Source organism: Carboxylicivirga sediminis (assembly GCF_018156225.1).
Lineage (GTDB): Bacteria > Bacteroidota > Bacteroidia > Bacteroidales > Marinilabiliaceae > Carboxylicivirga > Carboxylicivirga sediminis.
In genome coordinates this window covers 57448-114858 of the sequence record NZ_JAGTAR010000019.1, presented here as the reverse complement: position 1 = coordinate 114858, position 57411 = coordinate 57448, and the positions used below count along the sequence as shown (strand labels likewise).

Below are 57411 nucleotides of genomic sequence, written 5' to 3'. Positions count from 1 at the left end.
CCTTAGACCCTATCCGAGATTGCAAATCGCTAGGTTGTGTGCTCCCTATTGGGCTTCGCCCCCTAACGGAGTCGTATGTTGTTAGCTGATCGGTGCTCCATCAACCTTCAACCCCATCCTGGGTTGTATGTTATTAGCTAAATGGTACGTTATCAACTTTCGACTCCTATCGGAGTCGCGAATTGCCAGGTTGTGAGTTTTCTATTGTCGTACGACTCTTACAAGAGTCGTATGTTGTTAGCTGATCGGTGCTCCATCAACATTCAACCCCATGCGGGGTTGTATCTTACTAGCTAAATTGTGCGCTATCAGCCTACGACTCCTATTGGAGTCGCATATTATTAGATTATGAGCTTTCTATTATCGTACGACTCCGCTAGGAGTCGTATGTTAATAAGCCCACGGCGTGCAATCATAAATAAGGCCGTTTCAAGAGTAGAACGGCCTTATAATTAGAGGTGTGAAGTTTATTCACTCACCTTTTCCGAATCCCGACGTGTTTTGCGTGCTCTGGCGCTGGAAGTCACCGAGCTGATAATCTCATTAATGGTATTTATCAAAGTCGTAATCTCAGTGTTTGGGCTAAACATAGCCATGCTCTCAAGGTATCGTAACGACGCGAGTAAATCTTCATAGAGCTGTTTGCGAGTGATGGTTAACAAAGGCTTGTCTTTAGCGTCCAGTTCTTCGCGTTTGGTGCTCACCGTTTCAAATTCTTGCTGGCATTGGTCTATTCGGGCAATCCACTCGCCCAGGTTGGTTGTTGCCAGGTAGGTGGTGGCAGGTTCTTTTTTTATTTCCGACAGCAGTGTGTTGAAGGCTGCCGATTGTTCGGCGTAACCACTTCGGTGCATCGTCCAGCCATTGCGACGGATAATTTCAACCAGGGCATAAGCAGCTTCTTTTGTGCTTGCATCCCAATGGTAGGTCAATGCTTCGGCACTGGTTCTTAGCCCCATAAATAGCTCATCGCGTTGAAAATCGATCGCTTCCATCTCTTTGGTGAGGGGATTAACCTTCTGCCGGTTAAGCGCCTGGTCAAAAATGTCAAAATTCTGATTAATACGCGCGGTAAGCACTGTTTTTAATGTCTCATCAATGCCAGAATCATTAGTGGCTGTTACAATGTTTTTAACAAGTGTATAGAATTCACTTGAACTTAAATAATTGTTTAGAATTGGTTTAATCATAGTATTAAATTTAGTTTGTTGCATTGAAACTAAACAAAAAATACAATAGAACAAAATGAAGTTGGGATATCTTCATTGTATTTACGAATAAATAGAATGAAGTAAGAGCTGTTAATGCGCATAATACAAAGTATATGACGAAAGTTGTGGTGGATGGTATTCAATGCTTATTGCAGGATGAGGTAATGAATGTGTGGATGGTAATCAAAATTATTAACGCTAAAATGAAGCCGCAAAGTTGTGGAGTGCAAATTATCATCATGATGGATGCTGCGCACAATTGTGTGGTATAATTCAGGTCATTAAAAATGACTCCGCACTTTTGCAGAGCGCCTTCATAGGCCTTAAAAATGACTCCGCAAACTTGTGGAGCCATTTTTAGCTTCGTGATTAGCACCTTGCAGATTTGTTGAATGGTTTTTGTCGGAATAAAAGTACCTGCGCAAAACTGTGTGGTGTGAATTGTAACATATATTTTAGTATTACAAGCACGGGAAGTGATGAAAGACAGGCACAAAAGCACTTGGAAATTGAAGGATTGCTGGCTGCTTTAAGTATCTGCAAGTAAATGGTGTTTTTAATGACTGCCAGACAATAGCAATCATGTTATTTATTATTGTATTTTTAGGATGTATATAAGGGGGATATAAAGCATAATGCTGTCTATCCCTTAGTTGTAGGTTATTTAAAAACTCCCATCATTAGAAATTATGGTAAGATATAAATCAAATACATATTATTTACTTGACAATCTACCTTTTGCAGTAATCTTATGTGGTATTTTTTGCTTTCTAACTTATATTGTTCGTGACAAATTAAACTTGGTTATATCTGGACTAATTGTATCCTCATTGTTTGTATTTGCAATTTTAGTACAACTAAGAAAGATTGCTAAAATCGAATTTAATGAAAGCCATATATTATTTACGTATTTATTACCCAGATTGGAAAAGCGCATATCTTATACATCAATTATAGAATATCAACATATAAGAGGTTTTCAGCTAACAAGTATCAATGTTATTAAATACTATGAATCTGGGACATCAAATGTAAAAAAGATAAAACTGACTAATGTAGTTAACAACGATGAGTTTATGGACTTTGTAAAATGGGTTAAGAATAAGAATGATGGCATTAGGTTTAAATTTCTCCCTTCAGACTCAGAATTGATAGAAGAATATAAAAAAGTGTTTCATTATATAGAATAAAAAACAACCTACAATAACTAAGCGTTCTGGCTGGTCGAAAACCAGAGTCTAAACCAAACAAGTAGTTTAAAACTACTTATTAAACTCAACGAAGTCGCAGACTTCGCTTAGCTAAGGGTTCAATTCCCCTTCCCTACTGTCTGAAATTGAACTAAGAAATAATAAATATGAGTTTAGATTTAAATGTTTTTGTAAAACAAGTTGACGATTCAATCATTCCAAAATGGATGGAGCGAATGAATCAATTTGATATGGAATGTGAAATTCATCCAGACTTTTCTTTTGATGACCACAGCGGATTTTTACCATTTAGAATAAAGTTTAAAAATACTGAGAACCAAGAATTCAAAGACAAAGAATTTATATCAGGATTTGAGTTTTATAAGGACGAATTTGATTTACAAAAAGAGCTTGACTCAATTCAACCTAAAAAGACTTTGATTCAAAGAATAATAAATAAGCCAACAGAAAAGGTTGAATATGTAAATACAGAGATAGACTCTAAACTTGCGGATTGTAAATTGGTTTTGACTTTTAATTGGGGTTCACAAAATTCGCTTGAACTTAGAATGTCTTCGCTTTCTTCGGCAATCATATCAGAATTGACTGATGGAGTATGCTGTTATCCTGCTGATGACATCTGGTATGACAACAAAACAATTGTTGAAGATGCTTATAAAGAGCTAAAGGAATACGAAGACTCATTACAACCAACTGACTGGAAAATGAATGAATTTGAAGGTTGGAATGATTGAAAAATATCGAAATGCCAACAATATGTATAAGTAATAGCGGTTCACCTCGCTCGGCGTAATTTGCAATTACGTCGAACCGAACAAGTAGTTTAAAACTACTTATTCAACCAAACGAAGTCGCAGACTTCGCTTAACTAAGGTTATTGCAACGAGAAGTCGTTCCGTTTTGGGGCGGCTTTTTTTGAATCGAAATTTTCCAATACGTGTAACCATTTACTTCATTGTCTCATATACAGGAAAGAGCATAGATACAAACTATCAGAATAGTGGAAAATAATACGTATATGAGGAGTTTAGTGAAGTTGTGGATGATGGTGCTTCCGGTATTTTTTATGGCATGCGAAAGCGATGTAATGATGGATGCCTATAGCAAGCATGGCGTGGAGCACGATAAGAATGTTTTGAAATCAAGCACCGAATCACTCAATAATGAGCTGGAGCAATTAAGCCAAACGCGCTTTGCAGCCATTAGTCACTCAATGTTTGGTCGCCTGGATGGGCATGAAGTTTCGGGCAATGCTTTGTTCTTACAAGCTGTTGTTGAGGTGGGCGAGTTGATGTATAACAATGCATCTCAAAACTGTTATTTCGAGGAACTCATGACCTTAACATTTGATAAAGATTATTATTGCAGTTTACTGGCCAATGAAGGATGTGGCGTGTGGGCCTGGGATGATACCAATAGCACATTTATTAAAGTGAAAGAGCACGAAACAGACGTGGTATTTCAGTTTCCGGCTACCAACGAAACACCTGGTGATACGGCTCTGCTGACTATTTCTGATCTGGCTTTTTATTCGGGTGATTTCCCCAACAAAGGAGAGGTGTTGGAAGACGGCACGGTTGTAGAGCAGGCGCTTGAAAAGTTACATTTCAGTATAAAAGTAAAGGATGAACTGGTGCTGGCCAGCAATGTGAATGCCACGTTTACGAATGATGGCTATTTTCAGGTAGTGGCAATGACATTTAACCCTACCCCTTATAATTTAAGTGGTGAATTGGGGAAAGATGAACAGAATGGCTATTGGATGTTGACATTCAACAATGATACAGACCGGGTACTGGGACATCTGCTGGATTTATCTTTTGATGGGCATGATGAACAGATGCCGGTGGAGCAACTGATTAACAGTTTGGCCATTGAAGAGGTGGTGTTTAATACAACAGCCGGAACCGGTGAATTGTATAATGAGCTGCTTAAGGTAGACGAGCTGCAGCCCGACAGTAAAGCGTATGCCGAGGCTTTGGCCAGTGCCTTAAATAGCTATGCAGCCATGGATGTGAGGTATCTGAATGATAACAAGATAATAGCAAAAGCACATGCGGTGCCCAAAGCGCGGGTTGATGAAGCCGGTAGTTGGTGGGTTGACCTGGAGCTTGAGTTTAGTGATGGTTCGCGCGAGAGCGGTGAAGTGTACTTTGATGACTTTCTGGCCCAGTTTAAACTGGAGCTTGAGCAAATGGTAGCTGAATTTGCCAGTAAGTTTGGGGTGTGACTCTTGATGCCTGATTATATAAAATCGATGAAGTAAGAAAGGTGCTATAATAGGCACCTTTTTTATGTAGAGGGTGTACTAAAATGAAGGGAAACAGTTTTTGGACTAATAATCTATAACTTCATCACCTCATTCCGTCCTTTCCGCTCTGGCGGAATAAAGCCTCCTTAAGGAGAAGGTGACCTTGCTGGAAAGGGCAACTCTCTAATGTAAGATATTATCATTGATGAGTCATGGCTTCCTCTCCTTGAAGGAGAGGAGTGAGGAGAGGTGTTTTCTTACGCATAAGTTTGTAATTGTCTTTTTTGATTCTCGTACACCCTCTTTTTTATATATCCGGGTTTTGTAACCCCTATCTAGTCCATGGTTGGCTGAGGAGGCAAAATAAATTCCAGCGGGATGTTTAAGCGCTGTCGCCAGGCTTCTTCACTATGTGTGGCTCCTTTAAATTTCAACGATTGATAATTGATGTCCTTATTGTAGCCATTGGCCATAAAGATGGAATCAACTTTTGTTTGGTAAGGTTCGTAGAGGGCGTCCAGATCGACGGTGCCATAATCAAAATAGATACGGTGTGTTTTGGCATTTGCTATATTCTGTTCCAGGTACTTTAGAGTGATGCCATCAACGGCAGGCCAGTGTGTCGACATGCAAATGGCTCCTCCAAAAATACCGGGGTATTCGCACATGGCATAGCAGCTAATTAAACCACCCATGCTGGAGCCCATAATAATGGTATTCTGTTTATTGCCAAGTGTGCTGTATGTTTTATCAATAAAGGGCTTCAGTTCGCGCACAATAAAACGCAGGTATTTATCGGCCAGCATGCCATCCAACAATACCGAAGGTTCAATATAAATCTCTTCCTTTTTGAGAATGGCCTGTTGTTGCTCTTCGGGTATCAGCTTCCAGCTCCTTTGTGGGAAATATTCGGCATGGCGTTTTTTGCCATTATTCCATATGCCTACTACTATGCAATCACGTACCCGGTGGTTGTTCATCAGACTGGCTAACACTTCGTCCACTCTCCATTCTTGTTGGTTCCAGGTGTTGGTAGCATCAAACAGCATCTGGCCATCATGCATGTATATAACAGCGTATTTATTGTCCTGAGAATATCCGTCGGGTAGCCACACATCAACGTTACGTGCATCTACATAGGCGGAAGGAAACATCTCGTGGCGAACGATTTTACCGGCAGCTACTTTTATGCTTTGAGCAAAGGTGCCTGCGGTAAAAAGTGATAGCAAAATGGATAGTAGCGTTTTCATGCCTCTGATATTAATGGTCACTTATGATAGCTGCTTAATATCCGTTATTGCGCAGAAAACGTCAAGGTTTTATTTCGGAACTTATATAGCCGGAAGGCCTTTCGCTAATCAGCTATGCCTTCCGGTAAAGGACTAATTAGTATTCGAAATCGACACATGAGCGAGCTTCCAATACTTCACGTATTATTTTGCCAACGGCCAGGTGATCGGGGTGTTTAGCGTAAGTCTCCAGGTCTTCCATGTTATTAAAGGTGGTGGTCAGGGCAATGTCGAACTGTTCATTAGGATTGCAATTGACGCCTACTTCAATAGACAGTAGTGCATCTATTTTATCGTCAAGAGCCAGCAAACCCTCTTTTATTTCTTCAATTTTGGCGCTTTTCAGTTTTTCGCTGTCAAAGCTTTTCAGTTGAAAGAGTACAATGTGCTTAATCATAATCGAATATTTTACTTATTTTGTCGGTTACAAACAATGCAAAATTAGTAAAATGCTGATTATTGGAATAGCTGGCGGGACAGGTTCCGGCAAAACAACTGTGGTGCGTAAAATTATGGAGCAGCTGCCCAAGGGCGAAGTGGCTATCTTGCCACAGGATTCATATTATAAAGATAGCAGGCATTTGCCCCTTGAAGAGCGGCAGAAAATTAATTTCGATCACCCCAATGCCATCGAATGGGAATTGCTGATTAAGCATATTGCCGACCTGAAAGCGGGCCGCGCGGTGGATATGCCACAGTATTCGTACTTATCATGTACGCGCTCTGAAGAGACGGTAACTGTTAAGCCGCGGGATGTGATTATCGTTGAAGGAATTCTGATTTTAGGTAACTGTCAGTTGCGCGAGCTAATGGACCTGAAGGTATTTGTGCATGCCGATGCGGATGATCGCTTGTCGAGGGTGATACAACGCGATATTATGGAGCGTGGACGAACGGTTGAAAAGGTGCTTCAGCGTTATGATGAAACAGTGAAACCGAGTCATCTGCAGTTTATTGAACCAACTAAGCGATATGCCGATTTGATTGTGCCGCAAGGTGGTAATAACCATATTGCCATTAATATTCTCACGCACTTTATTGAACGTAATTTAACCAGCCTAAATTAATTGCTATGCTTGATGCCGTCAGAGTAGAAGATATCATGTTTTTGGATATCGAAACAGTGCCGCAGGAGGCCAGTTTTGAAAATGTAACACCCGAATTGCAAGTACTTTGGGATAAAAAGTCGGCTTACTTCAGGGCTGAGGATGAGTCCGCAGCCGATGTGTATGGCCGTGCCGGTATCTATGCTGAGTTTGGAAAGATTGTTTGTATATCGGTAGGCGTGATTTCGGCTCGTGGAGGCAAGCGAATTTTTCGGGTAAAGTCATTTGCAGGTGATAATGAGAAGGTGCTACTCGAAGATTTTGGTCGCATGCTAAATGGATTTGCGCGTGACATGCATAAGAATATATGCGGGCATAATGCCAAGGAATTTGACTTCCCCTATATTGCCCGGCGGATGCTTATCAATGGAGTTAAGTTACCGCCTATTCTGGATGTGGCCGGAAAAAAACCATGGGAAGTGAAGTTTATGGATACCATGGATATGTGGAAGTTTGGCGACTACAAACATTATACATCCCTTAATCTGCTAACAACCATTTTTAATATCCCTTCGCCCAAGGATGATATTGATGGAAGCCAGGTGGCTCAAGTGTTTTACGAAGAACGTGATGTGGAGCGCATTGCCCGCTATTGTGAGAAGGATGTGTTGGCAACGGCTCAGTTATTTTTGCGCTTCAAGGGAGAAGAGCTGATAGCTGAGGATGCGGTTGAGCATGCCTGATGATTGTTGAGTTGCTAATTTGTTGATTTGACAATCTGTTAGATGCGATTAGCATATGGTTGATAGAGAAATCTTTCAGTCCCTGATTGTTCGTTCTTGCGTAGCTGATCTTCCCTTTGTGGAAATGCCATCAGGCAATGGGAGCATTTCTCTAATCTTTTATCTTGCGTCTGGTTTCTGTCTGCTCTTTAATAGGGTATCTATCAGTTAAACAAACAACCAGATACTAAGAGAATAACTCAATCCAATAAGAAATACGCCAAGGTCTTAATAAGCAGTTCAGGCTGTTCGGCATGCAGCCAGTGGCCAGCATTGGGGATGCTCACAACTTCAGCTGTTTTAAAGAATTTGCGCATCACCAATGTATCTTCATCCATCACATAGCCCGATTTTTCACCCCTTATAAAGATTGAAGGGATATTGACGTTTAGTTCATCCGGGTTGAGTTCTGAAAAGCCATCCATTATTTGTTCCAGCGTTTCTTTAATAACAGGCAGGTTAAGGCGCCAGTGGTAGTTGTCGTCTTTGGTGCGATTAACGTTTTTCAGCAGAAACTGACGTAGCTTCTTGTCGGGCAGACTTGTGCTCAGTTGTTGGTCAATATCTTGCCTTGATGATACCTGGGTAAAATCTACATTGAGCATGCTGTCAATAATCAGCTGATGGTTATTGGTAATCTGTGCATAATTACTGAACGAGGCATACGATTTTGGTGCAATGTCGAGAATCACCAGTTTACTGATGCGTTCGGGATGCGTCAGAGCAAAGCGCATGGCTGTTTTGCCACCCATCGAGTGCCCAACCAGATGCGCTTTTTCAATGCCTTTGTCGTTAAAAAACTCCAGGAGGTCATCGGCCATGCACTCATAATTGTGACTGTTGCTATGGGGCGAATGGCCGTGATTCCTTTGATCTAATAGATAAATTCGATAATCCTTTTCCAGCTGGCGGGCAATTGATACCCAATTGTCTGATGCCCCGTACAAGCCATGCAGGATAATCAGAATGGGCCCATTATTGCCAAATTCGCGATGGAAAAGTTGCATGCCTTTTATTTTATCAATTGCTGTTTATATAGCTGAATGGTTTTTTCAAGACCAATATAAAGGGCATCGCTAATTAAGGCATGGCCTATTGATACTTCCTTTAAATAAGGGATGCGCTCATTGAAATACTTGAGGTTGTCCAAATTCAAATCGTGTCCGGCATTTATTTTAAGTCCAATTTTATTGGCCAATTCGGCTGCTTCAACAAATGGCGCAATAGCCGCTTCACGGTCTTTCGTAAAGTTGGTAGCGTAAGGCTCGGTATAAAGCTCAATCCGGTCGGTATTGGTTTTAACTGCTCCCTCAATGTTCTTCAGGTCGGTGTCAACAAATATTGAGGTACGAATACCAGCATCACTGAATCTACCTATCACATCCTGTAGAAATGTCATATGAGTTACTGTGTCCCATCCTGCATTGGAGGTCAGTGCTTCCGGAGGATCGGGTACCAGTGTCACCTGATGCGGGCGAACAGCCAAAACAAGGTCAATGAATTCTTTCGACGGATAGCCTTCAATGTTAAACTCTGTTTTAATGACCGGACGAATATCATACACATCTTTATAACGGATATGGCGCTCATCGGGTCGTGGGTGAACAGTAACGCCATCACCGCCAAATTCCTGAACATCAATAGCAGCCTGCAATACATTTGGTGTATTGCCACCCCTTGAATTTCGAAGGGTGGCTACCTTATTTATGTTAACACTAAGTTTTGTCATTGTTGTTTTATTGATGAACACCCTCTTATGAGTGATTAAATGCAAAATAAACTATCGCCTACTTTTGCTTGTTATAATGTTTGACAGTATTTTTAATACTCAAACAATTACGTCATAAAAGGGTTTTCCTTTGTCGCGCAAAATTATAAAGTATTTCGAAAAGTAATCTATGTTGGCAAAAGAATTAATATCAGAAGTTGTTCCTTCACTAAAGACCTCAGACAGCGGGCTTGATGCCCTTAACTGGATGGAGGTTTTCAGAGTTTCGCATTTGCCAATTGTTAACAACAGGGCTTTTTTAGGTCTGATTAGTGATGTTGATATATATGATTTCAATAAGGCCGAAGAAGCTTTGGGGAATCATGCATTGTCTTATGCACGGCCGTTTGTATTTGAGCATCAGCATATATTCGATGTGATTGAGCTGGCCTCACGACTGAAGCTAACTGTAGTGCCTGTTGTTGATAAAGAGGAGAACTATCTGGGCCTTATTACACAAAGTGATTTATTGCAGACGTTTGCCGGTTTAATTGCGGCTCATACCGAAGGCGGGATTATTGAGTTGGAGCTTATGCCCCGTGATTATTCTTTGGCCGAGATAGCCAGAATAGTTGAAGATGCCGATGCTAAAATTCTGAGTTTGTATGTTTCTCAGCCTGTTGATGCCGATAAATTGTGTATAGCCATTAAACTAAACCGCATTGATGTCGGGCCGGTGCTAAATGCATTTGACAGGTACGACTATTCGGTTAAAGCAACCTACGTGGGCGATAATGCTTATGACGATACTGTGAAAAAGAACTACGATGCACTAATGAGGTATCTTAATATGTAGCGTAATAAAAAGGTAATGTATGGTATGGGCCTATGTAAATGCCGGCAGATTGTTGTGCATATGTATATTGATGCATATGCACAGTTTGCTTGCTAATGCTCTGCCGCTTAACAAAAATGAACAGGTAAATGATGAATATGTAACTGTTCAGCAGGTTGTTATTACCGGCAATAATATTACCAAACAGAGGGTCATTCTTAATGAGCTCATTTTTAAGCAAGGTGATCGATTACTGGTCAATCGGCTTGGGCAGGTTGTTAAGCGTTGCCGCCATAATCTCTTAAATACATCTCTATTTAATTTTGTTTCTATTCATTATACCATTCAATCCGATGATACGATTGTGTTTCATATCAATGTGGATGAGCGATGGTACTGGTGGGTTTTTCCCATATTTGAGGTGGCTGATCGTAATTTAAGCTCATTCTTTAATAGTGGTGACTGGTCACGTGTCAACTATGGTGTCTATCTGAAGCGAGATAATTTCAGGGGGCGCAACGAAAAAATCATTGCGCGCATCCGACTAGGGTTTACTACTCAGATATTATTGGGATATTTATCGCCTGAATATAATAAACGTGGAGGTTGGGGTGCTTTCTTTAACTTTAGCATGTCTGATCAGTTACCTTATGCAACGCTAAATAATCAGCCCATTTTTACTGGACTTGAAACAGAAATGGCTCAAATGGCCTATCACGGTTCCTTGTATTACTCTTTGCGCTCAGGCTTATATCAGCGGCACAAACTCGACGTGGCCTATCATCATTACAATGTGAGTGATTCAGTGATTGACCTTAATCCCAACTACCTGACAACTGAAGCCAATAAACTGCAGTTTCTGGAATTAAAGTATGAATATACCTACGACAAGCGTGATTCAAAGATTTATCCGCTGAAAGGCAGTCGGGTCAAGCTCGAAGCTGTTCAGTCTGGATTTGGCTTGTGGCAAGATGAACTGAATAACTTTAAGCTGGCAGGTAGCTACGATAAGCATGTACGTTTGCACGAGAGCTGGCACTGGACCAGCATGGCATATGGTGAGTATAATACGAGTAATTCACTGCCCTATGTATTGAATGCCGGAAGTGGCTATGAAAGCTTTTTGAATGGGTATGAGCTATATGTCATTGATGGTACCCGGCAATTTACGATGAAAAATCAGTTGCTATTTACCTTGCTACATCCCCGTGTTAAAAGTTTGGGTTTTATGCCGCTTACCCAGTTTGCAAAAGTCAATTATGCGTTTTACCTGAAGGCTTTTTATGATTTTGGAAGCGTATGGCAAGAGAATCCACCAATAACTAATACATTTGTAAATGATTGGCAATATGGCTATGGTGCCGGTATCGACTTTGTTACGTTTTATGACATGGTCTGGAGTTTTAACTACTCCGTTAATAAGCATCGTCAGCATGGTTTTTTTGTACATTTTAATTTGGCCATTTAGTATTCTTCAGATAAACTCAAAATTATGCGAATAGCTGTTTTCGGAAAGCAGTTTGGTGAGGTGTTCTTTAATGCCTGTAAGAGCCTGTTTAATATTTTAAAGGACAGTGATGTGGATGTGGTGATTCATAAACCATTCTACGATTTTTTGCTTACAAGCGTTAAGATGAAGCCTGAAGTGGATGCTTTTTTTACACACCACGATGACATAGCAGATGTTGACCTGGTTTTTAGTATTGGTGGCGATGGTACCTTTTTAGAAGCGGTGACTTATGTGCGCGATAAAGGTATTCCGATTGTGGGCATTAATTCTGGTCGATTAGGTTTTCTGGCCGATATTTCGCAAGGAGAAATGAAGGTAGCAATACGGGAGGTGCTTGATGGTAAATACCGGCTCCGACAGCTCGATCTCCTGGTGCTTGAAACCAATGGGAATCATTTTGGTGATTATAACTTTGCCCTCAACGAGCTGGCCATTTCAAAGCGCGATAGCTCGGCCATGATTACCATACATACCTATGTCAATAACGAGTTTTTAAACTCTTTTTGGGCCGACGGGCTGATTATCTCTACAACAACAGGCTCAACAGCCTACTCACTTAGTGTGGGTGGTCCGATATTGCATCCGGATAGTAAGTGTCTGATTATTACGCCTATTGCTCCGCACAACCTAAATGTGAGACCCGTTGTAGTGCCTAACGATGTGGAGGTAACCCTGAAGGTGGAAGGGCGTGATTCTAAGTTTTTGGCTTCGCTCGATTCAAGAAGTGAAGTATTTGATAACTCAGTCAACCTTAAGGTTAAGAAGGCTGGTTTTAGCATCAATGTGATTGAGCTGGATGGCCACTCCTTCTTCACCACCTTGCGTAATAAATTGATGTGGGGCGTTGATAAGCGCAATTAATCTTTATTTTAGTGCAATAATTTTTCAGAATCGCTGTTTGAACAATTATACCGCGATGTACAACTGTGGTTGATGTTGCCAGTAATTCAGGTTTTTGATTTTAATGCTAATGCCTCTAATCGATAAAGAAACCCCAACAAAAAATATAAGGCGGCCGCTTTTAATAGCGGTCATTGTTTGTTTGTGCATTGCCAATCAACAAGTACAGGCGCAGGATCGGCTTGAGTTAGGTGCTTTTTTAGGCACTTCATACTATATTGGTGATTTGAGCACAGGCATACCGTTTACAAACTCCCACCTGGCTGTTGGGGGTATTGGCCGTTATGTGTTTACTGATCGTATTGCCCTAAAAGGAATGGCTTTAGTGGGTAATATCAGCGGGGATTATCATGGTCAGGATTTAAAATACCTTGAGTCGGACGAGGGGAATTATTCCTTCAACAGAAGTATAGGAGATATTTCGGCACAGGTCGAGTTTAATTTCAGGTCTTACGATCATAAATTTATTTCCACCACTACCTTCACGCCATACATTTCGGTTGGCTTAGCCACAACTATTTATAACAGAATTGATACAGATGTTGAAAATTCTGCGGGCAATACAAGTTTTATATTATCTTTGCCGTTCGGTATAGGTGCAAAGTACAAGATCAACAAATATGTAAGGATTGGAGCCGAATGGACCTTCCGAAAAACATTTGTTGATGACTTGGACTATGTGGGGCCAGGAAGCATAGATCCTTCCGACCCTTATGGATTTGGAGAGAGCACTTTTACCCATAATAACGATTGGATATCGTTTGCAGGTGTATACGTTACAATCAGTATGTTGAAACGTAAAACCAAATGTAATGATGGTATAAAAAAATAGCACGTTGATAGTATGTCGTTAAAAGACGAACTGATACAAGACAGGCTGCCAAGCCACATAGCAATAATAATGGATGGAAATGGTCGCTGGGCTAAAAAGCGTGGAAACTCGCGAATGTTTGGCCATAAGCATGGCGTTACGGCTGTGAGGGAAGTAACAGAAGCAGCGGCCGAACTTGGGGTGAAGTACCTGACTCTTTATGCGTTTAGTACAGAAAACTGGAGCCGTCCCAAAACGGAGGTGGATGCGCTCATGAGCCTCCTTGTGTCAACTATCAGTTCCGAAACTTCCACTTTAATGAAAAACAATGTGAAGCTTAATGCAATAGGTTGTAAGAAAGCTTTGCCAGGTGGCGTTCAGAAAAAACTGGAAGACTGCATACAACAAACTTCATCAAATACCGGATTAACATTAACACTGGCATTAAGCTACAGTTCTCGTTGGGAGATAATTGAAGCTTTTAAAAGCGTTGCCAGCGAAGTGAAAAATGATCAATTGGCTATTGAAGATATCAATGCCGATGTGATATCCAATTACATGTCAACTGCCGGTATGCCTGATCCGGAACTAATGATCAGAACCAGCGGTGAACATCGAATAAGTAACTTTTTACTTTGGCAGTTAGCTTATTCTGAGCTATATTTCTGCGACATTTTATGGCCCGATTTTAGGAGAGATGATTTTTACCGGGCCCTGTTGGATTTTCAAGGTCGCGAAAGGCGATTTGGAAAAACCGGCGAGCAAATTAAAAAATAATCAGGTGAAGTGAGGTGAGAAGATAGAATCGAGGAAGTTGGACTAACCTAAATTGAAAAAACTATTGAACTGCATGGAAGGTAATATGCGAAGTAAATTATTGATTGTTTTTCTTTTTATATTCTCTATTAGTAGTGTAATTGGACAAACAACTGATATTCCAAATATTTCATATTCGGGCACTCCCCGAAAGTATGTAATTGCAGATATTGAAGTAACTGGGGTGCAAAATCTGGATCCAAAAATACTCGTCAATATCAGTGGACTGAAAGTAGGGCAGCAAATTACCGTGCCAGGTGATGAAGTGTCCGAAGCTATCAGGCGATACTGGCAACACGGACTTTTCTCCGATGCCAAAATCAAAGCCAAAAAAATCGAGGGGCGTGAAATTTACCTGGAAATATACCTGCAGGAACGACCTCGTTTATCAGAGATGTATTTTCATGGGCTCAAAAAGAATGAGATAGAAACAGTAGAGCAAAAGGTTGCCATGATGAAAGGTTCGCAGGTAACACCCTTTATGGTGACCAGAGCCGAGAAATACATTACCGATCACTTCGTGAATAAAGGTTTTTATAATACCGAAGTTAATATTGTTCAAAAAGATGATCCCTCCAAACCGAATCATGTTACGCTGGATATCAACGTTGACAAGAAAGATAAGGTAAAGGTAAGTAGCCTGACATTTGAAGGAAACGAGGTGCTGAGCGATGGTAAGCTAAACCGCACCATGAAAAAAACCAACGAAAAAGGTAAGGTGCTGAACTTTTTCAGAACCAAGAAATTTGTAGTTGAGAAATACGAAGAGGATTTAACGGCTGTTATTGGTAAATACAACGAACTGGGATATCGCGATGCACGCATCGTAAGCGAAGAGGTAAGTAAAAATATCGAGGATAACACCGTTGATGTTAAGTTAGTGCTTGAAGAAGGTAACAAATATTACTTTGGTGATATTAGTTGGGTCGGTAATACCATTTACCCTTCCGAGCTTTTAGCGTATGACTTACGTATTAAGAAAGGTGATGTGTTTAACCAAACATATCTGGATGAACGCTTAATTACTGATGAAGATGCGGTGCATAACCGCTACATGGATAATGGTTATTTGTTCTCAAATATTACACCTGTAGAAACAGGTGTGCGGGGTGATACCATCGATATTGAGATGCGTATTTATGAAGGCCAGCAGGCTACCATTAATAAGGTCATCATTCGCGGTAACACCAAAACTCACGAGCATGTGGTGCGTCGTGAAATCAGAACTAAACCGGGACAGCTATTTAGTAAGTCTGAATTAATTCGTACAGTACGTGAATTAGCGCAACTTGGTCATTTCGATCCTGAGAATATTTCACCAGACGTTCAGCCAAATCCTGATAATGGAACAGTTGACCTGGTTTATCAGCTTGAAGAAAAAGCCAATGACCAGATAGAATTATCCGGTGGTTGGGGTGCTGGTATGTTTGTAGGTTCATTAGGTCTGAAGTTTACCAACTTCTCAATGCGTAACTTCTTTAATAAAGAGGCTTGGCGTCCATTGCCAACTGGTGATGGTCAGACACTGGCTTTACGTGCACAAACCAACGGTAAGTTCTACCAGTCATATAGTTTATCATTTACCGAACCATGGTTAGGAGGTAAAAAACCTAACTCACTAAGCTTCTCTATCTATCACTCTATTCAAACCGGTGTTAGTTCAAGTTACTACGATCCGCGTTATAGCTATGGAGGTGGTTATGGTGGTTATCCTGGTTATGGAGGTAGTTACCCGGGTATGCAAGATCCTGATGCCATCGATCAGCACATGAAGATTACTGGTATCTCATTAGGATTTGGTAAACGTCTTCGCTGGCCCGATGATTTCTTCTCATTATATACAGAGGCTAGTTATCAACGATACGATCTGTTGGATTGGAATTATTTCATTATGCAGAATGGTATTTCAAACAACCTGAACTTTAAAGTCATGTTGAGTCGCCGTTCAATTGATAATCCAATTTATACTCGTCAGGGATCTGACTTTTCAGTGGGCGTTGAATTTACCCCGCCTTGGTCAATGTTCCAGCCAGACAAGGATTGGTCAAAAGCCAGCGAAGAAGAAAAGTATCAGCGTATTGAGTATCATAAGTGGACTTTCAAAGGAGCCGTTTATAAGCCTATTGATAATGCCAACAAACTGGTTGTGATGGGTAAAATGGAGATGGGCTTCCTTGGTTACTATAATAAATACCTTCAGAGTCCGTTTGAGAAGTTCGTTCTCGGAGGAGATGGAATGGCGGGCTTCAGCATGTATGGTTCCGAGACCATCGGATTGCGTGGATACGAAAACTCATCGCTTACACCTTATAATACACAAGGATCGTACGACGGTAACATATATAATAAGCTGACCATGGAAGTAAGATATCCATTGGCATTGCAACCATCGGCCACCGTTTTTGCACTGGCCTTTCTCGAAGCCGGTAATGCATGGAGTCAGTACGAAGATTATAATCCGTTTGAGCTAAAGCGTTCTGCCGGAGTTGGTTTGAGAATATTCTTACCTATATTTGGATTAATGGGAATTGACTGGGGTTATGGATTTGATGAGAGCCTATACAGAAGAAATGCCGGTGGTAGTCAGTTCCACTTTGTAATAGGTCAAAGTTTCTAACATACAGCTTGTTATGAGTTTGGTTTGATTTTTGTTTATTTAAGCATACTAAAATGAATAAGCTATGAAAAACATCGTTTTATTATCTCTTTTATTTGTTGGGCAAATGGCGTTTGCTCAAAAGTATGCTTTTGTTGACTCGGAATATATTTTAAGAAACATTCCTGCTTATGAGGCAGCTAATGAGCAATTGTCGCAATTATCCAGCAAGTGGCAGGGTGAAGTGGAGCAGCGCTATCAGGAAGTAGCTGAGCTATACAAAAACTATCAGGCTGAGAATGTGTTTCTTTCCAATGAAATGAAAACAAAACGGGAGAATGAGATAGTTGAAAAAGAGCAACAAGCTAAACAGCTGCAGCAGAACTATTTCGGGCAGAATGGAGAGCTCTTTAAAAGGCGCGAAGCTTTAATAAAGCCAATTCAGGATGAGATTTACAATGCTATAACTGATATTGCTTCGGAGAACAACATCGCTGCAGTATTTGATAAAGCATCCGGGATGGGTATTATGTTTGTGGATAACAAGTATGATATCAGTGACGATGTGCTGATTGAACTTGGATATAAAAGTGAATAATTAAAGAAGAAGATATGAAAATTTACTACACACTGGTTGTTGTATTTTTACTAGCCATTGGTTCAGTTAATGCGCAGCAGCCTATGAAATTTGGTCATATTAACAGCGCTGAAATACTGCAGGCAATGCCAGAGTTGAAAGCTATTGAAGAACAAATGGAGGCGGAGTTTGAGCAGAAAGAGTCACAGCTAATGACCATGCAGCAAGACTTACAAACTAAGCAGCAGAGCTATCAGCAGGATGTTGAAAGTTTATCAGCCGCTGAGAGACAAGCTCGTGAGCAGGAGTTGATGGAATTGAACCAGAAGGTGCAAAACTTTTACTTGCTTTCACAACAGCAAATACAGGCCAAACAGAATGAATTACAAGCGCCTGTTATTCAAAAATTGCAAGCCGCTATTCAGGAAGTGGGCGATGAAGAAGGATTTTTGTATATATTTGAGATGACAAGCCGGGTACCTGTTTTCGCGTCAGATAAAAGCATTGATGTAGGTGCATTAGTGAAAGCTAAACTAGGTATTCAATAATAAGTAAATAAAAAATTTAGATATGAAATTGGTAAAAGTTATAGTACTGTTTGCTGCCATCGCATTCGTTGGAAAAGTGCAGGCGCAGGATCTTAAGTTTGGTCATATAAATATTCAGGAATTAGTGATGCAACTACCGGAAAAAGTAGCTGCTGACCAGGAACTTCAGGCCGAAGCTACTAAATTGCAGGAGCAGTTACAGGTAATGCAGCAGGATTTGCAGAAAAAATACACCGACTATATGTCACAACGTGATTCTTTGCCTGATTTAATCCGTGCCACTAAGGAAAAGGAAATTCAGGATTATGAGCAGCGTATGCAACAATACAGTCAAATGGCGCAGCAGACAATTGGCCAGAAGGAGCAGCAATTGCTTCAACCAATTATCACCAAAGTGCAAAAAGCCATTGATGAAGTTGGACAGGAGCAAGGCTTAATCTATATTTTCGATATAAGCTCTCAGGTAGTAGTATATCACTCAAGTAAAAGTATAGATTGTGCACCGTTGGTTAAGACTAAATTAGGCGCACAATAAGAAATAGCAAATAATTTTGTTGAAGCGGGTGGCTAGGTTTAGTCACCCGCTTTTGTATCTTTAAGTGATATTTCTATTGTATGAAACAACCAGGACCAATTGCCGTGTTTGACTCCGGTTACGGAGGATTAACTGTATTAAATAAATTGATTGAGCATTTACCTCAGTACGATTACATTTATTTAGGAGATAATGCACGCACTCCTTATGGAACACGTTCGTTTGAGGTTGTTTATGAATACACATTACAGGCTGTTAAAAAGCTCTTTGATATGGGAGCTAATCTGGTTATTTTAGCTTGTAATACTGCTTCTGCTAAGGCGCTTCGTAACATCCAACAGAAGGATCTTCCGCATATAGATCCTCAGAAGCGTGTTTTGGGAGTTATACGACCAAGTGTTGAAGTAGTTGATACCTATAGTGAAACCAAGCACGTTGGTATTTTGGGTACCGTGGGTACTATACAGTCCGAATCGTATCCAATAGAAATTAACAAGCTTTTCCCATCAGTTCAAGTGGCTCAGGAAGCTTGCCCAATGTGGGTGCCACTGGTTGAGAATAATGAGTTTGATAAACCTGGAACCGACTATTTTGTGAAGCAGCACGTGGACAACCTCTTTAAACAAGATACTGCAATTGATACCGTCATTTTAGGTTGTACGCACTATCCGCTGTTAACCCCGAAAATTAAACCATACTTACCTGCGGGTGTGCAACTGCTGGAGCAGGGAGATATTGTCGGGGAAAGTTTAAAAGACTATCTGTTTCGGCATCCGGAGATGGATGCTATGTGTTCGAAAGGGGGGACTGTACATTTATACACCACCGAACAGGTTACTAAATTCAAACAGACAGCAGGGATATTTTTCGAAGGTGAAACCAACGTGGAACATTTGGTTTTATAAAAGCTATCAGCCATTGGTTAATAGCTGATAGCTTCAAAGTTACTTTTCGTTTTCTTCCTTGAACCACCCGGCATACATCAGGTAGTTATTAGCAATTTTTTGTACCATCTCTCTTGATTGTTCAGGCTCAATGTCTTTGACTTTTTTAGCTGGTACACCTGCATATATGCTGTTTGGCTCTACAATAGTGCCCGTTAATACCAGTGAATTAGCTGCAATAATTGAGTTGCTGCCAATCACGGCATGATCCAGTACCGTGGCACCAATACCAATCAATACATTGTCTTCTATTTTAGCGCCATGTATAGTTACATTATGACCTATTGATACATTATCACCGATCTCAACGACTGATTTCTGATACAGGGTGTGCAAAACAGAGCCGTCCTGAATGTTTACTTTGTTGCCAATGCGAATCGAATTAACATCGCCGCGCAATACTGCATTAAACCATATGCTACAATCATCGCCTATCTCTACATCGCCTATGATGGTTGCGTTTTCGGCCAGATAGGCATTCTTCCCAATTTTAGGCGTAAAGCCTCTTACTGATTTAATTAGTGCCATATTTTGTTTTGTTTATAATTATCCTGAACTTTTGAAAGCTTATATTACAACAGGTATTAGTTAAACAGTTGAAGAATTGAAAGGTCAAAAATACAATCAACTTTTTTAACTCTGAGTGTTGAAGAGGGGTAAAGTAAAGGATAATTCGATTTATCGGCCATAAATTATGTATTTTAAAATGTGTTGTATAACACAAGTTGTGAACCGGTTAAACATGACAAATATCAACTTGTCGATATGGCCATATCTCTACCTTTACTCCCACAATTCAGAGGAAATTAATGTTGAAAGCTAAGTGCTTATATTCATTGATTTCCTTTTTATTGATAGTTCAACTTTGTTATAATAGATAGATATAAATCAGAACCTTGTCAATCATGGGTAAAAGGTCAAAAGTTATTGAAAGAGATGAAGTTGTAGTAAGGTTTTCAGGTGACTCCGGTGACGGAATGCAGCTGACTGGTACCTTATTCTCTTACACCTCTGCAATTTTCGGAAATGACATCTCAACATTTCCTGATTATCCATCTGAAATTCGTGCCCCACAGGGCACCATTAGCGGGGTATCCGGCTTTCAGGTGCATTTTGGACATACCGAAGTATATACTCCGGGGGACTACTGCGACGTACTGGTGGCAATGAATCCTGCAGCATTAAAGGCTAATGCAAAATGGATGAAACCAGGTGGTACGGTTATTTTAGATGTAGATAGTTGTGATGAAAAGAATTTGCGAAAAGCAGGTTATGAAACCGACGATCCTATTACAGAAAGTAAACTGAGCGGCTACAATATTGTGAAGGCTCCTATCACTACGCTGACGAAAGAAAGCTTAAAAGATATGGGATTGGACAATAAAAGTATTCTTCGAAGCAAGAACATGTATGCGCTTGGCTTGGTTTACTGGCTTTTCGATCGTCCTCTTGATCATACCAAAGACTATATAAAGAAGAAGTTTAAAAAGAATCAACTGATTGTTGATGCCAATGTGAAGGTACTTGAAGATGGTTACAACTATGGTAACATTATTCAGGCGCTAACACCTTCTTATCATATCCACCCTGCAGATATCAAAAAAGGAAAGTATCGCAACCTAAGTGGTAACCAGGCTGTTGCCTGGGGATTTTTGGCCGCTGCAGAGAAGAGTGGTTTAGAATTATTCCTGGGTTCATATCCTATTACGCCAGCTACTGAAATTCTTCAGGAATTAAGTGCTCGTAAAGATTTAGGTGTGAAGGTATTCCAGGCTGAAGATGAGATTGCAGGTATCTGTACTGCGATTGGTGCCAGCTTTGCTGGTGATTTGGCGATTACAACCACCTCAGGACCTGGCTTGGCTTTAAAAGGTGAAGCAATTGGCTTGGCCGTTATTGCCGAGTTGCCACTTGTTATTGTAAACGTTCAGCGTGGTGGACCATCAACCGGATTACCTACTAAGACTGAGCAGTCTGATTTAATGCAGGCACTTTACGGCCGTAATGGTGAGAGTCCAGCTGTTATTATTGCAGCCAGCTCACCAACCAATTGCTTTGATTATGCGTTCTACGCAGCCAAAATAGCAGTTGAACACATGACACCTGTTATTTTATTAACCGATGGTTTCCTGGCAAATGGCACTCAACCATGGCGCTTGCCAAATCTTGAAGAATGGCCAGCTATTAGCGTACCTAAAGCAGACGTTAATGCTAAAGACTGGCATCCGTATAAGCGAGATCTGGAAAAGCTTTCTCGTTATTGGGCAACACCTGGAACAGCTGGATTAGAGCACCGTATTGGCGGGCTCGAAAAGGATGAGCACACTGGAGCTGTTTCTCATGATGCCTTAAACCATCAGCGTATGGTGGAAATTCGTGAGGAAAAAGTACAACGTGTTGCTAATGTGGTGCCTGAATTGGAATTGTTGGGTGATGAAGATGCTGATGTTTTAGTAGTTGGATGGGGTGGTACATTTGGTCACCTGTTTACAGCTGTTGATGAGTTGGCAAATGAAGGACATAAGCTGGCATTGGCACATTTTAATTACATTAAGCCATTACCACGCAATACATATGAGGTACTGAAGCGCTACAAGAAAATTGTAGTCTGTGAATTAAACCTTGGGCAATTTGCCGATTATCTGACAATGAACTTCCCTGATATTCAAACACAACGTTTTAATAAAGTACAGGGACAACCATTTACGGTAGTAGAATTGAAAGAACACTTTAAAACCTTGCTGGAGGACTAAATGATGGCTGAAAATTGTCAAGTAAAATTTACAGATTTTAAAAGCGACCAAAGCGTAAAGTGGTGTCCGGGTTGCGGGGACCATGCCATTCTGAATTCAGTGCAAAAGGCAATGGCTTCTTTGGGATATAAAAAAGAAGAAGTGGCAGTTATTTCTGGTATTGGCTGTTCATCGCGATTCCCATATTATATGGAAACGTTTGGTTTTCATACAATCCATGGTCGTGGTTCGGCCATCGCATCAGGTGTTAAGGTGGCTAACCCACATTTAAAAGTGTGGCAGATTACAGGTGATGGTGATGCTTTAGCTATTGGTGGAAACCACTTTATTCATACCATTCGTCGTAACATTGATTTAAATGTAATTCTGTTCAACAACCAGATTTATGGTCTAACAAAAGGGCAGTATTCACCAACTTCCAAGCGTGGTTTTATTTCAAAGACCTCTCCGTTTGGTACCGTTGAAGCGCCTTTCCGTCCGGGAGAGCTTTGTATTGGTGCACGTGGTCAGTTTTTTGCCCGCTGTATCGATAAAGACCTGAAGCACTCGGTGGTAATGCTGGAAGAAGCAGCTAAGCACGAAGGTACATCTATCGTTGAAGTACTTCAGAACTGTGTTATTTATAATGATAAAACCCATAATGCTATTACCGACAAAGCGCATTCGGCCGATCGTACGATTAAGCTGGAGCATGGTAAACCAATGATTTTTGGAGCAGAAAGTAATAAAGGCTTGATGCTTGATGGGTTAGAGTTGAAGGTGGTTACCATCGGTGAAAATGGCATAACTGAAGATGATATCCTTGTGCATGATGCACATTGTGATGATATCACTCTACATTTGAAGCTGGCTGATATGGAATACCCGGAATATCCGGTTGCCTTGGGTGTAATTCGTTCTGTTAAGGCACCTGTTTATGATCAGTGTGTAGCGAAGCAGCTTGCAGAAGTTCAGGAACAATCGCAAATTAAATCATTCAACGACCTGATTCACTCAGGAGATGTGTGGGACGTTGAATAACTATTTTTTATTGAGTTAGCACAAAAAGAAGAGCCGTTCAGATAATTCTGAGCGGCTCTTTCTATGTTCTTGAGATATTGTTATTCAGTCTCTTCTTCCTTTTCGTGAAGCTGATTGAACTTCTTTAAGCCGAATAGCACCGCATAGTAGCTAATAACAATGGTTAATGGGAGAGAAAGGTACCAAACTATTTCGTGTAAATATTTCATGTTGATTCTATTAGTAAACGTGTAAATCCTCTGATTTCATTTCATCCTCATCAATTGGCTTGTTGTTTATGGCTTTCCATACATACCAAATGTATGCAAAAACGAATGGAACAAGCAGTGATACATAACTCATGGCAGTCAGGGTAAAGTGACTTGATGATGCGTTTTGTATCGTTAATGAACTTTGTAAATCATAGCTTGAAGGGTAGAATGAGGTGTTATTAAACCCAGCAATTAGTAAAAGGCTGAATACAGTAAGAACAGTACCACCACCTGCAGCCCATATGCCTTTTGTACAGTCGCTACGAAGTATACTGGCACCCAAGCCAAGTAAAACTCCAACAACGCCAAGTAAAAACAGTATGAGAACAATAGGCATCTCCACCATATTTTTGAAATACTTGTAAGGTTCCAGATATACTTCCTGTGTATTTGGATTTACCGCAAAGCCATCTCTCACAAACAACCATATTATAAAAGTTAGAAAGAAAACAAGAAATGGAATGCCGTTGTAAATCAGATGCTTTTTAGCACGCGTGAAGATGTCATCATGATTAATGCTGTTCATGAAATAAAGTAAGCCAAGTACGCGGGCCAGGAAGAATACAGCAAGTCCTAGTGATAAATTATGAAGGTTTAAAGCTGCTTCCAGACCATGAGAACTAAGTTCCCATTGTGATTGATTCATTTCATTCACAGTGAAAGCGGAACCGGTAAAGAAGGTGGCTACTGCAGTACCGATTAAGATAGTGCCAAGCAGGCCGTTGATTAGCAGGAATGTCTCATAGGTTCGTGGCCCAAAAACATTATTGGGTCTCGAGCGGAATTCATAGGCTATAGCCTGAATAACAAATGCGAACAGGATAAGCATCCAAACCCAGTAGGCCCCACCGAAACTGGTGCTGTAAAATAGCGGAAAGGAGGCAAAAAATGCTCCGCCAAAAGTTACCAAAGTGGTAAAGGTAAATTCCCACTTGCGCCCTAATGTATTCACAAGCATTGTTCTTTCCATACTTGTTTTACCAATGGTATAAATCAAGGTTTGTCCACCCTGCACAAACATCAGGAAGACGAGTAATGCGCCTAAAAGCGAAACGATGATCCACCAATATTGCTGCAGTGCTAAATGTGATAATTCTCCAAACATTAGTTGTGTCCTCCTTCTTTAGGTCCGTTCTTAATTTGTTTTACCATGATTTTTACTTCCGCTATAGCCAGAGCCACAAAGGTGATGGTGAAGAGCCAGAAAGTGATCATTACTGAGCTGGTATCAATTTTGGATACGGCAGTCATGGTGGGCATCAGATCCTGAATAACCCATGGTTGACGACCAACTTCAGCAACTATCCATCCGGCCTGACTGGCAATGTAGGCTAATGGAATGGTCCATAGAGCTGTGTATAACACCAGTTTATTTGATTCGAGTTTCTTTGCGTATACCAGCCATAAAAGTACCATAAACAGCAGCATAAAATGACCACCCAGAATAACCATGATATGGAAAGCATAGAAAGACAATGAGATAGGTGGTACTATTTTGAAAGCGTTCAGCTCCAGTTGCTCAGGATTGGGATCATAATAGTTGCCGTAGCCGAAGTATTTAAAATAGTTCTCCACCCATTCTTTATCATCAAATTTCGCTTTCAATCGTTCGTATTCAGCCTCATCAAAACCTTTCGACTCTTTAAAGGCTTTTAGTGTTTGCTGTGCTTCATAACCTCTCTTTATTTTTTCCTTGTACGACATGATGTTGTGTTGCTCATTGCCTAAAACCAAATCTTTGATGCCAGGCACAAAAGCGTCTACCTCTAGAAAAGCAAGGTAAGAGAGCATGTTAGGGATTTCTATTTTTACCAGGAACTCTTGATCTGAATCTCGATTCATTGGGTCGTCGTGCTGTTTGCCAAACAAACCAATGGCAATTAAAGGTGCTTGCGTCTGGCCTTCGTAAAGCGACTCCATAGCTGCAAATTTCATGGGTTGTGTTTTGGCAACATCACGGGCCGATCCATCGCCTGTTGCCACTAGCATTACTGAAGACACTAAACCAAAAATAGCAGCAATCACTATACTTCGCTTGGCAAATAGTATATGACGCTTTTTTATTAAGAACCAGCTACTTATGCCTACAACAAATAACGAGGCCAGCACATAGCCGGATGTGGTGGTGTGCAAAAATTTTGTAACGGCTGTTGGTGATAGGAAGACATCCCAGAAGTTTTCCATCTCATTACGAGCTGTTTCCGGATTAAACTTCATGCCAACCGGGTTTTGCATCCAGGCATTGGCCACTAATATCCAGAGTGCAGATAGGTTGGCTCCTGCTGCCGTTAACCAGGTGGCGGTCAGGTGAAATTTTTTACTGACCTTACCCCAACCAAAAAACATAACAGCAATGAAGGTACTTTCCATAAAAAAGGCCATAATACCTTCAATGGCTAACGGTGCCCCAAATATGTCACCAACAAACCATGAATAATTGGACCAGTTGGTGCCAAATTCAAACTCGAGGATAATACCTGTAGCCACGCCTATGGCAAAGTTAATTCCAAATAACTTCATCCAGAATTTGGTAATTCGCTTCCACTCCGGATCACCTGTTTTTACATAAATGGTTTCCATAAAAGCTATGATAAAACTGAGGCCCAGTGTTAGTGGCACAAAGAGCCAGTGAAACATAGCTGTAAGTGCAAATTGTGCTCTCGACCAATTGACGAGCGACAAATCAATATTCTCTAGCATATTTATTTATTGTTATTATTATTGACCAATTAATTCTTCGATAACATGGTTGGCTCTTTCCTCATCCGTTGCATATCTGTTTTTTAAGGTATCACGAAAAAAAAACAGGCGTAAAACTGCAAACATGATAAATAGCTTAACCAGAATGATAACCCATAAAGTCCTTGCCCAAGGCGATAGGTTGCGAAAACCATCAACATAAAAATGATATATTTTTTTGAAAGTGTGCATGAATATCTACTTATCTGAAAAGCTCAAAAGAAAGAGCAAATTAATTACTTAAATTGAAAAGAAACACGATAAATGTCGCTTTTTAACAGACAATAGTTAGAACGTTTAAGCACTATTAATTCTTTTCAATAAATGTAAAAAATAATTAAATAGTGATTAGTCTTCCTTCTTTTATTTGATTGTTAGGGTATTAAAGAGGTAGGCCATGCTGAGTGTGATTGTAATAATGATTAATTGCATGTTAAAATCATTAAACAGATTTGGAAGTTAATTTGATTTTGTTCATCTTTACAAAGTAAACAGGTAATTAAATACCGAATAGGCAAATAAGACTGTATTCCTGATTTACAGTTGGATTTATGAATGATTTTAATTAAATTAAATGAGTTTCCCAAAATATTAACTGTTAAACACCCGAACAGTTGTGTTAAAGGAAACAGAAAATGTTAAACAATAATACCCAGAAAGATGACCGCAGAACAATTCAACCATCGACTATTGGGGCTTCAACAAAAAATGTTTAGCTATGCCCTTACATTAACAGCGAACGAGGAAGATGCACATGACCTTGTTCAGGAAACAAACTTCAGAGCCCTCTCTTCAAGAGAGAAGTTTGTAATGAATACCAATTTTTCAGCATGGATGCATACTATTATGCGCAATTCATTTATCAACAATTATCGTCGCAAGTATAAAATGCGTCAGGCACCAATGCTAGTTGATGAAGTTAACTACTTATCTAATAAGTACTACACTGATGATACGCCTGATGTTATACATTATACCGGTGAAATTCATTCGCAGATGAATAAGCTGGAAGGTGAGTTTAAACAGCCACTGACTATGCACATGGAAGGCTACAAATACAAAGAGATTGCTGAGCAGTTAGACATGCCAATAGGTACGGTGAAAAGTAGAATTTTCTTTGGTCGCAAAAAGCTTCAGAAGATGATCGAATTAGCGATTGACTAATATATTGATATAAGATCGTAAAAAAAAGGTAAACCAAGTGGTTTACCTTTTTTTTGTATAATAATTCTTTCTACTTCTTGCTTAACTTTGCAGCAGCTGCCTGGGCTTCTTTAATGATAGAAACAATAGAGATATCTTCTCCAAGTCCGGCTTGCATCCAGGCGTTAGGTGTGATAGAACCAATTTTAAATAATCGTTCAACTTCTGGTGCAAAGTCTGCTGTTTTAAGGTATTGCTCTACCTGGAACTGAATTAAATGGCCGAATGCATAGTTAGACAGGTAGATGGGACTATTAATCATGTGCGAGTAAATAGCCAGAATCGGCTGGTCCTTAATACCAAATGCAGGTGCATAAAACTCGTTCCAGATATCAATAGCAATTTCCTGTACAGCCACTTTTAATTCATCAGCAGTGGCTTCAGGATGGTTGTAAAGCCACTTCCACATGCGCTGGTCTAGCAGTGATACGCCCATGATTTCGTAGGTTGACCAGAAATTGTCCAGGATCTGTAAAGCTTCTTTCTCTAGATTGTCATTTTTCATATCCAGCAATTCCAAGTCTCGTTTCTGGAAGATGAAAGCCAGTGCCTCAGTAAACGCTGTGTTAGGTACACCGTTAAGCATGTAGTAATCCACATCATAAAGAGAGATGGTTTGCTCCACATTATGACCGAATTCGTGAATGGCAATGTTGTAGCCTTTATAATCCATGCCACTCTCCGGAATGCGTGTTCTCAGATGAGCTGTTTCTCCTTTCATAGAGGCGCCCCAGGCATGACCCGAACCGCGTGCTGGATCCACATCAATACGCTCTGCCAGAAAGGAGGCCTTTTCTTTCGTAAAACCTAATTTCACCAATAAATGGGCTAAGTCATCATCCAGGGCTTTGGCATTTGGGTAGCGCGAACGAGTCATCTTATTCAGCGCATTCTCATCAATGGAGCTACGGGCTTTAAACCCATCGTACCAGATGTCCCATGGTTGCAAATCACGTCCCAGTCGTTGCTTTATTAAGTCTCCAACTTGCATTAAGGCGTCTGATGACATGAACTCAACAAAAAGTTGTTCGGCATCTGCCTGGGTAATTTCCATGCCACCTTCGAAAGCTCGTTTCACAGCAGTGTTCAGGGGTGTGTAAGCATCCATCTGGCGCATGGCGTGGAAGTTGTTGATGATTTGCTGGTAGCGACCATTATTTTCGTTAGCTAGCTCCACTGCCTGTCCCTCCTTATAAACGGCATTGCTATAGGGATTCCACTGGTAGTTGCCATTATTGATAACATCCTTTGGTATGGTTTGATCGATGATGCGCTTCATCACTTCATAGACCATGCCTTGCAGTTGAACACCATCAGCTCCTTTGCTGTAATGCGATTTTATTTCATCGCGCAGGTTCCAGTGCGACAGTAGCACCATATCTTCAGGGAAGTAGGTTTGCATCTTTTCATCTACCAGTTGGCCCATGTATATATTGTAATTGGCAATATACATTTCTGATGCGGAACCAACTTCTGATACATTTTGAAGAATCTCAGCCGGAATACGTGCAGTAAATACATCTCCCATTCGGGCATAAGCCCATTCTTTCCTTGTCCAGGTAGCTGCGTTTTGTTCTTTTTCCGATAATGAATAGTAGGGGAAATTTAATGCAATATTAAAGGCCAGCTTGTTGCGGTACATATCTTCGATTAAATGAGAACCGGCACTGTATCCACCAAAGGTTTTGTCAATGTCGATGATGTCACCCATTGGCTCGTGGAGTGGACGCTGTAGGTCAAGGGCTATTTTATTGAAATGGCCGTAAAGAATTTCCAGGTTACGACTCACTTTTTCAAACATCAGCTCCTTTTGTGAAGCATCCGCTATAAAATGTTTTTCGCAGAATTGCTGAAAATCGCTTTCATTACCATCTACATTGCGCCAAAGTGAGGCAGCATGCTTAACCCCACGATTAATAAGCTGAACAGGGGTATTGGGATGTAATTTTTCAATAGCAGCCACAGTAGTACTTACAGTAGCCTCCGAAATATTAGCAATTTCGGTTTGTTGGGTTTTGTCACATTGTTCATGACAAGCTGTTATTGTCATGATTGATAATAGCAGAAACAGATATTTTTTCATACTGTGCGATTTGAATAAAACAGATTGTATTTCTCCAAAACTATAAAACACAGCGAGATAATAACAGGATATTTGGCAGTATTTGCCAAATATCCTGTCGCAATTGTCAGACTGCTTCTTTTTTCCATTTACCTTTTTTAAATAGCCAGGCGGCTAACAGGGTCATGCATCCTTCTGCAATGATGATGGCATAAAATGCACCTTCTTGTTGAAAACCAAGTTGCATGGCCAGTACATAGGCCAGCGGTATCTCAATCATCCAGAAGGCTACAATGTTAATGCGCGTTGGCGTTCTGGTATCACCAGCACCATTAAAGGCCTGCGTCATCACCATACCAATGCCGTAAAAGGCAAATCCATAGGAGATGATGCGCAAACATTGAATGCCTGCATTCAGCACTGTTTCATCAGTTGTGAATAAGCCAACAAACCAATGTGGATAAACTATAAACAGTATACTTAATCCACCTAAAAACACAAGATTAATGCGGGCAACACCCCATACGGCTTTTTCGGCACGTCCTGGTTCCTGAGCTCCCAGGTTCTGACCAACCAATGTGGCTGCTGCATTACTCAATCCCCACGATGGCAATAGTGAAAACAAGATGATGCGAATACCGATGGTGTAGCCAGCTAATACTTCGCTGCCAAAGTTGGAAATTATACGTACCAGAAATATCCAGCTGGATGTGGCAATTAATGATTGAGCAATACCACCAAGTGATATTTTGATGAGCTTAGCAATGCGTTGCCAATCAATAGTTAGCGGGATGCTGCTAAAACTGACCCGACCATTTCCTTTCCAAAGCACATAAAGCTGGTAGGCTACTGCGATACCTCGTCCAATATTAGTGGCTATCGCAGCACCGGCAATACCTAATTCAGGAAATGGCCCGATACCAAATATCAGCAAAGGATCAAGGATAATGTTCAATCCATTGGCAATCCACAAAACCCGCATGGCAATGGCTGCATCGCCTGCACCACGAAATATGGCGTTGTTGATAAAAAGCAGCATGATTACCAGATTGCCGCCAAACATGATGGATGTGTAGGTCGACAATTCGTTGATGATAGCTGATGATGTCCCCATTAACTGCAATAAGTCCTTAGCAAATATAACACCAGGGATTGCGATTATCAGTGAGATAAGAGAGCCTGCTATAATAGCTTGCATGCCTTCTTTTGATGCCTCTGTTTTGTTTTTCTCACCAATTCGGCGAGATACGAGGGCTGTAGTGGCCATGCTTAAACCAAAGGCAATGGCATAAATGATGGTTAATACGCTTTCGGTGATACCTACAGTTGCAACAGCATCGGCTCCAAGCCGGCCAACAAAGTAGATGTCGGCCACAGCAAATACCGATTCCATCACCATCTCCAATACCATAGGAATGGCTAATAGAAACACAGCTCGCCCTAAAGGAATCTGTGTGTAATCCTGGGATGAACCAGCCAGGGCCTCTTTAAAGTCATTCCAGATTGTACTCAAGCGTTTGGTATTAATCTTTTGTAATAATATAGTTCTATTTTGTTTAGTCATCACGTTTTAATTTCTGTTTTAACTTAAATTTTGAATGAAGTGTCAGGTGCTTGAAATTATTTGTACAAGCAAAAACAGATGTGCACACGCGCACGGATACAGGATAAACAGCTGGTGTCATCATGGTAAAATCCTCCTTAGTTAATTTGATTAAATAATAAATGAAATGAATGGATACAATGAGTTGACCTTGCTTAGAAGTTATAGCAGATGCTATAGGTCGGATATTTGGATATGTAGCTCATTGTCATCATAATGACACAAAGATGCTTAGAATCATTGATATGTGCAAGATGTATGGGTCGGAAATATTATAAAAAGTAGTATTTTGGCGGCAGAAAATTAAAGACTTATCAAATGAATGACCAAAGCCGCCTGATTTCAACCGTTAGCTACATCACCATTGTTGGATGGGTTATCGCATTAATACTTCGACAAAATGAGAATCCTAAAAGTGAATTAGGTTTGTTTCATCTGCGCCAATCATTTGGAACGCTTATCCTCTTCTTTATCGCCTCTTTAGCTAAAATAATGTTGGCAACTATTGGCCTGTCCTGGCTGGGAAATGCAGTTGGATTAGTCGTTTTAGTTGTGTGGTTAATAGGCCTAATTGGTGCTATCCAAGGCCGTTTTACGAAGGTGCCTTTTATTGGTGATTGGTTTCAGGAGAATTTCAGGTTTATCTCCTGATACTATAAAAACATTTCGCACCATATCTCAAATTGCTTTACCTGGTGTTCACCATGCTTGCGCATCGATTTAATAATCTTAATAGTGCTTTTAGCTTCTCTTAATGAGCGGCTTTTGCTATAGAATTTATCGGCGAAGCAGATAATCTGTTCTTCAATACTTATGGGTTGCATGTTGCGATGTGGGACAGGTAATTTCTGTTTTATGATGTCATCAACAGATAATCCGGTTCCTGTATGTCGTTCGCATACGAGTGCATGCCTCGGATAGCCTTCTCTTTTAAGCAGGTCGTGCCCAAGGTAACCATGGCAGATGTATGGAAATGTGCCATAGCAGTTTAAATCAGGAGCATTGGTGAGGTAGATGCCAATGTCGTGTAACATGGCAGCTTCAGCCACAAATTGCGTATCCGCTTCCAATTCAGGGTGGTTGGAGACAACGTTGAGTGCTTTATCCCTAACGGCTTTACTGTGTTCAGTTAAGGTCACCCACAGTGGCGAGTTTGGGGTGTAATATTTGTTGATGATAGCTTCTGTATTCATGCCACAAAAATACAAAAAGGCTCTTAGCTTATTTATAACCTTGTCAATAAGCCACGAGCCTTTTGTCTTTTATCATTTATGTCGGCTTTTTAGTTCGCGGGCCAAATCCTCAATACGGTAGCCTTTGTGGGTTAAAAGCACAATCAGATGGTAAAGCAAATCGGCCCCTTCATACAAAAAGTTTTCATCATCATTGGCCATTGCACCAATAACTGTTTCAATAGCTTCCTCACCTACCTTTTGAGTAATTGTTCTCACACCTTTAGTGAATAATTTAGTGGTGTAGGAATTCTCAGGCATTTCTTCTTTTCGCTTGTCGATAAAATCCTGTAAGGTTTTTAAAAACAGGATGTCCTCACTGGTATTCTCTTCTCCCCAACAGGTATCAGTTCCTTTATGACAAACAGGGCCAACAGGATCTACCTTAATCAGCAAGGTATCGTTATCGCAATCGATAGCCATTGATACAACATTCAGGAAGTTACCTGACTCTTCGCCCTTGGTCCAAAGGCGCTCTTTGGTGCGTGAATAGAACGTGACTTTGCGTTCGGCTTTTGTCTTTTCATAGGCCTCTTCGTTCATAAAGCCCAGCATCAGCACCTTGTTGCTGGTGTTATCCTGAATAATGGCAGGTACGAGGCCATTGTTGAGTTTATCGAAGTTTATTGTCATTATGGTATTTTTATGGTTATTATAATCTTATTGGAATTTGTTCATTATTCAGATACTTTTTCAGTTCCCGTATACCAATCTCTTTAAAGTGAAATATACTTGCGGCCAATCCAGCATCGGCTTTACCTATCGTGAATACATCTTTAAAGTGCTCCATCTTGCCTGCTCCACCTGACGCTATTATTGGAATATTAAGGCTGTCACTCAATTTAGCCAATGCCTTATTGGCAAAGCCCTGCTTCACACCATCGTGATCCATGCTGGTGAAAAGTATCTCCCCGGCACCACGCTCTTCACACTCTCTGGCCCATGAAAAAAGCCTCTTGTCTGTCGGGATACGTCCTCCATTGACTGTGACTACCCAATCGTCGCCTTGCTGGTGCTTGGCATCGATGGCGGCTACCACAAACTGGCTGCCGAAGTTCTGGGCCAATTCATTTATCAATTGGGGATTACGAACTGCTGATGAGTTAACAGAAATCTTATCAGCACCGGCATTCAATAAGGCGTCGGCGTCACCTAGTTCACTAATGCCACCACCAACTGTAAAAGGTATGTTAATGTTTCGGGCAATGCGCTTAACTAGATCCACAAAGGTTTTGCGTCCTTCATGACTGGCTGTAATATCCAGAAACACCAATTCGTCGGCTCCCTGCTCGGCATATAATGCTCCCAACTCAACTGGGTCGCCCACTTCTTTTATTTCAACAAACTTTACCCCTTTAACCGTTTGGCCATTTTTAATATCGAGGCATGGTATTATTCGTTTTGCTAGCATGGTTTTTAAGTTAATTAGTTTTATTAGTCAGCAGTCAGTAGTCAGTAGTCAGTAGATGGTTGATTACCTGCTGGCAGACTCTTTTACTTTAAGTATTAGAGAGGATAACATTTTTGCAAGTTCTGTGAATCTTGCATCTATACTGTCGAAATCATCTTTTATCAAGTAGTTAACACGATAAGCAATTTCAAGTTGAGTCTGACATTCATAAACTGATCCTTGTGCTATCTGAAGAAATCGTGCAAAATCCTTGGTGTGATTTCGTCCATATCCTTCAGCAATATTTGAAGGAACGGAAACGGAACTTCTTCTTACTTGAGACGACAGTCCATACTCTTCTGATTTGGGAAAAGAGTTGGTCAGGTTATAGATCTCAACCGATAAGTCCATTGATTTCTGCCAAACTAATAATTCTCTAAATGTTTTCATATTTGTATCTGCTTAGGGTTATAACTACTGACTTTCAGCTACTTTCTACTAACTATATTAAGAATCGCCCCAGCTCCTTAAGCTGAATCTTTCCTTCATAAATTGCTTTACCGAAAATGACAGCAGGGATGTTGGCTTCCGCCAGTTTCTCAATATCCTTAATCCCACTCACTCCACCACTGGCTACAAGGTATAATTCCGGAAGTTTACCAAGTATCTCCTGATATAATTCAATGGCAGGTCCCTGCAACATTCCATCTTTGCTGATATCCGTACAAATCACTTTCTGTATGCCCTTTTCAGTGTAACCTTTGATAAAAGGGATCAACTTCTGGTCGGTTTCTTCAAGCCAGCCGGTTACAGCAATTTTATTGTCTTTGGCATCTGCTCCCAGTATGATTTTCTCAGAACCATATTGTTCTATCCAGCTTTCGAATTCCTCAGAATTCTTAACTGCGATGGAGCCACCTGTGACCATCTGCGCACCTGATTCAAATGCAATATGCAAATCTTGAGAACGTTTTAAACCACCGCCAAAGTCAATGATTAGATTGGTTTTGCCAGCGATGCGTTCAAGCACTTTGTAGTTGATGATTCGTCCGGCTTTAGCACCGTCCAGATCCACCAGATGAAGCCGTTTAATGCCATGGTCTTCAAATTCTTTGGCTACTTCAAGTGGATCTTCGTTATATACTTTTTTACTGTTGTAATCACCCTGACTAAGTCGCACACACTTACCATCAATAATGTCAATGGCTGGTATGATGTCTATTTTATTCATTTTTTTTTAAAAAGCTGTTAGCTGCTAGCCTATGGCCGTCAGCTCTCCTGTTCGCAAGCTCACAGGATGGTTAATAGTATTATAATCTTAAAAAGTTAGCTAAAATGCGTTCGCCTACTGAACCACTTTTTTCAGGATGAAACTGAGTGGCGTAGAAATTGTCCTTTTGCAAAGCAGAGCTATAAGGTAGAATGTAATTGGTTGTGGCCGCCGTATCTTCACCCAGAGCTACATAGTAGCTGTGTACAAAATAGACGTACTCACCTTCCAGTGATGCATCAAAAAGCGGTGTTTTCACATCGGTAATCTGGTTCCACCCCATGTGTGGGATTTTAATGTTTTCCATGTTGCTTTCTGGCAGCTGGAATTTTCTTACTTTTTCATCGAAAATATTTAAGCAGTCGACATGACCTTCCTCAGAATGGCTGCACATGAGCTGCATACCCAGGCAGATACCCAAAACGGGCTGTTTCAGGTTAACAATCACTTTATTGAGTCCTGTTTTTCGCAGGTATGCCATGGTGGTGCTGGCCTCGCCAACTCCTGGAAATATGACTTTGTCAGCTTGTTGAATTAGGGCTGGATCAGCAGTAATCTCTGCTTCGTAACCTAATCTCAGCAAGGCATTATTAACCGAACGAATATTGCCGGCGTTGTATTTGATGATAACGATTTTTTGAGAGTCCGATGCTCGAAGTCCGGAGTCCGAAGAAAAAGTGTCAGAGTTTTTCGAACTTATATTCATGTTGTTATAGTTTAGATTTTAGACCTTTAATCATTCGTTCAATTTCTTCTAATTGAGCTATTAATTTGTTTAGTTCATCTGATGATAAAAAGCCCACATTTGTTGCAATCTCCAATTGTGTCTGTACCTCGTAATTGGAACCTAATGCAATGGCCAGAAATCTGGAAAAGTCGCCATCTGATTTTCTACCAAAGCCTTCGGCAATGTTAGAAGGAATAGAAACGGAGGCTCGTCTTAGCTGATTGGTTAAGCCAAATTTCTCATCATCAGGAAAGCCTGATGTTGCATTGTATGCTTCAGTTACAAAATCCATTGACTTTTGCCATACGAGAAGTTCTCTGAATGTTTTCATTGTTGGTTATTTATGGTTGTGTTTACTTCGGGCCTCGGACTTTGAGCTTCGGACTTATTTCACTTCCTCCCCAATCTTCTTAACTAATGCGGCAAACTCCTCTTCATTAAATAAGCGAGTCAGGAATATGATTTTACCTTCTTTATCAATCAGCACGTTGCGGGTTACACCGGCTTTCTTATCCGCATACAATCCAAAGATGTTGGCATTATCATCAAGACCCATTGGGTAGCTGATACCTGTCGCTTCAATCATCTCAAGGGCTTTTGCTTTTGGTTCGTCTCTGTCAACGCCAAATACCTTTAATCCTTTGTCTTTATAGGCCTGCCATATTTCTTTTTCGATGTGTGGCATTTCTTTGCGGCACACTCCACACCAACTGGCCGTAAACTGTAGCATAACTACGTGCCCGCGCAGGTCTGATAATTTTACACTTGAACCATCAGTTAAGGTCATTTCAAAGTCGGGAGCCATATCGCCAACCTTAACTAAATATCCGCGGTCATCAGCCTTTTGAGCAAAGCTGTTAATGGTTAATAAAGCAACTGCCACTAGTGTTATTAACTGTTTCATGGGTATCATTTTTGTTTGTAAAAATTAGTTAGGCGAATATGATGGTTTTATTTTTATATACCAATGTCTTGCGGTCGATATGTGCCTGAACAGCACGCGACAGCACCATCTTTTCCACATCTTTTCCTTTTTGTACAAGGCTCTGAACCGTATCGTGGTGCGATATTTTTATCACATCCTGCTCGATAATTGGCCCGGCATCCAAATCTGAAGTGACATAGTGCCCGGTGGCACCAATCAGCTTCACGCCTCGTGAGTGTGCTGCATGGTAGGGCTTTGCCCCCGCAAAAGCCGGCAGGAAAGAATGGTGAATGTTGATGATCCGATTTGGGTAAAGCGCATTGAACTCCGATGACAGAATCTGCATGTAACGCGCCAGCACGATGAAGTCCACCTTGTACTCTTTACACAAGCGAATTTGCTCAGCTTCTACCTCGGGTTTATTGTCTTTGGTGAGTGATAAATGGAAATAAGGGATGTCAAACTGATTAGCCACCTGCTCCAAATCTTTGTGGTTACTGATGATGAGCGGTATCTCAACATTCAGTTCGCCTGCACTGTAGCGTGCCAATAGATCATACAAACAGTGAGATGCCCTCGAAACAAAGATAGCCATGCGTGGTATCTGCGATGAGAAGTTCAATGTCCACACCATTTGCATTGGCGTGGCAATGGCTTCTTCAAAGGTCTGCTGAAGCTTTTCAGGGGCAATAGCAAATCCATCGAGGTCCCATTCCACTCGCATAAAAAAACGCTCCTCAGCCCGGTCGGTGTGCTGATCGAGGTACAGGATGTTTCCGTTGTGGCGGTTAATAAAATCGGTGACGTTGGCAACAATCCCTCTCTGGTCGGGACAATGGATGCGTATAATGGCGGTGTTTTGCATGCTAATGATATTTTAGTCAGTAGTCAGTAGTCAGTAGTCAGCAGACCGAAGACCGAGGTGTTTATCTATACGTCTTACGGACTTTGTACTTCAGACTCCTGACTTTAATTTTTAATCGTGTTAATAAATGCCTTAATCTGTTGTTTGTCGGCCCCATGTTCGCCGAGTAGTTTCACGAAGGCACTGCCGATGATGGCTCCGGCTGCATGCTGGCAGGCTGTTGCAAAGGTGTCACGATTGCCAATACCAAAGCCGATCAGTCGAGGCCTCTGCAAGCCTAAGCTATTCACGCGGTTGAAATAGTCTATTTGATTCTGTTGCACATTCTGTTTGGCGCCGGTGACCGATGCCGATGATACGACATAAATAAAACCTGTGCTGTGCGCATCAATCAAACGGATGCGCTCATCCGATGTTTGCGGTGTAATCAGAAAGATATTGGCGATACCCGCTTCATTGAACAAGTTTTCATATAGCTCACGGTATTCATCGAAGGGCAGGTCGGGGATGATGACGCCATCCACGCCAATTTCCTGACATTTGCCAATGAACTTCTCAACACCGAATTTAAATACCGGATTAAAATAGCCCATTAATACAACAGGTATCGTAATGCTTTCGCGCATTGTCTCTAACTGTTCAAACAGCAACTGAATGCTCATGCCGTTGTCCAATGCTTGCTCGCTGCTGGCCTGGATGGTGGGGCCATCGGCCAAAGGGTCTGAAAATGGCATACCTATCTCCACCAGGTCAGCGCCTCCTTCCTGCAAGGCTTCCAGCACTGGCATGGTGTCATTTACAGTGGGGTAGCCGGCTGTATAGTATACCGAGCAGATATTTTCTTGGCTCTCAAAGAGTTTTTTAAGTCTATTCATAATAATCAACTAGTTTGGCGTGTTAAACTAAAAACCAAAGCGTTCCATGTAAGTAGCCATGTCTTTATCGCCTCTTCCTGAGAGGGTAATCACCACGGCCTCGTCCTTTTGAAACTGCATCTTGTTGAGCGCTGCTAATGCATGGGCCGATTCAAGGGCTGGAATAATCCCTTCGAGTTGTGTTAACTGCAGGGCGGCATCCAGGGCCTCTTTATCGGTGGCCGATAGAAACTGTGCGCGACCCGTATCAAACAAATGGGCATGCTGAGGGCCAATGCCCGGGTAATCCAATCCCGCTGAGATGGAGTAGGGTTCGGTGATCTGTCCATCTTCACTCTGCATCAGGAAGGTTTTACTGCCATGGATAATGCCCATATCGCCCAGAGCGATGGTGGCCGCTGTTTCACCTGAGTCAACGCCCATTCCCGAGGCTTCTACTGCCACCAGTTTTACTTTTTCGTCGTCCAGAAAATGGTAAAACGAGCCGGCGGCATTACTACCACCACCTACACAGGCAATCACATAATCAGGATAGTCCTTACTTGTTTTTTCACTTATCTGGAGCTTTATCTCTTCACTGATAACCGCCTGCAGGCGTGCCACCATATCGGGATAAGGATGGGGTCCTACTACCGAACCAATAAGGTAAAAGGTGTCCTCGGGGTTGCATATCCAGTCGCGCAAAGCCTCGTTGGTGGCATCTTTCAGTGTTTTACTGCCAGAGGTGGCTGCCTTCACTTCGGCACCCAGCATCTTCATGCGCGCCACATTGGGTGCTTGTCTTTTAATATCCACTTCACCCATGTACACCACACATTGCAGACCCATAAGCGCACAGGCTGTAGCAGTGGCCACACCATGCTGTCCGGCACCTGTTTCAGCAATGATGCGTTGTTTGCCCATGTGCTTGGCAATCAGAATCTGTCCAACCGTGTTATTAATCTTGTGCGCACCCGTGTGGTTCAGATCCTCGCGTTTGAGGTACACATTGGTTTGGTACTTGTCCGATAGTCGTTTGGCCAGATAAAGTGGCGAAGGGCGTCCCACATAATCCTTCAGCAAGGCTTTGTACTCTTGCTGAAAAGCTGGTGAATCAATGATTTCTTTGTAAACCTTCTTCAGGTTCTCAATATTTGGGTAGAGCATCTCTGGTATGTAGGCCCCTCCAAAGCGGCCATACATGCCTTTTTCATCTGCCTGGTATTTACTCTGCTTGCTCATGCTTTATTTGTCTTATCGCATTAAAAAATTCTGAAAGGAGCGGAATATCTTTAAGTGCTGGTTTAATTTCAAATTTGCTATTGATGTCTATGGCTTTCAGGTTGAGGTTTTCCAGTTGCTGAATGTCGGCCACATCATCGGGGCCAATGCCGCCGCTTAAAAATACCGGACGTGCATTGTTGTAGTTGGTCAATAATTGCCAGTTAAACTTTTGTCCACTGCCACCAAAAGCCTTGGTCTGTGTGTCGAACAAAAAGTAGTCGCAATAGTCTTGATAACGCCTGGTTTGTTGAAAGTCAAATGATTCATCTATACGAAATGCTTTCATCACCTGTGCGCCCGACTGCTTCAGGATGAAGCATAGTTCAGGTGACTCATCGCCATGTAGCTGAATGATGTCAAGTCCAAAGGCGATGCGTTTCTCGTTAATGGTGCGTTCGCTGGCATTGACAAAAACGCCTACCTTTTTAATGGATGCATCCATATGCACCTGGGGTGGTTTTTGTACATAGCGTGGTGACTTTTCGTAAAAAATGAAGCCAATGTAATCGGGCTTTAGCTCAATAAGCTCCTGTAAATTGGAGCTATCGCGCATGCCACATACTTTTATTTCGGGTGTCGGATTCATCCTTTGTTACTTAACTGGTTAATGTGCTATTAGGCATTGGCTTTAACGGCAATGGCTTTGGCAAACCTGGCAAAAGCCTCGGCTGGGTTGCTGGTTTTCATAAAGTTTTCACCAATCAGGAAGCCATCGAAACCGTTCTCTCGCAGGAAGAACACGTCTTCGGGCGAATGAATGCCACTTTCTGAAATCTTCAGCTTGTCTGCTGGAAGCGTATTAGCCAGCTGAATGGACTGCTCCAGATTCACTACAAAGGTTTTGAGGTTGCGGTTGTTGATGCCCACCACATCCACAAACGGATTGAGTTTATCAGTTTCTTCGGGAGCGTGTAACTCCATCAGTACCTCCATGCCCAGATAGTTGGCCAGGGCGCCCAGCTCTTTCGCCTGGTTGACATCCAGAATGGCAGCGATGAGTAAAATAGCACTGGCACCAATGGCTTTGGCTTCGTACACCTGGTAAGGATCAATGATAAAATCCTTGCGCAGAATAGGAATGGACGTCACAGCTCTGGCTGTTGTTAAGTCCTGATTACATCCGCCAAAAAACTGCTGATCGGTTAATACCGAAAGGGCAGAGGAGCCGGCTTTTTCATAGCCTGTTACCACCTCTTCAACGGTTGCATTGCCATTGATGATGCCTTTAGAAGGCGACTGACGTTTAAACTCAGTGATGACACCCGTTTTGCCGGGATCTGCAATGGAGCCCTTTAATGAAGGAACGGCTTCGTTAAAGAGTGGTTGGTCCATCAGCTGCTCCTGCGAAATGGTTTTTGCAGCTTGTTGAACCTCAATTTTCTTGTGGGCTACTATTTTATCGAGAATATTCATGGCTGTTTCTTAAATGCTAATAAGGGTTGATAGTACCTTGGCGGCCTTGCCATCCAGCAATGATTGGCGTGCCTCTTCGATGTTTTGTTCCAGGCCTTTGTCGGGCGAGTAGCAATTAAGGGCGAGTGCGGCATTGGCAATCACCACATTGTTCTGTGCCTCGGAGCCTTTGCCCTCCAATATGGTTTTAAATATATTGGCTGCCTCTGGTACTGTTTCACCGCCAAATATGGCTTCCGGTTGAATCTGTTTCATACTAAAATCAGTTGGTGAATACACCAGTTCGCCTGTGTTGGTAATGGCTTTAAAATCACCAGTCAATGACACTTCATCATAGCCATCTAGTGCATGCACAATGCTGTATTTGATATTGGTTTGCTGATAGATGTATTGGTACACGCGTGCCAGTTCCAGACTGAAAACTCCTACCAGCTGATGAGCAGGGAATGATGGATTAACCATTGGCCCCAGCATATTGAAGAAGGTTTTTAAACCCAGCTCTTTTCGGATGGGTGCCACCACTTTCATGGCCGGATGAAACAGCGGCGCATGCAAGAAACAAATGTTGGCCTTATCCAACTGTTCCTTCAACTTGTTTTCGTCGTTGGTAAAGCGGTAGCCCAGGTATTCCATCACGTTGGACGAACCACATGACGACGATACGCTGTAATTACCATGTTTGGCCACTTTGGCGCCAGTGCCGGCTACCACCAGCGAGGCCAATGTGGAGATGTTAAAGGTATTTTTACCGTCGCCGCCTGTACCGCACATATCAATGGTTCGGTAGTCCGATAAGTCTACCCTCAGGCAAAGTTCCAGCAACGCATCGCGAAAACCCGATAGCTCCTCAACAGTGACAGGGCGCATCATAAAAACGGTTAAGAAGGCCACTACCTCTGACTGGTTATACTGCTCTTTGGCGATATTCACCAACACGTTTTTGGCCTGTGCCCGTGTCAGTGTTTTGTGGTTAATGAGTTCTTTTATGGTCTGTTTAATACTCATGGTGAAAAAAAAGCTTCTCGCTGTTAGCTAATAGCTATTGGCAGCTTGGTTAATATTAAGTCCCCGGTCTTCCGTCTTCGGTCTTCTGACAAATCACAATTTCTCTATCCAGTTTTTAATCATCTGCTTGCCGTGTTCAGTCAGCACCGATTCAGGGTGAAATTGTACACCACGCACATCATACTCTTTGTGCATCAGACCCATTATCTGGCCTTCTGCTTCTTTTGAGGTGATAAGCAGTTCGGCTGGTAAATCCTCTTCATTCACCACCCAGCTGTGATAGCGTCCAGCTTTAAAGCTGTCTGGCAGGCCGTTGAAAAGGTATTCATCTTTATTAATGACTTCAACCGGTGTTGCTACGCCATGGTATACTTTGTTGAGGTTACGGATACTGCCGCCAAATACCTCTGCAATGGCCTGGCAGCCGAGACAAACGCCCAGGATGCTTTTGCTGGCAGCATATGTTTTGATAAGCTCCTTCAGAATACCTGCTTCGTCAGGAATGCCTGGCCCGGGAGAGAGCAGTATCTTATCATATTTGGCCACGTCGGCCAGGGTGATTTCATCGTTACGAAATACGTCAACTTTATCATCTATAATCTCCTCCACATAATGGACCAGGTTATAGGTGAATGAATCGTAATTATCTAAGACTAATATTTTCATTTTTGTAAAGCTTATAGTTGTTTGCAGCTTATTTATTTTTTTCTTTCATCGTTACTTAGCGCGTTATCTAAAATTCTTCGGCTAAACGGATAGCTTTCTTTAAAGCACCCAGTTTATTATTCACTTCCTGTAGTTCGTTTTCTTCTTTCGATTCACTTACCACGCCTGCTCCGGCCTGATAAAACAGTGTATTGTTTTTGCTCAGAAAGGAGCGAATCATAATGGCCTGGTTGAAACTGCCGTCAATGCCTATATTGCCGATGCAACCACCATAGTAGCCCCTGTTCTGGTTCTCAATGGAATCAATAAGCTGCATGGCTTTGTATTTGGGAGCTCCTGATAAGGTACCGGCCGGAAATGTATCAGCCATCACGCGTGACGCAATGGAACCTTGTTTTAATTGTCCGCTTACATCAGAAACCAGGTGAAGTACATGTGAGTAGTACTGCACTTCCTTGTAGGTGTTAACGGTTACCTTTTCGCAGTTGCGACTCAGGTCGTTACGGGCCAGATCCACCAACATTACGTGTTCGGCATTCTCTTTTTCATCCTCACTCAGCTGTATGGCCAGTTCCTGATCTTTGGCATCGTCACCTGTACGTTTAAAGGTACCGGCAATGGGATTGATGGTCGCCATGTTGTTATCTATCACCAATTGAGCTTCAGGTGAAGAACCGAATATTTTGTAATCGCCATAATCGAAGTAGAACAGGTAAGGTGATGGGTTGATGTTACGAAGGGCGCGATAGACGTTAAACTCATCGCCCGCAAATTGCTGTCTGAACTGACGTGACAGGACAATCTGGAAAACATCGCCTCTGAAGCAGTGTTCTTTACCCTTAGTCACCATGGCCATGTATTCTTTATCGCTTAGGTTTGACTGTTCCTGATTTGATGGCGTAAACTGAAAAGTGGGAATGGTTCGATTGTAAAACTGCTCAATGATTTCAGGACTCTCTGAAGTTTCATCTTCTCTCAGGTTCTCAATTAGGTACAGTTGGTTGGTGAAGTGATTGAACGCAACAATGTATTTGTAGAATGTGTAGCGTAATTCAGGAATGGAATGCTCCTCTTTTCGCTCAGCCTCAAATTTTAGCGAATCGAAATATTGCACCGCATCGAAGGTGGAGTAGCCAAACAGTCCATTGATTTTGATAGGGCAATCGGCATTGTCAACATCAAGGCTCTTGATAAATTTATCAAGCAGTTGAGGAACATTATTGTCTGCATTAATTTCAACAGGTTGCAATTCCTTATGTGCTTCGCCTTGCATGACATAGCCTTTATCGGCAATGAACTCATACAAGGGCTTGAAGCAAATGAATGACATGGAGTTACTATTACCGTGGTAGTCGCTACTTTCCAGCAAAATGGTGTTGGGGTAGGCGTCACGTAGCTTCAGGTAAAGACTCACTGGCGTTGTGACATCGGCCACATTGGCTGGTATGGGGGTTGCAAGTGTTTTAATAGTTATTGTGTCCATGGTTTGTTCAATTTACGGAATTAAAAAAGGCTTACCGAGAGTTTCGATAAGCCTTTGTTCATATTTTTTACATATACGACGGTTGCCCTTAACTCTCGGTTGAAAGATAAGTGTAATGCCACCAGCCTTTATGTGTTAAAATCATATTCATTGTCTTGCTTTTGCAATTGTACGCCACAAATATTTGAAATAATATTTTTAAAAACCAAACACCAAATTACATTTTTATCAAATTAGCATTGAAATTCTATTACATTTACTATCCTAACGACTAATAAATATCAAGTTATTAATATGAGACCTGATCGATTTAAAAGGATAGTCACAAAAATTTCCCGTATCACTTTACTCCTCGTTTTTATAGTTCCTCAGTTTTATTTGCTGACATGGGGTATTACAATCAATGGTGAATTTTCAACAAACAAAAGAAATACAGTTGGTACAGGCGGTGGAATACGAACAAGTAGTTATTCGACCTACATCTATACTTATGAAGTTGATCATGTCAATTACTCAATTGAAGCGTCGGACTTCTATATTAACGATTTTAAAAATGTGCAGATTGTCTATAATGCTCATTATCCCAATCATGCGGCAATTAAATCAGCCAGTGGCATATTTTTCATGAAGACATTATGGTTGATTGGTAGTCTAATTATAGCAGAGGCGTTAATAAGTCTATTTTTTAAAGAATAAAAAAGGTGATTCGAAATCACGTCTGAAATCAAATCACCATTACTCAGGTAAAATTAAAGGGTTGAATACTTTTTATACTCAGGAAACAGACGTATTCAACCCGGGGAACATAACTAACTAAAGGTAATTTCTCCTGTATTTACATCATACATGGCGCCGATAAGGGCAATTTCACCTTGCTGATGCATTTCATTTAATACTTCGCTGTTCTTTTTAATGTTTTCGATAGTCAACTCAACATTCTTGTCAGCCACTTGATTTACAAATGCTGTATTGTTTGAATCACGCGCCTCTCCGTCGGCTGTTGGGGTTAGCTCTACGGCTGGTTTAATTTTATCCAGCATTTGCGTTAAGTTACCCAGTTGAGCATTGTCGCAGGCGCCTTTTACAGCACCGCATGAGGTATGACCCATAACAACAATGGCTTTTGACCCTGAAATTTTACAGGCAAACTCAAGGCTTCCAAGTATGTCTTCATTGACAATATTGCCAGCTACACGGGCATTAAAAATGTCACCAATACCCTGGTCAAATACCACCTCGGTCGGTATACGTGAATCTATACAGCTTACAACCGCTGCAAAAGGAAATTGTCCACTGGCTGTTTGGTTTACTTGTTGCAACAAGTCGCGTTGAAGCCCTTTGTTCTCAACAAAACGTTTGTTACCGGCTTTTAAAAGTTCAACTGCCATGTCGGGAGTGATGCTAGCCTGTGATTGTGCTGTTTGTGTTACGGTACTCATCTTAATGTCATTTTAACTTGTTGCTACTATTATATTTCCTTTAAAGCGAACTCTACTGCTCTGCGTTGGTTTTCAACGCCCTTCTTTTCTCGTTCTTTGATAACTACTTCAATGTTGCGGTATTGGGCACTGGTCTTAAATTCATCTATTATTTCTATGACATCCTGGCAAATGTTAATGGACCTTGATGCGTCAATCATAATCTTAGAGCCATCAGGTACTTGCCCTAATGTTTTCAGAATGCTGGCCTTGTTAATGAAGGTCACATCTTCGGCCAGTTCAAGGTGAAGATAATTGTCATTGAGGTGTTTATCTGATTCAAATAAGAATGGCTTTTTATAGTTATTGTACAGGATGTACATAACGGCAACCACTAATCCGAGTACAATGCCCACCAACAAATCAGTAAAAATGATACCCGCGATTGTAACCATAAAGGGGATGAAGTGCTCTTTGCCAAGTGCATACATCTGCTTAAATAAGGCAGGCTTAGCCAATTTGTATCCAACAATAAAAAGGATAGCTGCCAAGCTCGCCAGTGGTATCAGGTTTAATACATTAGGAATTGCCATGGCACATATAAGCATGATAACACCATGTAAAATGGCCGACATCTTTGTTTGGCCACCGGATTGGATGTTGGTCGAACTGCGCACAATTACCTGTGTGATAGGCAATCCGCCAATGAAGCCAGAAATAATGTTACCGATACCCTGAGCTTTTAGCTCGCGATTTGTTGGGGTAACGCGTTTCTGAGGATCCAGCTTATCAGTAGCCTCGAGGCACAGTAGAGTTTCAAGGCTGGCTACTATGGCAATAGTTGCCCCAATGGTCCATACGGCAGGCGATAATATCTGGCTGAAATCTGGTGTGGTAAATTGTCCGAAGAAGCCGGCAATGGAGCTGGCAACTGGCACTGCCACTACCTGATCAGTATTGAGAGCTAGTGAAGGAATGGTTTTAAACAGCATATTCAGAAGTATACCCATGGTAACCACTACTAATGGCCCCTGAACAATCTGGAAAAGCTTAATTTGTTTCATAAAAGGTCGTTCCCATAGAATTAGCACAACCATGGAAAGTGCTGTGATAATGGCCGCACCTGGGCTGATGGCCTCAAACATGTGGTAAATCTCCGATAAGGTATTGTGACCATCACTTTGGACAAATTTTAAGCTACCCTCATAATCTTTGTCATACCCAAACCCATGTGGTATTTGCTTTAAGATAATGATGATTCCAATGCCCGAAAGCATTCCTTTAATAACGGATGATGGGAAGTAATAGCCGATGATACCGGCCTTGGCATATCCCAGGATAAGTTGTATCACTCCACTGATAACAACTGCTGCCAGAAAGATTTCAAAAGAGCCTAATTCGTTTATGGCTGATAATACAATAACGGCTAAGCCTGCAGCTGGGCCGCTAACGCCAAGTTGTGAGCCACTTAATGCTCCAACAACAATTCCACCAACAATACCGGCAATGATTCCTGAAAAGAGGGGTGCACCTGATGCCAAGGCAATCCCAAGGCAAAGTGGGACTGCCACTAAAAACACTACAATAGAAGCAGGAACGTCTTGTTTGAGGGTGCTGAATAATCCATTTTTTTGCGAAACACTCATTGTATAATCCTTTAATTTTTTTTCACATGCTGTTCCCGGTTAACAGCTTCGATTCATAATGCATTAGGTAAAAACTCGGGAGCAAATCTATTACTTTTTTAAATAATAGCAAAACTATTACAATGATTTGCAATACTAAAACATCAAAACGTCAAACTTGTTCAAAAAAAGTTCTATTTTTGTTCAAAATAAGTTTTGCAACTATGTCTATTGGAATCAAAATCAGCTTAAACGACAAACTCTACATTCGTGATCCACAGGAGACTTCCCTAGGTCAAAATATTATAAAGAACAGTATTCTATTAATAGATGAAATCGGTTTTGAAGCCTTCACTTTTAAAAAGTTGGCTGCCAAAATGGGCTCTACCGAAGCTTCTGTTTATCGATACTTTGAGAATAAACACTTATTGTTACTTTATCTGGTATCGTGGTATTGGGAGTGGGTAAGTTATTTGATAGATATAAATACAATGAATATCAGTTCGCCACTTGAGCGCTTGAATATTATTATAAGTACGCTTGTATATGCCTATAAGGAAAATCCGGCGATTGACTATGTGAATGAGAGCGTACTGCATCGAGTGATTATTGCCGAAGGCACTAAAGCATATTATACCAAAGAAGTTGATAAGGAAAATACGGAGGGCTTTTTCTCAAATTATAAAATGCTTTGTGAAAAGGTGGCTGAAGTGATAATAGAAGTGAATCCTGAGTTCCCCTATCCAAGGGCATTGGCAAGCAACTTGTTTGAGATGGCCAACAGCCATAGTTACTTTGCTATTCACTTACCACGTCTAACAGATGTCAAGGTGGATGGAGAAGATTATGAGGAAGTGAAAGAAATGCTGGAGCACTTTACAAATACATTGTTATTGAAATAACTGTAATTGAATAATAAAAAGGTCCGCTGGTATTTGCCGGCGGACCTTTTTTGTGAGTGTATGTTTTGTTATTTGATGCCAATAAACCATTTGGTTAGTGAAATAATAATGTAATACAGGATAACTGCAGCTATGCCTCCCACGCCCAAAAGTACTACACAAACGATGGCCAGGAATAGCAGTGTGAAGCGTTCTTTGTTATCTGCCCATTTGATGTTTTTAAATTTCAACGAGAACATGGGGACCTCGCTGATAAGCATGATGCTAAAGAAAATTATAAAGGCTAAAATTACTAATGGACTCATCCAGGTAAACCATTCGGGTGTTTCAATAAACTTATAAGCCAGAGCGGCAGTGAATATCCCCGTGGCGGTAGTGGTGAGGCCAAGGAAATTTTCAGTTTGCCTGGTGTCTACATTAAACTTAGCTAACCGAAAAGCTGCAAAGGCAACCATTATAAATGGTAGCAGTGTAAATACCTGTTGAGATATTGATAGTGCAAAAAAGTTGGTGGCATAGCTGCCTGTAAGCTGATACTTGATGATAGTTGACCAGATAGCAGCCGGTGCAGCTCCAAAACTGATGAGGTCAGCCAGAGAATCCAGTTCTTTCCCAATATTACTGTATGCTTTGAGCAATCTGGCTGCAAATCCATCACTGAAATCAAATAAAGCACCCGCAAAAATCAGCCAGATGGCGATGTCTATTCGCGCATTTAAAGCAAAAAAAACGGCTAGAACACCACATAAAACGTTCAAACTGGTGAGTAGGTTAGGTATATGCTGCTTAATACTCATAATAATGCGTTTATTTTTTTGTCGAAAGTAAGGGAAAGACGAAGAGTTTCAAAATTTCAGGACCAACATAATTGCATATTTTAGTGCCAGATCCAAGTTGAATGATACAGGTTTATTTGAGTAATATTGGGCTTTTCGTACGTTAAATTAACTACGGCTAATTATTTTTGCAAGGCAACTAAAATTAAACAACCATGTGGACTGAAGATTTATCGGTAAATAATGCCGTGATTGACAATGAGCATAAAGAACTATTTGCCTTAATTGATAACTTTTACAAAGGGATAAAAGATAATTCTCCCCGCGAAAGACTTGAGGAATTAATATTAGGCCTGGTAGCTTATACCAAAACGCATTTTGCCAATGAAGAAGATCATATGCGCCGGATGAATTATCCGAATCTTAAGGAGCATCAAATGTTACACAAGGAGTTTATTGATAAGACTCAGAGTTATTATGAACGTTTGAAAGGCGGCAAGCTGATTCTGTCCATTGAGGTCACCAATTTTCTAAAAGAATGGTTGGTGAAACACATAAAAGGTACTGACCAGCAATATGCGGCATTTGAAAGTATGTCAAAAGTATGATATAGATCAACTAACTTATAAATAAATAAAAAATTGACCTGAAAATTTGCAATTGTAAATATTGAGGCTACATTTGTATCGAATTAAAAACAAAGACATGCAAAATTTTACTCATCATCATCATTATTTCCTGCTCAACTGGTAGGCGGTGATTGGTGTGTAAAATCAAAATATCAACTGCGGCTTACCAGAAATGGTGAGCCGCTTTTTTTTAATCAACAGTTATGACACAATTTACTATTCATATTCATCATCATCATTTCTTGTTCTGCCGGATGAGCTGAGGTGTTGTATATAACAGCATAACATTAAAGGCTTATCCACAGGGTAAGCCTTTTTTATTGACAATATTTTAAAAAGAACATAACATGGAAACTAAATTGAGAATTGCATTACAAAAGAAAGGCCGTTTGAACGAAGATTCAATGAAACTGCTTAAAGAAGCAGGCATTAAATTCAATGTGGGAAGTGGGAAGCTGGTGGCTTCATCTCCCAACTTCCCCATCGAGGTATTGTTTTTGCGCGATGATGATATACCGCAGACGGTAGCTGATGATGTGGCCGATATTGGTATTGTGGGCGAAAATGAGATGGCCGAGAAAGGCTTTGACTTAAACATAGTGAAGCGTTTGGGTTTTAGTAAATGTCGCTTATCCTTAGCCATTCCAAAGGCTGATGAATACACTGGCCTGGACTATTTTAAAGACAAGAAGGTGGCGACCTCCTATCCGGTAATCCTCGAGAAGTTCTTTAAAGAACAGAATATTAATGCTGAGATACACGAGATAGCCGGTTCGGTGGAGATAGCACCTGGTATTGGTTTGGCCGATGCCATTTTCGATATTGTTAGCTCAGGTAGTACTTTGGTGGCCAATCGTCTGAAGGAAGTAGAAGTAGTGATGAAGTCAGAGGCATTGCTGGTTTCAGGTTCTGAACTATCAGCTGAGAAGCAGGCTCTGCTTGATGAAATGTTGTTTCGCATTAATTCGGTGATGGCGGCCAACTCAAACAAATACATCTTAATGAACGTGCCAAATGATAAAGTGGAAGAGATTGTGAAGATTCTGCCTGGTATGAAGAGTCCAACTGTATTGCCATTGGCCGAAAAAGGATGGAGCTCGGTACACTCAGTCATACAGGAGAAGAAGTTCTGGGAAATAATAGGCCAGCTAAAGGCTTTAGGAGCCGAAGGTCTATTGGTAGTACCCATTGAGAAGATGATTTTATAGAGAAGACCGATGACCGATGACCGATGGCTGATGACCGACGACGGGAGACCGATGATGAATGTATTCTATGGGAATAGCTATCAGCCATAAGCTAAAAGCTAATAGACGGGAAACCGGATTGATCGGAATAAAGGAATATGAGTTTAAATTATCCCGCATGAGGGAGTAGCCTTAGCCCAGGGGCTTGGCTATAAGCTGAAAATACAATGCAGAAAGTTCTTTATCCCCCTAAAAATGAATGGAGCCAGTTATTGGAGCGTCCCGATAACGGTTTGGAAGATGTATATGATACTGCCCGAGGTATACTGGATGATATCAAAAGAAATGGAGATGCAGCCTTAATTAAGTATACCCGCATGTTTGACGGCGTTGACCTGGATATGCTTGAAGTATCACAGACTGAGATTGATGAGGCTTGCATGGCAGTTAGCAGTGATTTGAAAGATGCCATACTGATAGCTAAGCAAAATATTGAAACCTTTCACCAGTCGCAAAAAACACAGCGCGAAGTGGTGGAGACCATGCCAGGTGTGCGTTGCTGGCAGAAGAGTGTGGCTATTGATTCGGTAGGACTATACATTCCGGGGGGTACTGCGCCTTTGTTTTCAACGGTGCTTATGTTGGGTATTCCTGCCCGTATTGCTGGCTGTAAAGAGGTAGTGCTGTGCACGCCTGCCAACAGCGAAGGACAGGTTAATCCGGCTATCCTGTATGCCGCTTCATTGGTGGGTGTGAGTCGCATATTTAAGTTAGGAGGTATTCAGGCCATTGGGGCCATGGCCTACGGAACAGCTTCGGTGCCTTCGGTGGCTAAGATATTTGGCCCGGGTAACCGCTTTGTAACAGCAGCCAAACAGCTGGTGAGCCTCAAGGATGTGGCCATTGATATGCCAGCCGGACCATCGGAAGTGATGGTGCTGGCAGATGAGAGTGCCGATGCGGCTTTTGTGGCATCAGATCTGCTTTCGCAGGCAGAGCACGGCGCCGATAGCCAGGTAATCTTATTGACTGATAAGGAGTCTTTTCTTGATGAGGTGGAGCAGGAAGTGCAGCAGCAGTTACAGGCCTTACCCCGTAAGGAAATTGCCCAAAAGGCCCTGACCAATAGCCGCCTGGTGGTACTCAAATCGGTGGAGGAGATGCTGGAGATGTGCAATGCCTATGCACCTGAGCACTTGATCATCTCCATGCGGGATGATGAACAGATTGCTAATAAAGTGAGTAATGCCGGTTCGGTATTCCTAGGCAATTACTCGCCTGAGAGTGCAGGCGATTATGCCTCGGGCACCAACCACACCCTGCCAACACACGGCTATGCCAATGCATTTAGTGGTGTCAATCTGGATAGCTACATGAAGAAGATAACCTATCAGAAGATTAGTGCTTTTGGACTGACAAAGCTGGGGCCTGCCATAGAAACGATGGCGGAGGCAGAGCAACTAATGGCTCACAAAAATGCGGTGACTATCCGTTTAAAGAAGATGGGTAAATAGACACAAGACAGAAGTATCAAGACATTAGACTATTTCGTGTCTTCTGAATCATCTTGATACTATTTATTACCAAGCTGCAAGTAGCTAATAGTTATCAGCCGGCAGCTATAAGCTTATATACATGAAACCACTGAACCAATTATTACGCTCAAATATTAAGAACCTGAAGCCTTACTCATCGGCACGCGATGAATACACAGGGGAGGCAGCTGTCTTTCTGGATGCTAATGAGAATCCGTATAATCAGCCTTATAACCGCTATCCCGATCCTTATCAGCGCAAGGTGAAGGAGAAGATTGCAGCACTAAAAGGGATTGATGCGGCACAAATATTTCTGGGGAATGGCAGCGATGAGCCCATTGATTTACTGTTCAGAGCCTTTTGCGAGCCAGGGGTTGATAATGTCGTGTCGATAGATCCGACCTATGGCATGTACCAGGTGGCCGCCGACATTAACAATGTGGAAGTGCGAAAGGTTTTGCTGACAGAGGACTTTGAGCTGAATACAGATGGACTGCTGGCAGCATGCGATGAGCACACCAAGTTGTTGTTTATCTGTTCGCCAAACAACCCTACAGGCAACTGTCTGGCAGAGGCAGATATTCAAAGACTGGTGAGTGAGTTTGAGGGCATTGTAGTGCTGGACGAGGCCTACATCGATTTTGCTCCGGAAAAGAGCTGGCTGTCGAAACTGGGCGCGAATCCTAACCTGGTTATTTTACAAACTTTTTCAAAGGCCTGGGGAATGGCGGGTATTCGTCTGGGAATGGCTTTTGCTGCGCCTGAGCTGATAAAAGTGCTGAGTAACATTAAATATCCCTATAATATTAATATACTTACACAGGAAAAGGCATTGGAGTTGCTGGAAAGAGCCGATGAAAAGCAGAAATGGGTTGAGTTGCTTCTAAAAGAGCGTACTTATTTGAAAGAGGTGCTGTTGCAATTGAATTATGTACAAAAGGTATATCCATCCGATGCCAATTACCTGCTTGTGAGGGTGGACGATGCCCGTGGTGTTTATGACTATCTGGTCCAAAAGCAAATCATCATACGGGATCGTTCATCGGTAGCCTTATGTGCCGGCTGTTTACGAATAACAGTGGGGACCACGGAAGAAAATAAGCAGCTGACAGAAGCTTTAAATATGTACCCGAAATAGTATCTTAATTCAATGAAAAACAGTCTGTTTGTAATCGGTTTATTAGTTTTGAGTGTGTTCCAAATGTTTAGTCAGAAGCAGGTTATTGACCTCTGGGAGGGTAGTGTGCCCTTTAGCAAAGGCCTTGAAGTTGAAGAGCAAAATGTCGATTACCGTGTATCGCGGGTAACCGTTCCGCAGTTGTATCATTACCCGGCAAAGGGAAGTGAGGCCAGGCCTGCTATCATCATTGTTCCCGGTGGCGGCTATGCACTCGAAGCCATCGATCATGAAGGCTTTATGGCAGCTGAGTGGTTTAATCAGCAGGGATTTGAAGCCTTTGTGTTAAAATACCGCTTGCCCGATGACGACTTATTTGATAACCCGGCTTTTGTGCCATTGATGGATGCGCAGCAAGCTATCTACCTGGTTCGCTCGCGTGCTAAAGAATTTGATATTGATCCAACACGAGTAGGCATTATAGGTTTCTCTGCCGGCGGTCACCTGGCGGCATCGGCATCTACTTTGTTTACCAAGCCGGTTGATAAGGAGAGGACTTCGGAAGAGGTGCGGCCCGATTTCTCGGTATTGATGTATCCTGTGATCAGCATGGACACAACCTGCACCCACATAGGAAGTCGTCAGAACCTGATTGGTGATGCACCTGAACAGGACATGGTTGAGTATTTCTCGTTGGAGAAGCAAGTGAGTGAACAAACGCCGGTAACCTTGTTGGTGCATTCGCTCGACGATAATGCCGTACCTGTTGAGAATACATACAGGTATGCGAATAACTTATTTGAAAATGGCGGGGATGTGACCAAGGTGATTTTGCCCATTGGCGGGCATGGTTTTGGTTTTGATGCGAAACGCCCGGTAGCGTATTGGACGCAATACCTTGGCGTGTGGTTGAAATCGAATGTGATGAAGTAACCTTAGTGGTGAAGGGATTCGACCATCGCAGTTACTGAGGTCAATTATCCTGTATTGCCCGAGAGAATGACAGAGCTAACCTTCCCCTTGGGGAAGTGACGAAGGTGATGGGGGAATCATCCTGAATATTTGCCCCCTTTTCTGACGCAGCCGCACGAGTCCTCTCGTGTGGTAAATACTTAAATCGATTAGCCACATGAAGGGATTCGTGCGGCTGCGAATAACAACCAGGCTGCATATAGCTATCTGCAGGCAGCCATAAGCTAATAAGCATGAAGAAACTACTTTTTATAGACCGTGATGGCACCTTAATAATAGAACCGCCAGTGAACTTCCAGGTGGATAGTCTCGAAAAGCTGGAGTTCTACCCAGGCGTGTTTAAGAACCTGTCAACTATTGTTGAGCAGCTCGATTTTGAGCTGGTGATGGTGACCAACCAGGACGGGCTGGGGACCGACTCATTTCCCGAAGAAACCTTTTGGCCGGCACAGAATAAAATGCTTCAAACACTCGAAAACGAAGGCATTGTGTTTGCCGATATACTTGTCGACCGCTCTTTTCCTGAAGAGAATGCCCCCACACGTAAACCACGCACCGGCCTACTCACGAAATACATGGAGGGCGATTACGACCTGGCCAATTCATATGTGATTGGCGACCGGCTGACCGATGTAGAGTTGGCTAAAAATCTGGGATGTAAAGCCATCTACCTGAAGGAATCTGATGTAGCTGCCAAGGAGCTGGAGGCTGGCGGATTGATCGAAGTTTGTTCGCTCTGTAGTACCAGCTGGGCCGATGTGACGCAACACCTATTTGCAACGGAGCGCACCGCTACTGTGGAACGTAACACAGCTGAAACAAAAATCACTGTGTCCATCAACCTGGATGGGAAAGGCCTGTGCAATATCCATACGGGTCTTCATTTTTTCGACCATATGCTGGAGCAGATTGGTCGTCACTCGGGCTGCGACCTGTCGGTGAAGGTGGATGGCGATCTGCATGTCGATGAGCATCACACCATTGAGGATACGGCTATTGTGCTGGGCGAGGCTATCAAAAAGGCATTGGGCGATAAGCGAGGTATTGAACGCTATGGTTTCTGCCTGCCCATGGACGACTGTCTGGCACAGGTGGCGCTAGATTTTGGTGGTCGCTCATGGCTGGTGTGGGAGGCCGACTTCAAGCGCGAGATGATTGGCGACATGCCTACCGAAATGTTTTACCACTTCTTCAAGAGCTTCTCCGATGCTGCCGCCTGCAACCTGAACATTAAGGCCGAAGGAAAAAACGAGCATCACAAGATCGAGGGCATCTTTAAAGCCCTGGCCAAAGCTATTAAAGCTGCTATACGTAAAGATCCGTTTAATAACCGCTTGCCGAGTACCAAGGAAATGTTGTAATTATTATTTGGTAATAATGTACCTAAATGATTTTCAGTACCTTAGTCTACGATATGGTTTTGTTCATGTAATTCTGGAAGGTGTTCGTCACTTTTTAGGAACCATTGAGAATGAGAGAATTGAATTTGGAAATTATTGGCTCTAACTTGCTGTTTGTTAATGATGTGTGGGGCTGGTATCGTAATTTCTAAACTTTCACTATGAGAACAAAAATGAAATTGTTGATTGGACTTCTAGTATGTTCATCAATGGTGATGGCACAAAATACAGCTGTTACCAACCAGGAAGGAGACTATAACAGGTCGTTAGTTGATCAAACCGGAACAGGTAACCTCTCAAGGGTGAATCAGATGAGTAATGCCACAGCTGCAGCTGAGCGTAATGTGGCAGTTGTCAGGCAGAATGGTTCTGGCAATAAAGCTGGAATTCACCAAGGTAGTATGCCTGATATGGGCGTTAACAGTGTACGTGCTGTAATTGACCAGAGCGGTGCAGGTTCAAGGGCAGTTATTAAGCAAGGTACCCTGCAAAGCATTGCCAATAGCACAGCCAGAATTGTACAGACAGGTTCTTTGAATATGGCAGCAATCGAACAAAGCAGTAGCATTGATGAGCATGACGACAGCCACGATGAAGGGCACGATGGTGGTCAATGCGGCAAAGGTGATAAAGGAGGTTCTTCTCATGAAGATGGAGAGCATGGAGATGGGCATAAAGGAGCAAGCAATAATACTGCTTTTATTGCGCAGCATGGTATGGATAACTGGGCGAAGATTCAGACCGGATCGCATGGAGGAACTGCTGTAATAGCACAAAATGGTAATGGTAACCGGGCCAATATTAAGCAGGGCAAAGGACAGGAATACACTGCCCGAATAAATCAAAACGGTCATGATAACAGGGCTTCTGCAAGCCAGGGTGGAAGTTCGGGCCACTTAGTACGTATTCGTCAGGCTGGAGATAATAACTTTGCAAAGGTAGCCCAGCAGGGCAACCAGCTAACTGCCGGCGTTGCACAGAATGGAACAGGTAATGCCGCTTCGATTGATCAGAAGGGCGCACATAGTGCAGCTGCAGTAAGGCAATCGGGTGATGGCAACCGGGCCGTTATTCTCTCAAAAGGGGGACATAGCACAGCTACAGCCAATCAATCAGGAAGCGGTAATGTGGCACGTATCGACCGTAAAGGAGGTCATGGTGTGGTAAGGGTGCGCCAACATGGAGAAGACAACCGGGGTGTTGTGGAGTCAAATGGTGGTCATTCAAGTATATATCTTGGGCAGTCTGGCAGCTCTAATGTAGCAAGGGTTGACCATTCGGGTGGCCATGACCTGGTTGTTGTAAATCAAAACGGACAAGGCAATCGCGCTGTTACTGAAATGCAGGGATCTCACTTATCATCTTTTGTTAGTCAGCAAGGTAACATGAACAGAGCGCTGATACAGCAGCACGGTAGTAACGATGCATCCGTTGTTATTCAGCAAGGTAATCAGAATGTATCGGTTGTAATGCAATAATGGTAGTTGATATTTGTTGTTAGAGTAGCCCGTCAGTATGTTATGCTGATGGGCTTG

At 41.9% G+C, this 57411-nt stretch carries 57 protein-coding genes and 1 pseudogene; 27 read left to right on the top strand and 31 right to left on the bottom strand.

Annotated elements, in window-relative coordinates; all coding sequences use genetic code 11:
- Nucleotides 1-467: 467 nt before the first annotated feature.
- The gene (locus tag KDU71_RS13190) at nt 468-1190 is read right to left on the bottom strand and encodes a DUF6261 family protein (RefSeq protein ID WP_212191549.1); all 723 of its coding nucleotides are present in this window, start codon (nt 1188-1190) and stop codon (nt 468-470) included.
- 134 nt (nt 1191-1324) lie between these two features.
- On the opposite strand from KDU71_RS13190, the gene KDU71_RS13185 reads away from it, so the two are divergent.
- The 3 genes from KDU71_RS13185 to KDU71_RS13175 all read left to right on the top strand — a co-directional run bounded on the left by KDU71_RS13185 (nt 1325) and on the right by KDU71_RS13175 (nt 4652).
- Entirely contained in the window at nt 1325-1483 is a 159-nt protein-coding gene (locus KDU71_RS13185; protein WP_212191548.1) for a hypothetical protein, read from the top strand.
- Nucleotides 1484-2568: 1085 nt separating this feature from the next.
- Nucleotides 2569-3156, top strand: a complete 588-nt coding sequence (locus tag KDU71_RS13180) for a hypothetical protein (protein ID WP_212191547.1) — start codon at nt 2569-2571, stop codon at nt 3154-3156.
- Between the two features lie 284 nt (nt 3157-3440).
- Complete coding sequence (locus KDU71_RS13175; RefSeq protein ID WP_212191546.1) at nt 3441-4652, top strand: hypothetical protein; 1212 nt, start codon at nt 3441-3443, stop codon at nt 4650-4652.
- Nucleotides 4653-5008: 356 nt separating this feature from the next.
- On the opposite strand, the gene KDU71_RS13170 is transcribed toward KDU71_RS13175, so the two are convergent.
- Together KDU71_RS13170 and KDU71_RS13165 are read right to left on the bottom strand one after the other, a co-directional pair.
- Entirely contained in the window at nt 5009-5923 is a 915-nt protein-coding gene (locus KDU71_RS13170) for an alpha/beta hydrolase (RefSeq protein WP_212191545.1), read from the bottom strand.
- A gap of 136 nt (nt 5924-6059) precedes the next feature.
- On the bottom strand, nt 6060-6359 hold the full coding sequence (locus tag KDU71_RS13165) for a Dabb family protein (RefSeq protein WP_212191544.1): 300 nt from the start codon (nt 6357-6359) through the stop codon (nt 6060-6062).
- 52 nt (nt 6360-6411) lie between these two features.
- On the opposite strand from KDU71_RS13165, the gene udk reads away from it, so the two are divergent.
- Both udk and KDU71_RS13155 read left to right on the top strand, forming a co-directional pair.
- On the top strand, nt 6412-7029 hold the full coding sequence (udk, locus tag KDU71_RS13160; RefSeq protein ID WP_212191543.1) for a uridine kinase: 618 nt from the start codon (nt 6412-6414) through the stop codon (nt 7027-7029).
- Between the two features lie 5 nt (nt 7030-7034).
- Nucleotides 7035-7751, top strand: coding sequence for a 3'-5' exonuclease (locus KDU71_RS13155; protein ID WP_212191542.1), 717 nt, complete (start codon nt 7035-7037; stop codon nt 7749-7751).
- A 239-nt stretch (nt 7752-7990) separates the two neighbouring features.
- Here the strand turns inward: KDU71_RS13155 and KDU71_RS13150 are convergent, their stop codons facing one another.
- Nucleotides 7991-8797: an alpha/beta fold hydrolase gene (locus KDU71_RS13150; protein WP_212191541.1), complete on the bottom strand. Its 807-nt coding sequence runs from the start codon at nt 8795-8797 to the stop codon at nt 7991-7993.
- Between the two features lie 5 nt (nt 8798-8802).
- Nucleotides 8803-9519: a pyridoxine 5'-phosphate synthase gene (locus KDU71_RS13145; protein ID WP_212191540.1), complete on the bottom strand. Its 717-nt coding sequence runs from the start codon at nt 9517-9519 to the stop codon at nt 8803-8805.
- 169 nt (nt 9520-9688) lie between these two features.
- Between KDU71_RS13145 and KDU71_RS13140 the strand changes: the two genes are divergently transcribed.
- The 10 genes from KDU71_RS13140 to murI all read left to right on the top strand — a co-directional run bounded on the left by KDU71_RS13140 (nt 9689) and on the right by murI (nt 19531).
- A complete protein-coding gene (locus KDU71_RS13140) occupies nt 9689-10354 on the top strand; it encodes a CBS domain-containing protein (RefSeq protein ID WP_212191539.1) in 666 nt (221 codons plus the stop codon).
- Nucleotides 10355-10430: 76 nt separating this feature from the next.
- Nucleotides 10431-11801 (top strand): BamA/TamA family outer membrane protein, encoded by a 1371-nt coding sequence (locus KDU71_RS13135; RefSeq protein WP_212191538.1) that lies wholly within the window; start codon nt 10431-10433, stop codon nt 11799-11801.
- Nucleotides 11802-11825: 24 nt separating this feature from the next.
- The gene (locus KDU71_RS13130) at nt 11826-12704 is read left to right on the top strand and encodes an NAD kinase (protein ID WP_212191537.1); all 879 of its coding nucleotides are present in this window, start codon (nt 11826-11828) and stop codon (nt 12702-12704) included.
- Nucleotides 12705-12813: 109 nt separating this feature from the next.
- Entirely contained in the window at nt 12814-13575 is a 762-nt protein-coding gene (gene porG, locus KDU71_RS13125) for a type IX secretion system protein PorG (protein ID WP_212191536.1), read from the top strand.
- Between the two features lie 12 nt (nt 13576-13587).
- Nucleotides 13588-14331 (top strand): isoprenyl transferase, encoded by a 744-nt coding sequence (locus tag KDU71_RS13120; RefSeq protein ID WP_212191535.1) that lies wholly within the window; start codon nt 13588-13590, stop codon nt 14329-14331.
- 73 nt (nt 14332-14404) lie between these two features.
- Nucleotides 14405-16987 carry an outer membrane protein assembly factor BamA gene (gene bamA / locus KDU71_RS13115; protein WP_244828482.1) on the top strand — a complete coding sequence of 861 codons (2583 nt, stop codon included), beginning with the start codon at nt 14405-14407 and terminating at the stop codon, nt 16985-16987.
- Nucleotides 16988-17051: 64 nt separating this feature from the next.
- Nucleotides 17052-17564, top strand: coding sequence for an OmpH family outer membrane protein (locus KDU71_RS13110; RefSeq protein WP_212191534.1), 513 nt, complete (start codon nt 17052-17054; stop codon nt 17562-17564).
- A 14-nt stretch (nt 17565-17578) separates the two neighbouring features.
- Nucleotides 17579-18091: an OmpH family outer membrane protein gene (locus tag KDU71_RS13105; protein WP_212191533.1), complete on the top strand. Its 513-nt coding sequence runs from the start codon at nt 17579-17581 to the stop codon at nt 18089-18091.
- Between the two features lie 22 nt (nt 18092-18113).
- Nucleotides 18114-18626: an OmpH family outer membrane protein gene (locus KDU71_RS13100; protein WP_212191532.1), complete on the top strand. Its 513-nt coding sequence runs from the start codon at nt 18114-18116 to the stop codon at nt 18624-18626.
- 80 nt (nt 18627-18706) lie between these two features.
- Complete coding sequence (murI, locus tag KDU71_RS13095; RefSeq protein ID WP_212191531.1) at nt 18707-19531, top strand: glutamate racemase; 825 nt, start codon at nt 18707-18709, stop codon at nt 19529-19531.
- A 39-nt stretch (nt 19532-19570) separates the two neighbouring features.
- On the opposite strand, the gene KDU71_RS13090 is transcribed toward murI, so the two are convergent.
- Nucleotides 19571-20098, bottom strand: coding sequence for a gamma carbonic anhydrase family protein (locus KDU71_RS13090; RefSeq protein WP_212191530.1), 528 nt, complete (start codon nt 20096-20098; stop codon nt 19571-19573).
- 377 nt (nt 20099-20475) lie between these two features.
- Here KDU71_RS13090 and KDU71_RS13085 point away from each other — a divergent pair, with 377 nt between their 5' ends.
- Both KDU71_RS13085 and KDU71_RS13080 read left to right on the top strand, forming a co-directional pair.
- Complete coding sequence (locus tag KDU71_RS13085; protein WP_212191529.1) at nt 20476-22323, top strand: 2-oxoacid:acceptor oxidoreductase subunit alpha; 1848 nt, start codon at nt 20476-20478, stop codon at nt 22321-22323.
- Between the two features lie 3 nt (nt 22324-22326).
- The gene (locus tag KDU71_RS13080; RefSeq protein WP_212191528.1) at nt 22327-23343 is read left to right on the top strand and encodes a 2-oxoacid:ferredoxin oxidoreductase subunit beta; all 1017 of its coding nucleotides are present in this window, start codon (nt 22327-22329) and stop codon (nt 23341-23343) included.
- A gap of 80 nt (nt 23344-23423) precedes the next feature.
- Here the strand turns inward: KDU71_RS13080 and KDU71_RS23210 are convergent, their stop codons facing one another.
- Genes KDU71_RS23210 through KDU71_RS13065 form a run of 4 tightly spaced genes read right to left on the bottom strand, consistent with a single transcriptional unit; the run spans nt 23424 to nt 26525 of the window.
- Nucleotides 23424-23552, bottom strand: coding sequence for a hypothetical protein (locus KDU71_RS23210; RefSeq protein ID WP_262898264.1), 129 nt, complete (start codon nt 23550-23552; stop codon nt 23424-23426).
- 10 nt (nt 23553-23562) lie between these two features.
- Complete coding sequence (cydB, locus tag KDU71_RS13075) at nt 23563-24699, bottom strand: cytochrome d ubiquinol oxidase subunit II (protein WP_212191527.1); 1137 nt, start codon at nt 24697-24699, stop codon at nt 23563-23565.
- On the bottom strand, nt 24699-26294 hold the full coding sequence (locus KDU71_RS13070) for a cytochrome ubiquinol oxidase subunit I (protein ID WP_212191526.1): 1596 nt from the start codon (nt 26292-26294) through the stop codon (nt 24699-24701). Before KDU71_RS13070 ends, cydB begins: the two co-directional genes overlap by 1 nt.
- Before the next feature lie 18 nt (nt 26295-26312).
- Complete coding sequence (locus KDU71_RS13065) at nt 26313-26525, bottom strand: DUF4492 domain-containing protein (protein ID WP_212191525.1); 213 nt, start codon at nt 26523-26525, stop codon at nt 26313-26315.
- Between the two features lie 468 nt (nt 26526-26993).
- On the opposite strand from KDU71_RS13065, the gene KDU71_RS13060 reads away from it, so the two are divergent.
- Nucleotides 26994-27497 (top strand): sigma-70 family RNA polymerase sigma factor, encoded by a 504-nt coding sequence (locus KDU71_RS13060; RefSeq protein ID WP_212191524.1) that lies wholly within the window; start codon nt 26994-26996, stop codon nt 27495-27497.
- Between the two features lie 70 nt (nt 27498-27567).
- Here KDU71_RS13060 and KDU71_RS13055 read toward each other — a convergent pair whose 3' ends face one another.
- Together KDU71_RS13055 and KDU71_RS13050 are read right to left on the bottom strand one after the other, a co-directional pair.
- On the bottom strand, nt 27568-29619 hold the full coding sequence (locus KDU71_RS13055; protein WP_212191523.1) for a hypothetical protein: 2052 nt from the start codon (nt 29617-29619) through the stop codon (nt 27568-27570).
- 106 nt (nt 29620-29725) lie between these two features.
- Nucleotides 29726-31162 carry an MATE family efflux transporter gene (locus tag KDU71_RS13050; protein ID WP_212191522.1) on the bottom strand — a complete coding sequence of 479 codons (1437 nt, stop codon included), beginning with the start codon at nt 31160-31162 and terminating at the stop codon, nt 29726-29728.
- Nucleotides 31163-31519: 357 nt separating this feature from the next.
- Here KDU71_RS13050 and KDU71_RS13045 point away from each other — a divergent pair, with 357 nt between their 5' ends.
- Complete coding sequence (locus KDU71_RS13045; protein ID WP_212191521.1) at nt 31520-31852, top strand: hypothetical protein; 333 nt, start codon at nt 31520-31522, stop codon at nt 31850-31852.
- 2 nt (nt 31853-31854) lie between these two features.
- On the opposite strand, the gene KDU71_RS13040 is transcribed toward KDU71_RS13045, so the two are convergent.
- The 18 genes and pseudogenes from KDU71_RS13040 to KDU71_RS12955 form a co-directional block, all read right to left on the bottom strand.
- The gene (locus tag KDU71_RS13040) at nt 31855-32394 is read right to left on the bottom strand and encodes an HD domain-containing protein (RefSeq protein ID WP_212191520.1); all 540 of its coding nucleotides are present in this window, start codon (nt 32392-32394) and stop codon (nt 31855-31857) included.
- 72 nt (nt 32395-32466) lie between these two features.
- Nucleotides 32467-33072 (bottom strand): annotated as a pseudogene (gene hisIE / locus KDU71_RS13035) (bifunctional phosphoribosyl-AMP cyclohydrolase/phosphoribosyl-ATP diphosphatase HisIE); the annotation flags it as partial.
- Between the two features lie 13 nt (nt 33073-33085).
- Nucleotides 33086-33844, bottom strand: coding sequence for an imidazole glycerol phosphate synthase subunit HisF (gene hisF, locus KDU71_RS13030; protein WP_212191518.1), 759 nt, complete (start codon nt 33842-33844; stop codon nt 33086-33088).
- A gap of 63 nt (nt 33845-33907) precedes the next feature.
- On the bottom strand, nt 33908-34273 hold the full coding sequence (locus tag KDU71_RS13025) for a four helix bundle protein (RefSeq protein ID WP_212191517.1): 366 nt from the start codon (nt 34271-34273) through the stop codon (nt 33908-33910).
- Between the two features lie 52 nt (nt 34274-34325).
- Complete coding sequence (gene hisA, locus KDU71_RS13020; RefSeq protein WP_212191516.1) at nt 34326-35054, bottom strand: 1-(5-phosphoribosyl)-5-[(5-phosphoribosylamino)methylideneamino]imidazole-4-carboxamide isomerase; 729 nt, start codon at nt 35052-35054, stop codon at nt 34326-34328.
- A 79-nt stretch (nt 35055-35133) separates the two neighbouring features.
- Nucleotides 35134-35799, bottom strand: coding sequence for an imidazole glycerol phosphate synthase subunit HisH (gene hisH, locus KDU71_RS13015; protein WP_212191515.1), 666 nt, complete (start codon nt 35797-35799; stop codon nt 35134-35136).
- A 4-nt stretch (nt 35800-35803) separates the two neighbouring features.
- Nucleotides 35804-36151 (bottom strand): four helix bundle protein, encoded by a 348-nt coding sequence (locus KDU71_RS13010; protein WP_212191514.1) that lies wholly within the window; start codon nt 36149-36151, stop codon nt 35804-35806.
- 54 nt (nt 36152-36205) lie between these two features.
- On the bottom strand, nt 36206-36724 hold the full coding sequence (locus tag KDU71_RS13005) for a TlpA family protein disulfide reductase (protein ID WP_212191513.1): 519 nt from the start codon (nt 36722-36724) through the stop codon (nt 36206-36208).
- 28 nt (nt 36725-36752) lie between these two features.
- Nucleotides 36753-37610, bottom strand: coding sequence for a formyltetrahydrofolate deformylase (purU, locus tag KDU71_RS13000; protein WP_212191512.1), 858 nt, complete (start codon nt 37608-37610; stop codon nt 36753-36755).
- A 104-nt stretch (nt 37611-37714) separates the two neighbouring features.
- The gene (gene trpA / locus KDU71_RS12995; RefSeq protein WP_212191511.1) at nt 37715-38485 is read right to left on the bottom strand and encodes a tryptophan synthase subunit alpha; all 771 of its coding nucleotides are present in this window, start codon (nt 38483-38485) and stop codon (nt 37715-37717) included.
- Nucleotides 38486-38512: 27 nt separating this feature from the next.
- Nucleotides 38513-39706, bottom strand: coding sequence for a tryptophan synthase subunit beta (gene trpB / locus KDU71_RS12990; RefSeq protein ID WP_212191510.1), 1194 nt, complete (start codon nt 39704-39706; stop codon nt 38513-38515).
- The gene (locus tag KDU71_RS12985; protein WP_212191509.1) at nt 39690-40334 is read right to left on the bottom strand and encodes a phosphoribosylanthranilate isomerase; all 645 of its coding nucleotides are present in this window, start codon (nt 40332-40334) and stop codon (nt 39690-39692) included. Before KDU71_RS12985 ends, trpB begins: the two co-directional genes overlap by 17 nt.
- A gap of 29 nt (nt 40335-40363) precedes the next feature.
- Complete coding sequence (gene trpC / locus KDU71_RS12980; RefSeq protein WP_212191508.1) at nt 40364-41161, bottom strand: indole-3-glycerol phosphate synthase TrpC; 798 nt, start codon at nt 41159-41161, stop codon at nt 40364-40366.
- Nucleotides 41162-41170: 9 nt separating this feature from the next.
- Nucleotides 41171-42166 carry an anthranilate phosphoribosyltransferase gene (gene trpD / locus KDU71_RS12975; protein ID WP_212191507.1) on the bottom strand — a complete coding sequence of 332 codons (996 nt, stop codon included), beginning with the start codon at nt 42164-42166 and terminating at the stop codon, nt 41171-41173.
- A gap of 93 nt (nt 42167-42259) precedes the next feature.
- Nucleotides 42260-42832, bottom strand: a complete 573-nt coding sequence (locus KDU71_RS12970; protein ID WP_212191506.1) for an anthranilate synthase component II — start codon at nt 42830-42832, stop codon at nt 42260-42262.
- Nucleotides 42833-42899: 67 nt separating this feature from the next.
- The gene (locus KDU71_RS12965; RefSeq protein WP_212191505.1) at nt 42900-44315 is read right to left on the bottom strand and encodes an anthranilate synthase component I family protein; all 1416 of its coding nucleotides are present in this window, start codon (nt 44313-44315) and stop codon (nt 42900-42902) included.
- A gap of 809 nt (nt 44316-45124) precedes the next feature.
- Nucleotides 45125-45754, bottom strand: coding sequence for a carbonic anhydrase family protein (locus KDU71_RS12960; protein ID WP_212191504.1), 630 nt, complete (start codon nt 45752-45754; stop codon nt 45125-45127).
- A 29-nt stretch (nt 45755-45783) separates the two neighbouring features.
- Nucleotides 45784-47379, bottom strand: coding sequence for a SulP family inorganic anion transporter (locus KDU71_RS12955; RefSeq protein WP_212191503.1), 1596 nt, complete (start codon nt 47377-47379; stop codon nt 45784-45786).
- Nucleotides 47380-47582: 203 nt separating this feature from the next.
- Between KDU71_RS12955 and KDU71_RS12950 the strand changes: the two genes are divergently transcribed.
- Nucleotides 47583-48260 carry a TetR/AcrR family transcriptional regulator gene (locus KDU71_RS12950; RefSeq protein WP_212191502.1) on the top strand — a complete coding sequence of 226 codons (678 nt, stop codon included), beginning with the start codon at nt 47583-47585 and terminating at the stop codon, nt 48258-48260.
- Between the two features lie 68 nt (nt 48261-48328).
- On the opposite strand, the gene KDU71_RS12945 is transcribed toward KDU71_RS12950, so the two are convergent.
- On the bottom strand, nt 48329-49057 hold the full coding sequence (locus KDU71_RS12945; protein WP_244828480.1) for a CDP-alcohol phosphatidyltransferase family protein: 729 nt from the start codon (nt 49055-49057) through the stop codon (nt 48329-48331).
- A gap of 194 nt (nt 49058-49251) precedes the next feature.
- Here KDU71_RS12945 and KDU71_RS12940 point away from each other — a divergent pair, with 194 nt between their 5' ends.
- The 7 genes from KDU71_RS12940 (at nt 49252) to KDU71_RS12910 (ending at nt 57354) form a co-directional block, all read left to right on the top strand.
- On the top strand, nt 49252-49644 hold the full coding sequence (locus tag KDU71_RS12940) for a bacteriohemerythrin (RefSeq protein WP_212191501.1): 393 nt from the start codon (nt 49252-49254) through the stop codon (nt 49642-49644).
- Nucleotides 49645-50012: 368 nt separating this feature from the next.
- The gene (gene hisG / locus KDU71_RS12935) at nt 50013-50873 is read left to right on the top strand and encodes an ATP phosphoribosyltransferase (RefSeq protein WP_212191500.1); all 861 of its coding nucleotides are present in this window, start codon (nt 50013-50015) and stop codon (nt 50871-50873) included.
- A gap of 206 nt (nt 50874-51079) precedes the next feature.
- Complete coding sequence (hisD, locus tag KDU71_RS12930; protein WP_212191499.1) at nt 51080-52366, top strand: histidinol dehydrogenase; 1287 nt, start codon at nt 51080-51082, stop codon at nt 52364-52366.
- Between the two features lie 121 nt (nt 52367-52487).
- On the top strand, nt 52488-53525 hold the full coding sequence (gene hisC, locus KDU71_RS12925; protein WP_212191498.1) for a histidinol-phosphate transaminase: 1038 nt from the start codon (nt 52488-52490) through the stop codon (nt 53523-53525).
- A 12-nt stretch (nt 53526-53537) separates the two neighbouring features.
- Complete coding sequence (locus tag KDU71_RS12920) at nt 53538-54437, top strand: alpha/beta hydrolase (RefSeq protein ID WP_212191497.1); 900 nt, start codon at nt 53538-53540, stop codon at nt 54435-54437.
- 272 nt (nt 54438-54709) lie between these two features.
- Complete coding sequence (gene hisB, locus KDU71_RS12915; RefSeq protein ID WP_212191496.1) at nt 54710-55837, top strand: bifunctional histidinol-phosphatase/imidazoleglycerol-phosphate dehydratase HisB; 1128 nt, start codon at nt 54710-54712, stop codon at nt 55835-55837.
- Between the two features lie 200 nt (nt 55838-56037).
- Nucleotides 56038-57354, top strand: coding sequence for a hypothetical protein (locus tag KDU71_RS12910; RefSeq protein ID WP_212191495.1), 1317 nt, complete (start codon nt 56038-56040; stop codon nt 57352-57354).
- Nucleotides 57355-57411 lie beyond the last annotated feature (57 nt).

Coding starts and splice junctions, on each gene's coding strand:
- trpB (WP_212191510.1), bottom strand. CDS start 39,706: ATGAGCAAGCAGAGTAAATACCAGGCAGATGAAAAAGGCATGTATGGC.
- KDU71_RS12940 (WP_212191501.1), top strand. CDS start 49,252: ATGTGGACTGAAGATTTATCGGTAAATAATGCCGTGATTGACAATGAG.
- hisF (WP_212191518.1), bottom strand. CDS start 33,844: ATGCTAGCAAAACGAATAATACCATGCCTCGATATTAAAAATGGCCAA.
- KDU71_RS12970 (WP_212191506.1), bottom strand. CDS start 42,832: ATGAAAATATTAGTCTTAGATAATTACGATTCATTCACCTATAACCTG.
- KDU71_RS13060 (WP_212191524.1), top strand. CDS start 26,994: ATGACCGCAGAACAATTCAACCATCGACTATTGGGGCTTCAACAAAAA.
- KDU71_RS13005 (WP_212191513.1), bottom strand. CDS start 36,724: ATGAAACAGTTAATAACACTAGTGGCAGTTGCTTTATTAACCATTAAC.
- KDU71_RS12955 (WP_212191503.1), bottom strand. CDS start 47,379: ATGAGTGTTTCGCAAAAAAATGGATTATTCAGCACCCTCAAACAAGAC.
- hisA (WP_212191516.1), bottom strand. CDS start 35,054: ATGAATAAAATAGACATCATACCAGCCATTGACATTATTGATGGTAAG.
- KDU71_RS12965 (WP_212191505.1), bottom strand. CDS start 44,315: ATGGACACAATAACTATTAAAACACTTGCAACCCCCATACCAGCCAAT.
- bamA (WP_244828482.1), top strand. CDS start 14,405: ATGGAAGGTAATATGCGAAGTAAATTATTGATTGTTTTTCTTTTTATA.
- KDU71_RS12950 (WP_212191502.1), top strand. CDS start 47,583: ATGTCTATTGGAATCAAAATCAGCTTAAACGACAAACTCTACATTCGT.
- KDU71_RS13025 (WP_212191517.1), bottom strand. CDS start 34,273: ATGAAAACATTTAGAGAATTATTAGTTTGGCAGAAATCAATGGACTTA.
- KDU71_RS13080 (WP_212191528.1), top strand. CDS start 22,327: ATGGCTGAAAATTGTCAAGTAAAATTTACAGATTTTAAAAGCGACCAA.
- KDU71_RS13105 (WP_212191533.1), top strand. CDS start 17,579: ATGAAAATTTACTACACACTGGTTGTTGTATTTTTACTAGCCATTGGT.
- KDU71_RS13090 (WP_212191530.1), bottom strand. CDS start 20,098: ATGGCACTAATTAAATCAGTAAGAGGCTTTACGCCTAAAATTGGGAAG.
- KDU71_RS13155 (WP_212191542.1), top strand. CDS start 7,035: ATGCTTGATGCCGTCAGAGTAGAAGATATCATGTTTTTGGATATCGAA.
- KDU71_RS13120 (WP_212191535.1), top strand. CDS start 13,588: ATGTCGTTAAAAGACGAACTGATACAAGACAGGCTGCCAAGCCACATA.
- cydB (WP_212191527.1), bottom strand. CDS start 24,699: ATGTTTGGAGAATTATCACATTTAGCACTGCAGCAATATTGGTGGATC.
- KDU71_RS12920 (WP_212191497.1), top strand. CDS start 53,538: ATGAAAAACAGTCTGTTTGTAATCGGTTTATTAGTTTTGAGTGTGTTC.
- KDU71_RS23210 (WP_262898264.1), bottom strand. CDS start 23,552: ATGAAATATTTACACGAAATAGTTTGGTACCTTTCTCTCCCATTAACC.
- KDU71_RS13175 (WP_212191546.1), top strand. CDS start 3,441: ATGAGGAGTTTAGTGAAGTTGTGGATGATGGTGCTTCCGGTATTTTTT.
- porG (WP_212191536.1), top strand. CDS start 12,814: ATGCCTCTAATCGATAAAGAAACCCCAACAAAAAATATAAGGCGGCCG.
- KDU71_RS13190 (WP_212191549.1), bottom strand. CDS start 1,190: ATGATTAAACCAATTCTAAACAATTATTTAAGTTCAAGTGAATTCTAT.
- KDU71_RS13165 (WP_212191544.1), bottom strand. CDS start 6,359: ATGATTAAGCACATTGTACTCTTTCAACTGAAAAGCTTTGACAGCGAA.
- trpA (WP_212191511.1), bottom strand. CDS start 38,485: ATGAATAGACTTAAAAAACTCTTTGAGAGCCAAGAAAATATCTGCTCG.
- hisH (WP_212191515.1), bottom strand. CDS start 35,799: ATGAATATAAGTTCGAAAAACTCTGACACTTTTTCTTCGGACTCCGGA.
- KDU71_RS13140 (WP_212191539.1), top strand. CDS start 9,689: ATGTTGGCAAAAGAATTAATATCAGAAGTTGTTCCTTCACTAAAGACC.
- KDU71_RS12985 (WP_212191509.1), bottom strand. CDS start 40,334: ATGAATCCGACACCCGAAATAAAAGTATGTGGCATGCGCGATAGCTCC.
- KDU71_RS13150 (WP_212191541.1), bottom strand. CDS start 8,797: ATGCAACTTTTCCATCGCGAATTTGGCAATAATGGGCCCATTCTGATT.
- KDU71_RS12910 (WP_212191495.1), top strand. CDS start 56,038: ATGAGAACAAAAATGAAATTGTTGATTGGACTTCTAGTATGTTCATCA.
- KDU71_RS13040 (WP_212191520.1), bottom strand. CDS start 32,394: ATGAATACAGAAGCTATCATCAACAAATATTACACCCCAAACTCGCCA.
- KDU71_RS13135 (WP_212191538.1), top strand. CDS start 10,431: ATGCACAGTTTGCTTGCTAATGCTCTGCCGCTTAACAAAAATGAACAG.
- murI (WP_212191531.1), top strand. CDS start 18,707: ATGAAACAACCAGGACCAATTGCCGTGTTTGACTCCGGTTACGGAGGA.
- KDU71_RS13085 (WP_212191529.1), top strand. CDS start 20,476: ATGGGTAAAAGGTCAAAAGTTATTGAAAGAGATGAAGTTGTAGTAAGG.
- KDU71_RS13145 (WP_212191540.1), bottom strand. CDS start 9,519: ATGACAAAACTTAGTGTTAACATAAATAAGGTAGCCACCCTTCGAAAT.
- hisD (WP_212191499.1), top strand. CDS start 51,080: ATGCAGAAAGTTCTTTATCCCCCTAAAAATGAATGGAGCCAGTTATTG.
- KDU71_RS13070 (WP_212191526.1), bottom strand. CDS start 26,294: ATGCTAGAGAATATTGATTTGTCGCTCGTCAATTGGTCGAGAGCACAA.
- KDU71_RS13050 (WP_212191522.1), bottom strand. CDS start 31,162: ATGACTAAACAAAATAGAACTATATTATTACAAAAGATTAATACCAAA.
- KDU71_RS13185 (WP_212191548.1), top strand. CDS start 1,325: ATGACGAAAGTTGTGGTGGATGGTATTCAATGCTTATTGCAGGATGAG.
- KDU71_RS13065 (WP_212191525.1), bottom strand. CDS start 26,525: ATGCACACTTTCAAAAAAATATATCATTTTTATGTTGATGGTTTTCGC.
- trpC (WP_212191508.1), bottom strand. CDS start 41,161: ATGAATATTCTCGATAAAATAGTAGCCCACAAGAAAATTGAGGTTCAA.
- KDU71_RS13055 (WP_212191523.1), bottom strand. CDS start 29,619: ATGAAAAAATATCTGTTTCTGCTATTATCAATCATGACAATAACAGCT.
- hisC (WP_212191498.1), top strand. CDS start 52,488: ATGAAACCACTGAACCAATTATTACGCTCAAATATTAAGAACCTGAAG.
- hisG (WP_212191500.1), top strand. CDS start 50,013: ATGGAAACTAAATTGAGAATTGCATTACAAAAGAAAGGCCGTTTGAAC.
- hisB (WP_212191496.1), top strand. CDS start 54,710: ATGAAGAAACTACTTTTTATAGACCGTGATGGCACCTTAATAATAGAA.
- KDU71_RS13180 (WP_212191547.1), top strand. CDS start 2,569: ATGAGTTTAGATTTAAATGTTTTTGTAAAACAAGTTGACGATTCAATC.
- KDU71_RS13110 (WP_212191534.1), top strand. CDS start 17,052: ATGAAAAACATCGTTTTATTATCTCTTTTATTTGTTGGGCAAATGGCG.
- KDU71_RS13010 (WP_212191514.1), bottom strand. CDS start 36,151: ATGAAAACATTCAGAGAACTTCTCGTATGGCAAAAGTCAATGGATTTT.
- KDU71_RS12945 (WP_244828480.1), bottom strand. CDS start 49,057: ATGAGTATTAAGCAGCATATACCTAACCTACTCACCAGTTTGAACGTT.
- purU (WP_212191512.1), bottom strand. CDS start 37,610: ATGCAAAACACCGCCATTATACGCATCCATTGTCCCGACCAGAGAGGG.
- KDU71_RS13170 (WP_212191545.1), bottom strand. CDS start 5,923: ATGAAAACGCTACTATCCATTTTGCTATCACTTTTTACCGCAGGCACC.
- trpD (WP_212191507.1), bottom strand. CDS start 42,166: ATGAGTATTAAACAGACCATAAAAGAACTCATTAACCACAAAACACTG.
- KDU71_RS13045 (WP_212191521.1), top strand. CDS start 31,520: ATGAATGACCAAAGCCGCCTGATTTCAACCGTTAGCTACATCACCATT.
- udk (WP_212191543.1), top strand. CDS start 6,412: ATGCTGATTATTGGAATAGCTGGCGGGACAGGTTCCGGCAAAACAACT.
- KDU71_RS13130 (WP_212191537.1), top strand. CDS start 11,826: ATGCGAATAGCTGTTTTCGGAAAGCAGTTTGGTGAGGTGTTCTTTAAT.
- KDU71_RS12960 (WP_212191504.1), bottom strand. CDS start 45,754: ATGAGTACCGTAACACAAACAGCACAATCACAGGCTAGCATCACTCCC.
- KDU71_RS13100 (WP_212191532.1), top strand. CDS start 18,114: ATGAAATTGGTAAAAGTTATAGTACTGTTTGCTGCCATCGCATTCGTT.